General features: G+C 68.5%; 62 protein-coding genes (1 of these 62 cut by a window edge). 34 read left to right on the top strand and 28 right to left on the bottom strand.

Going from position 1 to position 54,391, the window contains the following annotated elements:
• Positions 1–235, top strand: the 3' portion of a protein-coding gene (dapA, locus tag K6T84_RS17630) for a 4-hydroxy-tetrahydrodipicolinate synthase (protein ID WP_225400262.1). 668 nt of this gene lie to the left of the window's left edge; the window shows 235 of its 903 coding nt (coding positions 669–903); its start codon lies off the left edge, out of view; its stop codon occupies positions 233–235.
• 6 nt (positions 236–241) lie between these two features.
• Positions 242–1,924 carry a ribonuclease J gene (locus K6T84_RS17625; protein ID WP_225402028.1) on the top strand — a complete coding sequence of 561 codons (1,683 nt, stop codon included), beginning with the start codon at positions 242–244 and terminating at the stop codon, positions 1,922–1,924.
• Here K6T84_RS17625 and K6T84_RS17620 read toward each other — a convergent pair.
• Together K6T84_RS17620 and K6T84_RS17615 are read right to left on the bottom strand one after the other, a co-directional pair.
• A complete protein-coding gene (locus K6T84_RS17620; RefSeq protein ID WP_225400261.1) occupies positions 1,921–2,730 on the bottom strand; it encodes a mycofactocin-coupled SDR family oxidoreductase in 810 nt (269 codons plus the stop codon). The genes K6T84_RS17625 and K6T84_RS17620 overlap by 4 nt on opposite strands.
• A gap of 3 nt (positions 2,731–2,733) precedes the next feature.
• On the bottom strand, positions 2,734–3,048 hold the full coding sequence (locus tag K6T84_RS17615) for a putative quinol monooxygenase (protein WP_225400260.1): 315 nt from the start codon (positions 3,046–3,048) through the stop codon (positions 2,734–2,736).
• 65 nt (positions 3,049–3,113) lie between these two features.
• On the opposite strand from K6T84_RS17615, the gene K6T84_RS17610 reads away from it, so the two are divergent.
• Both K6T84_RS17610 and K6T84_RS17605 read left to right on the top strand, forming a co-directional pair.
• The gene (locus K6T84_RS17610; protein WP_225400259.1) at positions 3,114–5,696 is read left to right on the top strand and encodes a DNA translocase FtsK; all 2,583 of its coding nucleotides are present in this window, start codon (positions 3,114–3,116) and stop codon (positions 5,694–5,696) included.
• Between the two features lie 54 nt (positions 5,697–5,750).
• Positions 5,751–6,257, top strand: coding sequence for a DUF421 domain-containing protein (locus K6T84_RS17605; RefSeq protein WP_224861033.1), 507 nt, complete (start codon positions 5,751–5,753; stop codon positions 6,255–6,257).
• A gap of 3 nt (positions 6,258–6,260) precedes the next feature.
• Here K6T84_RS17605 and K6T84_RS17600 read toward each other — a convergent pair whose 3' ends face one another.
• Positions 6,261–6,785: an amino-acid N-acetyltransferase gene (locus tag K6T84_RS17600; protein WP_224861031.1), complete on the bottom strand. Its 525-nt coding sequence runs from the start codon at positions 6,783–6,785 to the stop codon at positions 6,261–6,263.
• Positions 6,786–6,870: 85 nt separating this feature from the next.
• On the opposite strand from K6T84_RS17600, the gene pgsA reads away from it, so the two are divergent.
• From pgsA to pspM, 4 genes are all read left to right on the top strand, one after another.
• Positions 6,871–7,434, top strand: coding sequence for a CDP-diacylglycerol--glycerol-3-phosphate 3-phosphatidyltransferase (gene pgsA / locus K6T84_RS17595; RefSeq protein ID WP_224861030.1), 564 nt, complete (start codon positions 6,871–6,873; stop codon positions 7,432–7,434).
• A gap of 105 nt (positions 7,435–7,539) precedes the next feature.
• Positions 7,540–7,881 (top strand): transcriptional regulator ClgR, encoded by a 342-nt coding sequence (gene clgR / locus K6T84_RS17590; RefSeq protein WP_224861028.1) that lies wholly within the window; start codon positions 7,540–7,542, stop codon positions 7,879–7,881.
• Positions 7,882–7,994: 113 nt separating this feature from the next.
• Positions 7,995–8,819 carry a phage shock protein PspA gene (gene pspA / locus K6T84_RS17585; RefSeq protein ID WP_224861026.1) on the top strand — a complete coding sequence of 275 codons (825 nt, stop codon included), beginning with the start codon at positions 7,995–7,997 and terminating at the stop codon, positions 8,817–8,819.
• A 3-nt stretch (positions 8,820–8,822) separates the two neighbouring features.
• The gene (gene pspM, locus K6T84_RS17580; RefSeq protein WP_224861024.1) at positions 8,823–9,650 is read left to right on the top strand and encodes a phage shock envelope stress response protein PspM; all 828 of its coding nucleotides are present in this window, start codon (positions 8,823–8,825) and stop codon (positions 9,648–9,650) included.
• Here pspM and K6T84_RS17575 read toward each other — a convergent pair.
• Together K6T84_RS17575 and K6T84_RS17570 are read right to left on the bottom strand one after the other, a co-directional pair.
• Entirely contained in the window at positions 9,647–10,069 is a 423-nt protein-coding gene (locus tag K6T84_RS17575) for a DUF5313 domain-containing protein (protein ID WP_224861022.1), read from the bottom strand. The two genes, pspM and K6T84_RS17575, sit on opposite strands and share 4 nt — an antisense overlap.
• Complete coding sequence (locus K6T84_RS17570) at positions 10,066–10,506, bottom strand: limonene-1,2-epoxide hydrolase family protein (protein WP_224861020.1); 441 nt, start codon at positions 10,504–10,506, stop codon at positions 10,066–10,068. Before K6T84_RS17570 ends, K6T84_RS17575 begins: the two co-directional genes overlap by 4 nt.
• 42 nt (positions 10,507–10,548) lie before the next feature.
• Between K6T84_RS17570 and K6T84_RS17565 the strand changes: the two genes are divergently transcribed.
• Positions 10,549–11,721 carry a glycosyltransferase gene (locus K6T84_RS17565; protein ID WP_225400258.1) on the top strand — a complete coding sequence of 391 codons (1,173 nt, stop codon included), beginning with the start codon at positions 10,549–10,551 and terminating at the stop codon, positions 11,719–11,721.
• 10 nt (positions 11,722–11,731) lie between these two features.
• The gene (locus K6T84_RS17560; protein WP_224861016.1) at positions 11,732–11,926 is read left to right on the top strand and encodes a DUF3046 domain-containing protein; all 195 of its coding nucleotides are present in this window, start codon (positions 11,732–11,734) and stop codon (positions 11,924–11,926) included.
• Here the strand turns inward: K6T84_RS17560 and K6T84_RS17555 are convergent.
• Positions 11,917–12,570: a TetR/AcrR family transcriptional regulator gene (locus K6T84_RS17555; protein WP_224861014.1), complete on the bottom strand. Its 654-nt coding sequence runs from the start codon at positions 12,568–12,570 to the stop codon at positions 11,917–11,919. The two genes, K6T84_RS17560 and K6T84_RS17555, sit on opposite strands and share 10 nt — an antisense overlap.
• A 68-nt stretch (positions 12,571–12,638) precedes the next feature.
• Here K6T84_RS17555 and K6T84_RS17550 point away from each other — a divergent pair, with 68 nt between their 5' ends.
• The 3 genes from K6T84_RS17550 to recX all read left to right on the top strand — a co-directional run bounded on the left by K6T84_RS17550 (position 12,639) and on the right by recX (position 16,894).
• Positions 12,639–13,859 carry an oxygenase MpaB family protein gene (locus tag K6T84_RS17550; protein WP_224861012.1) on the top strand — a complete coding sequence of 407 codons (1,221 nt, stop codon included), beginning with the start codon at positions 12,639–12,641 and terminating at the stop codon, positions 13,857–13,859.
• A 178-nt stretch (positions 13,860–14,037) separates the two neighbouring features.
• A complete protein-coding gene (gene recA / locus K6T84_RS17545) occupies positions 14,038–16,398 on the top strand; it encodes an intein-containing recombinase RecA (RefSeq protein WP_225400257.1) in 2,361 nt (786 codons plus the stop codon).
• Complete coding sequence (gene recX / locus K6T84_RS17540) at positions 16,367–16,894, top strand: recombination regulator RecX (protein WP_224861008.1); 528 nt, start codon at positions 16,367–16,369, stop codon at positions 16,892–16,894. The genes recA and recX overlap by 32 nt, the downstream gene beginning before the upstream one ends.
• A gap of 3 nt (positions 16,895–16,897) precedes the next feature.
• On the opposite strand, the gene K6T84_RS17535 is transcribed toward recX, so the two are convergent.
• The 5 genes from K6T84_RS17535 to K6T84_RS17515 all read right to left on the bottom strand — a co-directional run bounded on the left by K6T84_RS17535 (position 16,898) and on the right by K6T84_RS17515 (position 20,303).
• Positions 16,898–17,128 (bottom strand): Rv1893 family protein, encoded by a 231-nt coding sequence (locus K6T84_RS17535; RefSeq protein ID WP_224861006.1) that lies wholly within the window; start codon positions 17,126–17,128, stop codon positions 16,898–16,900.
• 64 nt (positions 17,129–17,192) lie between these two features.
• Positions 17,193–18,071, bottom strand: a complete 879-nt coding sequence (locus K6T84_RS17530) for an amino acid ABC transporter permease (RefSeq protein WP_225400256.1) — start codon at positions 18,069–18,071, stop codon at positions 17,193–17,195.
• Positions 18,068–18,745, bottom strand: a complete 678-nt coding sequence (locus K6T84_RS17525) for an amino acid ABC transporter permease (protein ID WP_225400255.1) — start codon at positions 18,743–18,745, stop codon at positions 18,068–18,070. The genes K6T84_RS17530 and K6T84_RS17525 overlap by 4 nt, the downstream gene beginning before the upstream one ends.
• Positions 18,742–19,545, bottom strand: a complete 804-nt coding sequence (locus K6T84_RS17520) for a glutamate ABC transporter substrate-binding protein (RefSeq protein ID WP_224860999.1) — start codon at positions 19,543–19,545, stop codon at positions 18,742–18,744. Before K6T84_RS17520 ends, K6T84_RS17525 begins: the two co-directional genes overlap by 4 nt.
• Positions 19,545–20,303, bottom strand: coding sequence for an amino acid ABC transporter ATP-binding protein (locus K6T84_RS17515; RefSeq protein ID WP_304621265.1), 759 nt, complete (start codon positions 20,301–20,303; stop codon positions 19,545–19,547). The genes K6T84_RS17520 and K6T84_RS17515 overlap by 1 nt, the downstream gene beginning before the upstream one ends.
• Before the next feature lie 39 nt (positions 20,304–20,342).
• Here K6T84_RS17515 and miaB point away from each other — a divergent pair, with 39 nt between their 5' ends.
• Together miaB and K6T84_RS17505 are read left to right on the top strand one after the other, a co-directional pair.
• Complete coding sequence (miaB, locus tag K6T84_RS17510) at positions 20,343–21,803, top strand: tRNA (N6-isopentenyl adenosine(37)-C2)-methylthiotransferase MiaB (RefSeq protein WP_224860997.1); 1,461 nt, start codon at positions 20,343–20,345, stop codon at positions 21,801–21,803.
• Positions 21,800–22,390, top strand: a complete 591-nt coding sequence (locus tag K6T84_RS17505; protein ID WP_224860996.1) for an Rv2732c family membrane protein — start codon at positions 21,800–21,802, stop codon at positions 22,388–22,390. The genes miaB and K6T84_RS17505 overlap by 4 nt, the downstream gene beginning before the upstream one ends.
• A 2-nt stretch (positions 22,391–22,392) precedes the next feature.
• Here K6T84_RS17505 and K6T84_RS17500 read toward each other — a convergent pair whose 3' ends face one another.
• Positions 22,393–23,742, bottom strand: a complete 1,350-nt coding sequence (locus K6T84_RS17500) for a DUF349 domain-containing protein (RefSeq protein ID WP_225400254.1) — start codon at positions 23,740–23,742, stop codon at positions 22,393–22,395.
• 146 nt (positions 23,743–23,888) lie between these two features.
• On the opposite strand from K6T84_RS17500, the gene K6T84_RS17495 reads away from it, so the two are divergent.
• From K6T84_RS17495 to K6T84_RS17455, 9 genes are all read left to right on the top strand, one after another.
• Complete coding sequence (locus K6T84_RS17495) at positions 23,889–24,767, top strand: DMT family transporter (protein WP_224860992.1); 879 nt, start codon at positions 23,889–23,891, stop codon at positions 24,765–24,767.
• A gap of 58 nt (positions 24,768–24,825) precedes the next feature.
• Positions 24,826–25,743, top strand: coding sequence for a DMT family transporter (locus tag K6T84_RS17490; protein ID WP_224860990.1), 918 nt, complete (start codon positions 24,826–24,828; stop codon positions 25,741–25,743).
• A gap of 10 nt (positions 25,744–25,753) precedes the next feature.
• Positions 25,754–26,422: a class III extradiol ring-cleavage dioxygenase family protein gene (locus tag K6T84_RS17485; RefSeq protein WP_224860988.1), complete on the top strand. Its 669-nt coding sequence runs from the start codon at positions 25,754–25,756 to the stop codon at positions 26,420–26,422.
• Positions 26,419–27,330: a tRNA (adenosine(37)-N6)-dimethylallyltransferase MiaA gene (gene miaA / locus K6T84_RS17480; protein ID WP_224860986.1), complete on the top strand. Its 912-nt coding sequence runs from the start codon at positions 26,419–26,421 to the stop codon at positions 27,328–27,330. Before K6T84_RS17485 ends, miaA begins: the two co-directional genes overlap by 4 nt.
• A gap of 4 nt (positions 27,331–27,334) precedes the next feature.
• Positions 27,335–28,213, top strand: a complete 879-nt coding sequence (gene dapF, locus K6T84_RS17475) for a diaminopimelate epimerase (RefSeq protein WP_225400253.1) — start codon at positions 27,335–27,337, stop codon at positions 28,211–28,213.
• Complete coding sequence (gene hflX, locus K6T84_RS17470) at positions 28,210–29,610, top strand: GTPase HflX (protein WP_224860981.1); 1,401 nt, start codon at positions 28,210–28,212, stop codon at positions 29,608–29,610. Before dapF ends, hflX begins: the two co-directional genes overlap by 4 nt.
• Positions 29,611–29,814: 204 nt before the next feature.
• A complete protein-coding gene (locus tag K6T84_RS17465) occupies positions 29,815–31,152 on the top strand; it encodes a DEAD/DEAH box helicase (RefSeq protein ID WP_225400252.1) in 1,338 nt (445 codons plus the stop codon).
• A 74-nt stretch (positions 31,153–31,226) separates the two neighbouring features.
• Positions 31,227–32,387: an acyl-CoA dehydrogenase family protein gene (locus K6T84_RS17460; RefSeq protein ID WP_225400251.1), complete on the top strand. Its 1,161-nt coding sequence runs from the start codon at positions 31,227–31,229 to the stop codon at positions 32,385–32,387.
• Positions 32,388–32,621: 234 nt separating this feature from the next.
• Positions 32,622–34,610 carry an LGFP repeat-containing protein gene (locus tag K6T84_RS17455; protein ID WP_225400250.1) on the top strand — a complete coding sequence of 663 codons (1,989 nt, stop codon included), beginning with the start codon at positions 32,622–32,624 and terminating at the stop codon, positions 34,608–34,610.
• Here the strand turns inward: K6T84_RS17455 and K6T84_RS17450 are convergent, their stop codons facing one another.
• Positions 34,611–35,639 (bottom strand): NAD(P)H-dependent flavin oxidoreductase, encoded by a 1,029-nt coding sequence (locus K6T84_RS17450; RefSeq protein ID WP_224860974.1) that lies wholly within the window; start codon positions 35,637–35,639, stop codon positions 34,611–34,613.
• Positions 35,591–36,271, bottom strand: coding sequence for a helix-turn-helix transcriptional regulator (locus tag K6T84_RS17445; protein WP_224860972.1), 681 nt, complete (start codon positions 36,269–36,271; stop codon positions 35,591–35,593). The genes K6T84_RS17450 and K6T84_RS17445 overlap by 49 nt, the downstream gene beginning before the upstream one ends.
• 89 nt (positions 36,272–36,360) lie before the next feature.
• Between K6T84_RS17445 and folE the strand changes: the two genes are divergently transcribed.
• On the top strand, positions 36,361–36,957 hold the full coding sequence (folE, locus tag K6T84_RS17440) for a GTP cyclohydrolase I FolE (RefSeq protein WP_224860970.1): 597 nt from the start codon (positions 36,361–36,363) through the stop codon (positions 36,955–36,957).
• Positions 36,958–36,982: 25 nt separating this feature from the next.
• Here the strand turns inward: folE and lexA are convergent, their stop codons facing one another.
• Positions 36,983–37,666: a transcriptional repressor LexA gene (gene lexA, locus K6T84_RS17435; protein ID WP_224860968.1), complete on the bottom strand. Its 684-nt coding sequence runs from the start codon at positions 37,664–37,666 to the stop codon at positions 36,983–36,985.
• A 223-nt stretch (positions 37,667–37,889) separates the two neighbouring features.
• Here lexA and K6T84_RS17430 point away from each other — a divergent pair, with 223 nt between their 5' ends.
• The 3 genes from K6T84_RS17430 (at position 37,890) to K6T84_RS17420 (ending at position 39,479) form a co-directional block, all read left to right on the top strand.
• Positions 37,890–38,387, top strand: coding sequence for a LysM peptidoglycan-binding domain-containing protein (locus K6T84_RS17430; protein ID WP_224860966.1), 498 nt, complete (start codon positions 37,890–37,892; stop codon positions 38,385–38,387).
• A 108-nt stretch (positions 38,388–38,495) separates the two neighbouring features.
• The gene (nrdR, locus tag K6T84_RS17425) at positions 38,496–38,960 is read left to right on the top strand and encodes a transcriptional regulator NrdR (protein ID WP_224860964.1); all 465 of its coding nucleotides are present in this window, start codon (positions 38,496–38,498) and stop codon (positions 38,958–38,960) included.
• A gap of 36 nt (positions 38,961–38,996) precedes the next feature.
• Entirely contained in the window at positions 38,997–39,479 is a 483-nt protein-coding gene (locus K6T84_RS17420; protein WP_225396400.1) for a peroxynitrite isomerase, read from the top strand.
• On the opposite strand, the gene K6T84_RS17415 is transcribed toward K6T84_RS17420, so the two are convergent.
• On the bottom strand, positions 39,476–40,432 hold the full coding sequence (locus tag K6T84_RS17415; RefSeq protein WP_224860960.1) for a proteasome assembly chaperone family protein: 957 nt from the start codon (positions 40,430–40,432) through the stop codon (positions 39,476–39,478). The genes K6T84_RS17420 and K6T84_RS17415 overlap by 4 nt on opposite strands.
• 180 nt (positions 40,433–40,612) lie before the next feature.
• Complete coding sequence (gene sthA, locus K6T84_RS17410; protein WP_225400249.1) at positions 40,613–42,028, bottom strand: Si-specific NAD(P)(+) transhydrogenase; 1,416 nt, start codon at positions 42,026–42,028, stop codon at positions 40,613–40,615.
• A 140-nt stretch (positions 42,029–42,168) separates the two neighbouring features.
• Between sthA and K6T84_RS17405 the strand changes: the two genes are divergently transcribed.
• Complete coding sequence (locus K6T84_RS17405; RefSeq protein WP_225400248.1) at positions 42,169–43,227, top strand: DUF4192 domain-containing protein; 1,059 nt, start codon at positions 42,169–42,171, stop codon at positions 43,225–43,227.
• A gap of 6 nt (positions 43,228–43,233) precedes the next feature.
• Here the strand turns inward: K6T84_RS17405 and K6T84_RS17400 are convergent, their stop codons facing one another.
• The 3 genes from K6T84_RS17400 to K6T84_RS17390 all read right to left on the bottom strand — a co-directional run bounded on the left by K6T84_RS17400 (position 43,234) and on the right by K6T84_RS17390 (position 45,500).
• Positions 43,234–43,926: an iron-dependent transcriptional repressor DtxR gene (locus K6T84_RS17400; protein ID WP_224860954.1), complete on the bottom strand. Its 693-nt coding sequence runs from the start codon at positions 43,924–43,926 to the stop codon at positions 43,234–43,236.
• Positions 43,927–43,980: 54 nt separating this feature from the next.
• A complete protein-coding gene (locus K6T84_RS17395) occupies positions 43,981–44,946 on the bottom strand; it encodes a sigma-70 family RNA polymerase sigma factor (RefSeq protein WP_224860952.1) in 966 nt (321 codons plus the stop codon).
• Between the two features lie 128 nt (positions 44,947–45,074).
• Complete coding sequence (locus K6T84_RS17390) at positions 45,075–45,500, bottom strand: DUF3099 domain-containing protein (protein ID WP_225402027.1); 426 nt, start codon at positions 45,498–45,500, stop codon at positions 45,075–45,077.
• A 39-nt stretch (positions 45,501–45,539) separates the two neighbouring features.
• Between K6T84_RS17390 and K6T84_RS17385 the strand changes: the two genes are divergently transcribed.
• Complete coding sequence (locus K6T84_RS17385) at positions 45,540–45,779, top strand: DUF3039 domain-containing protein (protein ID WP_224865833.1); 240 nt, start codon at positions 45,540–45,542, stop codon at positions 45,777–45,779.
• Here the strand turns inward: K6T84_RS17385 and K6T84_RS17380 are convergent.
• On the bottom strand, positions 45,766–46,713 hold the full coding sequence (locus tag K6T84_RS17380) for a YihY/virulence factor BrkB family protein (protein ID WP_224860950.1): 948 nt from the start codon (positions 46,711–46,713) through the stop codon (positions 45,766–45,768). The genes K6T84_RS17385 and K6T84_RS17380 overlap by 14 nt on opposite strands.
• Positions 46,714–46,776: 63 nt before the next feature.
• Positions 46,777–46,971 carry a DUF7455 domain-containing protein gene (locus tag K6T84_RS17375; RefSeq protein WP_224860948.1) on the bottom strand — a complete coding sequence of 65 codons (195 nt, stop codon included), beginning with the start codon at positions 46,969–46,971 and terminating at the stop codon, positions 46,777–46,779.
• A 119-nt stretch (positions 46,972–47,090) separates the two neighbouring features.
• Between K6T84_RS17375 and K6T84_RS17370 the strand changes: the two genes are divergently transcribed.
• Positions 47,091–47,444, top strand: coding sequence for a DUF952 domain-containing protein (locus tag K6T84_RS17370; protein ID WP_224860946.1), 354 nt, complete (start codon positions 47,091–47,093; stop codon positions 47,442–47,444).
• Here the strand turns inward: K6T84_RS17370 and K6T84_RS17365 are convergent.
• From K6T84_RS17365 to cei, 5 genes are all read right to left on the bottom strand, one after another.
• Positions 47,395–47,676: a hypothetical protein gene (locus tag K6T84_RS17365; RefSeq protein WP_224860944.1), complete on the bottom strand. Its 282-nt coding sequence runs from the start codon at positions 47,674–47,676 to the stop codon at positions 47,395–47,397. The two genes, K6T84_RS17370 and K6T84_RS17365, sit on opposite strands and share 50 nt — an antisense overlap.
• A gap of 14 nt (positions 47,677–47,690) precedes the next feature.
• Positions 47,691–48,767, bottom strand: coding sequence for a methyltransferase (locus tag K6T84_RS17360; protein ID WP_224860942.1), 1,077 nt, complete (start codon positions 48,765–48,767; stop codon positions 47,691–47,693).
• Between the two features lie 10 nt (positions 48,768–48,777).
• Positions 48,778–50,259, bottom strand: coding sequence for an RNA polymerase sigma factor (locus tag K6T84_RS17355; protein ID WP_408066135.1), 1,482 nt, complete (start codon positions 50,257–50,259; stop codon positions 48,778–48,780).
• Between the two features lie 185 nt (positions 50,260–50,444).
• Positions 50,445–51,263: a polyphosphate--glucose phosphotransferase gene (gene ppgK / locus K6T84_RS17350; RefSeq protein WP_224860938.1), complete on the bottom strand. Its 819-nt coding sequence runs from the start codon at positions 51,261–51,263 to the stop codon at positions 50,445–50,447.
• A gap of 29 nt (positions 51,264–51,292) precedes the next feature.
• On the bottom strand, positions 51,293–51,943 hold the full coding sequence (gene cei / locus K6T84_RS17345) for an envelope integrity protein Cei (RefSeq protein WP_224860936.1): 651 nt from the start codon (positions 51,941–51,943) through the stop codon (positions 51,293–51,295).
• A 170-nt stretch (positions 51,944–52,113) separates the two neighbouring features.
• Here cei and K6T84_RS17340 point away from each other — a divergent pair, with 170 nt between their 5' ends.
• A complete protein-coding gene (locus tag K6T84_RS17340) occupies positions 52,114–52,416 on the top strand; it encodes a DUF4193 domain-containing protein (protein WP_224860934.1) in 303 nt (100 codons plus the stop codon).
• A gap of 22 nt (positions 52,417–52,438) precedes the next feature.
• Here the strand turns inward: K6T84_RS17340 and K6T84_RS17335 are convergent, their stop codons facing one another.
• Positions 52,439–52,918, bottom strand: coding sequence for a DUF3093 domain-containing protein (locus K6T84_RS17335; RefSeq protein ID WP_224860932.1), 480 nt, complete (start codon positions 52,916–52,918; stop codon positions 52,439–52,441).
• A gap of 25 nt (positions 52,919–52,943) precedes the next feature.
• Here K6T84_RS17335 and dut point away from each other — a divergent pair, with 25 nt between their 5' ends.
• Together dut and K6T84_RS17325 are read left to right on the top strand one after the other, a co-directional pair.
• Positions 52,944–53,408: a dUTP diphosphatase gene (dut, locus tag K6T84_RS17330; RefSeq protein WP_224860930.1), complete on the top strand. Its 465-nt coding sequence runs from the start codon at positions 52,944–52,946 to the stop codon at positions 53,406–53,408.
• Between the two features lie 29 nt (positions 53,409–53,437).
• Positions 53,438–54,232 (top strand): DUF3710 domain-containing protein, encoded by a 795-nt coding sequence (locus K6T84_RS17325; protein ID WP_225400247.1) that lies wholly within the window; start codon positions 53,438–53,440, stop codon positions 54,230–54,232.
• Positions 54,233–54,391 lie beyond the last annotated feature (159 nt).

Here is a 54,391-nt window from a genome sequence, read left to right as displayed (position 1 = left end):
CGACATGCTCACCGCCTACCAGTCCGGCGACGTCGACATCGCGCGCAAGATCAACGTCGAGATCGCGTCGCTGTCCAACGCGATGGCCCGCACCGGCGGGGTGACCTTCGTCAAGGCCGGCCTGCGACTGCAGGGCGTCGACGTCGGTGACCCGCGACTGCCGATGGTGCCGGCGACCGCGGTCGAGGTCGACGAACTCGCCGTCGACATGCGTGCCGCCTCGGTGCTGCAGTAGGTGCCGGTGAATGAGGACCTCAAGCCACCGGAGCCGCTGACTCCGGGTGGCCTGCGCATCACGGCGCTGGGCGGTATCAGCGAAATCGGCCGCAACATGACCGTATTCGAGCATCTCGGCCGGTTGCTCATCATCGACTGCGGGGTGCTGTTCCCCGGGCACGACGAACCGGGCGTCGACCTGATCCTGCCGGACATCCGGCACATCGCCGACCGGCTCGACGACATCGAGGCGCTGGTGCTCACCCACGCCCACGAGGACCACATCGGCGCGATCCCGTTCCTGCTCAAGCTGCGGCCCGACATCCCGGTGGTCGGCTCGAAATTCACCCTGGCCCTGGTCGCCGCCAAATGCCGCGAACACCGCATCAAGCCGGTGTTCCAGATAGTGGCCGAAGGCGAGCGCAGCACCCACGGGGTGTTCGAGTGCGAGTACTTCGCCGTCAACCACTCGATCCCGGATGCGCTGGCGATCGCGGTGCACACCGGCGCCGGCACCGTGCTGCACACCGGCGACATCAAGCTCGATCAGCTGCCGCCGGACGGACGTCCCACCGACCTGCCCGGCATGTCGCGCCTCGGCGACAAGGGCGTGGACCTGTTCCTGTGCGACTCGACCAATGCCGAGATTCCCGGCGTCGGGCCCAGCGAGAGCGAAGTCGGGCCCACCCTGCACCGGCTGATCCGGGGCGCCGAGGGACGGGTGATCGTGGCGTGCTTCGCCTCGAATGTGGACCGGGTCCAGCAGATCGTCGACGCCGCGGTGTCCCAGGGCCGCCGGGTGTCGTTCGTCGGACGGTCGATGGTCCGCAACATGGGCATCGCCAAAGACCTGGGCTTTCTGCGGGTGCAGGACTCGGATCTGATCGACATCGGGGCCGCCGAGATGATGCCGCCGGAGAAGGTCGTGCTGGTCACCACCGGAACCCAGGGCGAGCCGCTGTCGGCGTTGTCGCGGATGTCGCGCGGCGAGCACCGGTCGATCACCCTGACCGCCGGCGACCTGGTGGTGCTGTCGTCATCGCTGATCCCCGGCAACGAAGAGGCCGTCTACGGGGTGATGGACGCCCTGGCCAAGGTCGGCGCCCGGGTGGTCACCAATGCCCAGGCGCGGGTGCATGTCTCCGGGCACGCCTACGCCGGCGAACTGCTGTTCCTCTACAACGGTATTCGGCCCCGCAACGTGATGCCGGTGCACGGCACCTGGCGGATGATGCGCGCCAATGCCGCGCTGGCCGCCCGCACCGGGGTGCCGCAGGAGTCGATCCTGTTGGCCGAGAACGGCGTCAGTGTCGACCTGGTGGCAGGTGAGGCCGGCATCGCCGGGGCGGTTCCGACCGGCAAGATGTTCGTCGACGGGCTGGTCGACGGCGACGTCGGTGACGCGACGCTGGGGGAGCGGCTGATCCTGTCGTCGGGTTTCGTCGCGGTGACCGTGGTGGTGCGCCGGGGGACCGGCAAGCCGGTGGCGCCCCCACATCTGTATTCGCGGGGTTTCTCCGAAGACCCCAAGGCGCTGGAGCCTGTGGCCCGCAAAGTCGAGGCGGAACTGGAATCTCTTGCTGCAGAACAGATCACCGATCCGACCCGGATCGCCCAGGCCGTCCGTCGCACGGTGGGCAAGTGGGTCGGCGAAGTTTACCGGCGTCAGCCGATGATCGTGCCGACGGTGCTCGAGGTCAACGGCTAGCGCTTGTTGATGTAGCCGGCGTCCACCGGCAGCGTCACACCGGTGATGTAGCGGGCCGCATCGGACACCAGCCAGTACGCCGCGTTGGCGACGTCTTCGGGTTGCAGCACCTGCACCGGCAACGCGTTGCCCATATCCGGTCCGCCCTGGGGGTCGATGCCCTCCAGCCATTTCCGGGTGAACTCGTTGTCGATCATGGGTGTGAGCACACCGGCCGGATGTACCGAATTAACCCGAATGCTGTGCGGCGCAAGCAGGTTGGCGTAGACCCGCATCAGTCCCACGATGCCGTGCTTGGCGGCGGCGTAACCCAGAGATCCTGCGGCGGGAGCGGCCAGGCCGACCAGCCCGGCCACCGAGCTGACCAGCACGATCGACCCGCCGTCCCCTTGGGCGATCATCGGCTTCATCGCCACGTCGACGGTGTGGTAGATGCCGGTGAGGTTGACGTCGATCACGTCCTGCCAGGCGTCCTCGCCTGCCATCGGAGCGATTCCGGCGTTCGCGATCACGATGTCGAGCCGGCCGAGTTCGTCCATGCCGGCCTGCAGCGCGGTGGCCAACCCGGCGCGATCGCGGACATCGGCGGTGGTGGCCACAATTCGGGAGCCGGTGTCCTGCACCAGCTTGACGGTGGCCGCCAGATCCTCCGCGGTGGCCAGCGGGTAGGGCACGCTGGCTATCTGGTCGCACAGATCGACGGCGATGATGTCGGCGCCCTCGGCGGCCAGCCGCAGCGCGTGGGCGCGGCCCTGGCCACGGGCGGCACCGGTGATGAATGCGACCTTGCCGTCCAGCGTCCCCATGCTCTAGGCCCGCAGCCGGCCCTTGGCCGGGTCGCCGGCCGGAACCGGTTGCAGCATCTTGATGTCGGGCGGGCCGGCCAGGTGCTCGCTGAGGCTGCCGAACAGCCCGGCGACCGCGGGTGCTGCGGAGTGGGCCTTGAGCGCGTCGGCGTCGGCCCACTGCTCGACGAAGACGAAGGCGCCGTCGGTCTCGTGCAAGGAGTACAGCTGGCAACCGGGTTCATCGTGGACTTGCGGCACCGCCTTGGTGCAGATTTCGCGGACGGCTTCGACCGATTCCGGCTTGACGGCAAATGTGGCGATGATGACCACGGGCATGTGCGGCTCCTCGACAGGCGGGGGGTTTCTCCGGCCACCTTACTCAGCGCGAATCGGCCTGTGAGATGAACCAATGCGCCGGGGCCAGTGTGCCTTATGGTGCAGATGAGGCTATTGCGACTACGCTTGCCGATATGGCTAGTAAGACCACTAGTAGGGCTCCCGCACGTTCCGGCACCCGAACGACCAGGTCAAAGGCCGGCGCCAAAGGTGGATCGCGGCCGACACGTGCCCGGCAGCCGGCCAAAACCCGCCGCCCAGCACAGCAACACTCCTGGCCGGTGGCCGCCGGGCTGGCCGGCGGACGGATGGCGCGCGCAACCTGGCTGATGATGGCCAAGGGCGCCGGCGGGGCAGCCCGATCGGTGGGCCGCGCACACGACATCGACCCGGGACACCGCCGTGACGGCATCGCGCTGGCCCTGCTGGGTCTGGCCGTGGTGACCGCAGCAAGCTGCTGGCTGGACGCCGCGCGCCCGGTCGGGGCATGGGTCGACACCGGCCTGCGCACATTGATCGGTGGCGCGGTGATGCTGCTCCCGCTGGCCGCGGCCGCCGCCGGTGTCCTGTTGATGCGCACCGAGCCCGACCCGGAGACCCGGCCCCGGCTGATCCTGGGCTCGGTGATGGTCGCGCTGCCGATCCTGGGCCTGTGGCACCTGTGGTCGGGCTCGCCGCAGAGCCCCGACGGTCGTCTGCACGGCGCCGGCTTTGTCGGATTCGCCATCGGTGGGCCACTGGCGGACGGGCTGACCCCGTGGATCGCCGCGCCGCTGCTGTGCATCGGGGTGCTGTTCGGAGTGCTGCTGCTGACCGGCACCACCCTGCGCGAGGCGCCCGAGGCGCTGCGCACGATGTTCCGCGGCGCCTACGACGATGACGACTACTACGACGACTACGGCTACGGCCAAGGCGACGACTATGCCGAGGATTACGACGACGGCTACGACGATCAAGCCTTCGTCGACGAGGGTGCCGCTGCCGCAGCCGACGAGCCGGCCCCGGACTGGCAGGCGCGCACCCCGCTGGACAACTACCCACTCGACGAGGCGCCCGCCGAGGCGCCGGCCAAGCCGGCCCGCCGCAAGGCGCCCAAGGCCAAGCCCGCCAAGTCCAACGACACCGTCGTCCTGGACCGCGTGGTGGAAGGCCCCTACACGCTGCCGTCGCTGACCCTGCTCGTCGCGGGCGATCCGCCCAAGACGCGCACCGTCGCCAACGAACAGATGGCCGACGCGATCACCTCGGTGCTCGAGCAGTTCAAGGTCGACGCCGCGGTCACCGGCTGCACCCGCGGTCCTACCGTCACCCGCTACGAGGTGGAGCTGGGGCCCGGTGTCAAGGTCGAGAAGATCACCGCGCTGCAGCGCAACATCGCCTACGCGGTGGCCACCGAAAGCGTGCGGATGCTGGCGCCCATCCCGGGCAAGTCCGCCGTCGGCATCGAGGTGCCCAACTCCGACCGTGAGCTGGTGCGGCTGGCCGACGTGCTGACCGCGCCGACCACCCGCGCCGACCACCATCCGCTGGTGATCGGGCTGGGCAAGGACATCGAGGGCGACTTCATCTGCGCCAACCTGGCCAAGATGCCGCACCTGCTGGTGGCCGGCTCCACCGGCTCGGGCAAGTCGAGCTTCGTCAACTCGATGCTGGTGTCGCTGCTGGCGCGGGCCACCCCGGAAGAGGTCAGGATGATCCTGATCGACCCGAAGATGGTCGAACTCACGCCGTACGAAGGCATTCCACACCTGATCACGCCCATCATCACCGAGCCCAAGAAAGCCGCCGCCGCGCTGGCCTGGCTGGTCGAGGAGATGGAGCAGCGCTACCAGGACATGAAGTCGTCGCGGGTGCGCCACATCAACGACTTCAACGACAAGGTGCGCTCCGGGGAGATCACCGCGCCGCTGGGCAGCGAACGGGTGTACCGGCCCTACCCCTACATCCTCGCGGTCGTCGACGAGCTCGCCGACCTGATGATGACCGCCCCGCGCGACGTCGAGGACGCCATCGTGCGGATCACGCAAAAGGCGCGGGCAGCCGGTATTCACCTGGTCTTGGCCACGCAGCGGCCGTCGGTGGACGTCGTCACCGGTCTGATCAAGACCAACGTTCCGTCCCGGCTGGCATTCGCCACCTCGTCGCTGACCGACTCCCGGGTGATCCTCGACCAGCCGGGCGCCGAGAAGCTGATCGGCATGGGCGACGGACTGTTCCTGCCGATGGGGGCCAACAAGCCGATCCGGCTACAGGGGGCGTTCATCTCCGACGAGGAGATCCAGGGCGTCGTCAACGCCTGCAAGGACCAGGCCGAACCCGAATACACCGAGGGCGTCACCGCGGTGAAGCCCAGCGGCGATCGCGCCGACGTGGACCCCGATATCGGCGACGACATGGACGTGTTCCTGCAGGCCGTCGAACTCGTGGTGTCCAGCCAGTTCGGTTCCACCTCGATGCTGCAGCGCAAGCTGCGGGTCGGGTTCGCCAAGGCGGGCCGGCTGATGGATCTGATGGAGACCCGCGACATCGTGGGCCCGTCCGAGGGTTCCAAGGCCCGTCAGGTGCTGGTCAAGCCGGACGAGCTGGCCGCGACGCTGATGCTGATCCGCGGCGGCGGCGAGCCGGAACCCGCCGACGATGATTTCTAGCCACGCCTGAAACGGAAGGTGACAACCAGCTGGACGAACGGGGATAATCGTCGGGTGGATTGGGCACGACTCTTCGCTTTCGATACCCCGCCGTTGGAGATCTTCATCCGCGGAACGGTCATCTACGTAACCATCTACGCCTTGCTGCGGGTGGTGCTCAAACGCGAGGCCGGCACCAACGGCATCACGGATCTGATCGTGGTGGTGCTGATCGCCGACGCGGCGCAGAACGGTATGGCGGGCGGGTACAAGTCGATCAGCGACGGCGTGTTGCTGGTCAGCGTGATCATCGGCTGGTCGTTCGTGCTGAACTGGGCGGCGCACCGCTGGACGTGGGCGGCGCGGGTCATCCGGCCCGGTTCGCTGCTGCTCATACGCGACGGTGAGCTGCTGTATCAGAACATGCGCAAAGAGATGATCACCGAGAATCAACTCCGCGAACAGGGGCGCAAGCAGGGCATCGCGGATCTGAGCGTGGTCCGCGAAGGCCGGATGGAGTCCGACGGGCAGTTCAGCTTCCTCATCGGAGCGGCCCCCGGCTTCCTCGCCTCTACGGCGTAGCCGTCACAGCACGAGCAGCATCCGGGTGTTGCCCAGGGTGTTCGGCTTGACGTAGCTCAGGTCCAGGAACTCGGCCACCCCGACGTCGTAGGAACGCTGCATCTCCTCGTACACCTCGGCGGTCACCGGCGTGCCCTCGATCTCGGTGAAACCGTGCCGGGCGAAAAAAGCCGTCTCGAAAGTCAGCACGAACAGGCGCTGCAACTCCAGATCGCGGGCGACCCGCAGCAGCCGGGCGACGATCGCATGCCCGATCCCTTGGCCGGTCAGCGCCGGATCCACCGCGATGGTGCGCACCTCACCAAGATCCGACCACAACACGTGCAGGGCGCCGCAGCCCACGATCCGGTTGTCGGCGTCGGTGGCCACCCAGAATTCCTGAACCGATTCGTAAAGGGTGACGAGGTTCTTCTCCAGCAGGATCTTGCCTGCGTACACGTCGATGAGGCTCTTGATCGCCGGGACGTCAGAGGTCCGGGCGCGCCGGATCCGGGTCTGGTGGACCGGTTCCTCAGCCGCTGGATGCACAGCTGAACATTAACGGTTTCTGGTTTCGGGCTGGGTACCCGATATTCTGTCTGCCGTGTCAGGGCACCCTCAAATCGATCCGGCGGTGACGCGTGTCCCCGTGATCAATCTGCCCAACGCGCTGACCACGATGCGCCTGCTGCTTGTCCCGGTTTTTCTGGTCGCCCTGTTCGCTCAGCACGGCCATGACACCAATACGCGCATCGTGGCTTTCGTCGTCTTCGCCGTCGCGATCGTCACCGACCGGCTCGACGGCGCCCTGGCCCGCCGTTACGGGCTGGTGACCGAGTTCGGCGCCCTAGCCGACCCGATCGCCGACAAGGCCCTGATCGGTGCGGCATTGATCGGGTTGTCGATGCTCGGCGACCTGTGGTGGTGGGTGACGGTGCTGATCCTGGCCCGCGAGATCGGCATCACCCTGTTGCGGTTCGCGGTGCTGCACCGGGGGGTGATCCCGGCCAGTCGCGGCGGCAAGCTCAAGACGTTGGTTCAGGCCGTCGGCATCGGGCTGCTCGTCCTGCCGCTCGACGGCCCCTGGCTGGTGACGGCCTGGGCGGTGATGGCTGCCGCCGTGGTGCTGACCGTCGTGACCGGGGTGGACTACGTGATCTCGGCCGTCACCGATCTCCTAGGCTCCTCGCGGGGTTGAGTCGGGTGATTCGGGAACCCGAACGGGCTCGTGCGCGTTGTCTCTCCTGACTGGGGAGTTTTTCCAAGTCGACAAAGAGGCGTCGACCCAAGAGGGAGAGCACAGATGACAGCGTTGCTGCGGGAGTCCGTCGGCGAGATGCTGCGCGAGGCCCGGATGACGCAGGGCCGCACGCTGCGTGAGGTGTCCGACTCGGCGCGGGTCAGCCTGGGGTACCTGTCGGAGGTCGAGCGCGGCCGCAAGGAGGCCTCCAGCGAGCTGCTGAACGCCATCTGCGCGGCGCTGCAGGTCCCGCTGTCGGAGGTGCTGTTCGACGCCGGAGTCCGGCTGGCGCGGGCCGAGCGGGCCGAGCAGGACCGGCAGGCTCAGCGGGTCGGCTCCGTCACCCGCATCGACGCCGGCACCAAGGTCGTGATCCCGCCGATTCGGGCGATGGCCTCGGCGTGACGCGCCGCAACCGAGCCTGATCACCCACCCGGTGCGCACTGACCCGATAAATTGGTCACCGGGTGCGCCGCGGACCCGCTGACACTCGACCACAACTCATACGGAGCTGACTGATGGCCAACCCGTTCGTCAAGGCCTGGAAGTACGTGATGGCGCTGTTCAACGCCAAGATCGACGAGCACGCCGACCCGAAGGTGCAGATCCAGCAGGCCATCGAGGAGGCGCAGCGCCAGCACCAGGCGCTCACCCAGCAGGCCGCGCAGGTGATCGGCAATCAGCGTCAACTCGAGATGCGGCTGAACCGGCAGCTGGCCGACATCGAGAAGCTTCAGGTCAATGTGCGCCAGGCGCTGACGCTGGCCGACCAGGCCACCGCCGCCGGTGACGCCGCCAAGGCCACCGAGTACAACAACGCCGCCGAGGCGTTCGCGGCCCAACTGGTCACCGCCGAGCAGAGCGTGGAAGACCTCAAGACACTGCACGACCAGGCGCTGTCGGCAGCGATGCAGGCCAAGAAGGCCGTGGAGCAGAACGCGATGATCCTGCAGCAGAAGATCGCTGAGCGCACCAAGCTGCTCAGCCAACTCGAGCAGGCCAAGATGCAGGAGCAGGTCAGCGCGTCGCTGCGGTCGATGAGCGAGATCGCCGCGCCGGGGACCACCCCCAGCCTCGATGAGGTGCGCGACAAGATCGAGCGCCGCTACGCCAACGCGATCGGCGCGGCCGAACTGGCGCAGGGCTCGGTGCAGGGCCGGATGATCGAGGTCGAACAGGCCGGCGTGCAGATGGCCGGCCACTCCCGGCTGGAGCAGATCCGCGCCTCGATGCGCGGGGAAGCGCTGCCGGCCGGTGGGGCCGCCAACACCCCGGGCCAAGCCACCCCGGCCCCCGGCCAGGCCGCCACCGACCGCACCCCCGAGAACCCGCTGGGCCGGTAGTAGATGGCCCGGGCAGTCGGGGGGCGCACCAGGGGGACCCTGCTACAACGTGCTGTCGATCGCGCCAGCGAGGCCGCCGACATGCTCGCCGACAAGTTGGGCGCGCTTGCCAACCCTCGGGCCCGGCTGCTGCGAAAGCGGCGATGGGCGCTGCGGCTGGGGTTGTTCTTCACTGCCGCATGCGGGTTTTGGATGCTGGTGACGGCGGTGCTGGCGTCGTGGGCCACCCCGGTGTGGGTGCTGCTGATCACCGGGCTGATCGCTGCCGGGGCGGCCGCACCGGCCACGCTGTTGCTGCTGCGGTACCGCTGGCTGCGTTCTGTGCCGTTGCCGACCACGCCGGCCACCGCAGCGCGCCGCCTGCCGCCGCCGGGTTCAGCGGCACGGCCGGCCATGTATGCCCTCGGCGCCTCCGAGCGCGGGATGGTGTCGCTGCTCAGCGTGCTCGAGCGTGGCGGGCTGCTGCCTTCCGATGAGATCGTCGAGCTGACGTCCGCGGTCAACGGCGCCGCATCGGCGATGGCAGCCACTGCGACACAAGTGGTTTCGATGGAACGGGCCGTGCAGCACAGTCCGCAGTCCCGTGACTACCTGGTGCCGACCATCAACGCGTTCACCGCCCAGCTCAGCGCAGGGGTGCGCCAGTACAACGAAATGGTCACCGCCGCAGCGCAACTGGTTGCCTCAGCCAACGACGGCCCGTCGTCGGGGGTGCCGGCGAATTCGCCGATGTCGCAGCATCGTTACCGCGACGAGCTGGCAGGTGCCACCGACCGGATGCTGGGCTGGGCGCAGGCGTTCGAGGAGCTCGCCGAACTGCCCCAGGTCTAGATGTCGTCGCTGCGCTGATCGGCCGATTCGGGCCGGGCTCCGTAGCGTTCGACGTAGGACCGGTGAATGTGGGCGTCGCGCTGGCGGACGCGCTCGTCGGCCAGGTTCGGGTCGAGGCCGTGCATCCGCAGCATGTGCTTGCGCCACACCTTGTTGAGCGCATGCGAGAACAGGATCACCATGAACCAGATCGGGAACGTCATGCTCAGGTGCGTCATGAAGTCTGTCGGCAACAGCCAGAACGGGGCCAGGATCAACGTCGTCGGCACCAGGCCGCGCATGATCATCCGAATGGTGGCACCCGGGCCGGCCAGATCGTTGCGGACCCAGTCCCGCATCGAGGCCGGCAACGGACGCCCGATGCAGTAGCGCAGATATTGGATCGCGTTGGGCCGCCTGCGCGCGCCGGTGTCGCTCATGTCAGTGTCGGGCGCAGTGCTGGGAATACCGTGGCCGCCACCGCCCGCAGCGTCGCCTTGAACATGTCCAGGAAGTCGAAGTAGTCGCGCCACAACGTGATTCGCCCCTCGCACACCTCGAACACCCCGCACACCCAGAACTGCAGCCGCAGCGGGCCCAGTGTCAGCACGTCGGTGCGTTCGGTGAGCACCGCGCAGCCCTCGGCGGCGATCCGGTGCATCTTGACGTCGAAGCCCATCCGGCCGCTCATCCGCTTGAACACCCCGATGGTGGCCCGGCGCCCGTGGATGGTCGGCAACCCGACGTTCTGGTAGACCACGTCCTCGGCGAGAGCGGCTGCCGCGGCGTCGAGATCGTCGGCGGCGAGCGCGGCCAGGAAGGTCTCCACGGTGCGGATGTTGTCGACGCCGGTCTGCGTGGCACTCGGTTCGGTCATGCCCACCAGCCTAGGCGGGGGGCACTGTGGCACGGTAGGCCGATGCGAGTGGTGGTGGTAGCCGGGCCGGATCCCGGACACGCGTTCCCGGCGATCGCGTTGTGCCGGCGGTTCGCCGAGGCCGGCGACACGCCGACCTTGCTGACCGGCGTGGGATGGCTGGACACCGCGCGGGCCGCCGGGGTGGACGCCGCAGAACTGCTCGGACTCGATCCCACGCCCGACGACGACGATCTCGACGACGGCGCCAAGATCCACAACCGGGCCGCGCGGATGGCCGCCCAGAACCTTGACCAGCTGCGGGATCTGGCGCCGGACCTGGTGGTCTCCGATGTCATCACCGTCTGCGGCGGACTGGCGGCCGAGCTGCTCGGTATCGCGTGGGTGGAGCTGAGCCCGCATCCGCTGTACCTGCCGTCCAAGGGGTTGCCGCCGATCGGCAGCGGGCTCGCGCCGGGCACCGGGGTGCGGGGCCGGCTGCGCGATTCAGTGATGCGGTACCTGACGGCGCGGTCGGTGCGGACCGGACTGCGGCAGCGGGCCCGGGCTCGCGCCGGGATCGGCCTGCCGGGCGTCGACCCGGGGCCGCTGCGCCGGCTGATCGCCACGCTGCCCGCGCTCGAGGTGCCCCGGCCGGACTGGCCCGCCGAGGCCGTCGTCGTCGGGCCGCTGCACTTCGAACCGACCGAGCACGTGCTGGCCGTGCCGCCGGGTCCCGGGCCGGTGGTGGTGGTGGCACCGTCCACCGCGACGACCGGAGCCGCCGGGCTGGCCGAGCTGGCGTTGGAGCACTTGGTGCCCGGAGTCGGGCTGCCCGCCGGTGCTCGGGTAGCGGTGTCACGGATCGACGGCCCGGAGTTGGACCTGCCGCCCTGGGCGGTCGCCGGGCTGGGGCGCCAGGACGAATTGTTGGCGCGCGCCGATCTGGTGATCTGCGGCGGCGGGCACGGCATGGTGGCCAAATCGCTGTTGGCCGGGCTGCCGCTGGTGGTGGTGCCCGGTGGGGGTGACCAGTGGGAGATCGCCAATCGTGTTGTGCGCCAGGGCAGTGGGCGGCTGATTCGGCCGCTGAACGGACCGGCGCTGGCCGAGGCGGCCGGTGAGGTGCTGTCGTCGCCGGGTTACCGCGACGCCGCCCGTCGGGCCGCGGCAGGTGCCGACGGCGTGGCCGATCCGGTCCGGGTCTGCCGTGAGGCACTGGCGAGCGCGAAGTAGGTTGTGACGCGTGCGCCTGACCGAATTCCACGAACGGGTCACGCTGCGTTTCGGTGCGGCCTACGGCGCGTCGGTACTGACCGACCACGTGCTGTCCGCGGTGGGCGGGCGGACCGCCGCCCAGGCGATCGAGGCCGGTGTGGAGCCCCGCGACGTGTGGTGGGCGCTGTGCTCGGACTTCGACGTGCCGCGCGATCAGTGGTGAGTGGGATCCGGCGGCCGCACGATGATGTTGCGGACCACCGACACGCACAGGTCGGCGCAGACCGTGGCCAGTTCGGCGGTGGACTCGACGGGATCGGCCAACCAGGACTCGATGATCTGGTTGACCCCGCCGACCAGGAACAGCGCGCCCCGGCGTAACTCCGCCGGTTCGGGGGTCTCGGAGCCGAGCACGCCCGGTGTCAGTTGCACGATCAGGTCGGCGATCATCTCCAGGATGTGCGCGCGGTGTTCGGTCAGGCCGGGCACCCCGGACAGGTCGTCGGTGGCGATCCGATGGATGTGCGGGTCGGCGGCGATGCGGTCCAGGAACGCCGTCAGTGCGGAGCGGAGTTTGTCGGTCAGGGTGCCCGGGTCGGCGACGCCGGCGGTGACCAGGGTTTCGAGCAGTTGGTCGCGGACGTCGTCGGACACCGCGAAGATCAGCGCGTCGCGGTTTCCGAACTGCTCGTAGAAGTAGCGGGGGATCAGGCCGGCCTCGGCGCACACCCCGCGCACGGTGACGTCGCGCAGCCCCGACTCGCCCCACAGCTGCCGGCCGGCGGCCAGCAGCTTGGCGCGCCGTTCGGCGCGACGGTCGACGGCGCTGATGCCGCCGTAGTCGCGTACCACTTCCCGGCGTGTCATTGACAGCACTCTACCCGCGCCCTAGATTTGGAATACGGATGTTATCCAAAACTGCATTGGGGGCCGTCTTGACGAACTCGCCGATTCCCACCCGGCACCCGGAAACCCCCGGCGCGGTTCCGGTCGGAATCCGGCTGATCGCCGGAGCACTGGGGATCGACAAACCCTCGCCGCAGCGCTGGCATCAGATCGGTGTGGACCTGACCGTCGGCGACGAGCCGATGCGACGGCTGGTGGACTGGATGTCGGCCACCGGCACCGCAGCGACCCGGCCGATCTTCGATGAGATCCTGACGCACGGCCTGGCCGCCGTGCCGGACGCGCCGGAGCCGTTGCGGGAGTTCTTCGGTGAGTTCGAACCCATCCCGGAGTGGGTCGATATGGATCTGCTGCGCCGGGGGCAGCGGGCACTGCGGCGCGGCGGCGCCGACGGCGTCTACATCTCCCGCGACGTCTCACTGCTGGGCGGGTACCGGTTCTCCTCGTTCAACAAGACCCTGCTGCGCACCGGGGTGTTGGAGAAGGGCTCGAACAAGCGATTCGCCGAGACCATGCAGTGGGCGCTGGACCTCACCGCCGAAGGCGGCCTGGAGCCGCTCGGCGTCGGGTATCGGGCCACCGTCCGGGTCAGGCTCATTCACGAGTACGTGCGCCGGCACGTGGCGGCGCTGCCGGACTGGCGCGGTGACGAGTGGGGCCTGCCGGTCAACCAGACCGACATGGCCGCAACCCTGGTGGGTGCCCTGATCGCCCCGCCGATCGGCGGACTGGGGATAGGTATCGTGCTGCCCCCCGGCGAGCTCGACGCCATCGCCCATCTGACCCGCTACGTCGGCTGGCTGATGGGGGTGCGCGACGAGTGGCTGCCGCGCAGCTACCGCGACGCGGTCCGCATCCTGTACCACACGCTCGGTGCGCTGTCGGCGCCCGACGAATCCACCAAGCAGCTGGCGGTTCCGATGGCCGACGATCCGCTCCAGTGGCACTACTCCACCATGACGGGCCTGCGGCGACGGGTCGCCCGGGCCCAGCATCTGTCGCTGACCAGCGGTTTCCTGGGTCCGCGGGCGATGCGCGAGCTGGGGCTGCCGGCCTACGTCCCGCCGTGGTACCAGGTGTTGCGGACGCCGATCAACCTGGTGCGCAGCACCGCGGCACTGGTCTTGCCGGGCGGCCTGGACCGCGCGGCTCTGCGCGGCAGACGGGAACAAGAGGCGTTCATGCGCACCATGATGGGCGCCGGCGACACCACCATCGGCGCCTCGGCCCATGTGATGCGGGTGGCCTGACCCGGTCTCGCCGCTCTGGAAAGTCAGACACACCGACACGCCGCGTGCCTGACTTGATTCGAACACGCGTTCGCCTACTGTGGATGGAGTTCGGCGGATTGTCGGACCCCGCTACTAGCGTCACGGCCAATCGACCGATACCCGGTCAACCGGACTACCGAACCACAGGAGAGGCATCATGGCGCAAGCCCCCGATCGCGAAAAAGCACTCGAACTGGCGATGGCCCAGATCGACAAGAACTTCGGCAAAGGCTCGGTAATGCGCCTCGGCGACGAGGTGCGCCAGCCGATCACAGTCATCCCGACCGGGTCGATCGCACTCGATGTCGCGCTGGGCATCGGCGGGTTGCCCCGGGGCCGGGTCGTCGAGATCTACGGCCCGGAGTCCTCCGGCAAGACCACGGTGGCGCTGCACGCGGTGGCCAACGCCCAGGCCGCCGGCGGGATCGCGGCGTTCATCGACGCCGAGCACGCGTTGGACCCCGAGTACGCCAAGAAGCTCGGGGTGGACACCGACTCGCTGCTGGTGTCCCAGCCCGACACCGGTGAGCAGGCACTGGAGATCGCCGACACGCTGATCCGCTCCGGAGCGCTGGACATCCTGGTGATCGACTCGGTGGCCGCCCTGGTGCCGCGCGCCGAGATCGAGGGCGAGATGGGGGACAGTCACGTCGGCCTGCAGGCCCGGCTGATGAGCCAGGCGCTGCGGAAAATGACTGGCGCACTGAACAATTCGGGCACCACCGCTATCTTCATCAACCAGCTGCGGGAAAAAATCGGAGTGATGTTCGGCTCGCCCGAAACGACCACGGGCGGAAAGGCTTTGAAGTTCTACGCTTCAGTTCGATTGGACGTCAGGAGAATCGAGACGCTCAAGGACGGCACCGACGCGGTCGGTAACCGCACCCGGGTCAAGGTGGTCAAGAACAAGTGTCTTGCCGAAGGAACCCGAATCTTCGACCCTGTCACCGGCGCAACGCATCGAATCGAGGACGTCGTCGACGAGCGCAGGCAGATCCACGTCGCGGCTGCGGCAAAGGACGGAACATTGCATGTCCGGCCGGTGGTGTCCTGGTTCGACCAGGGAACCCAGGATGTGGTCGGCTTGCAGATCGCCGGCGGCGCCACGCTCTGGGCAACGCCCGATCACAAGGTCCTGACGGAACACGGCTGGCGTCAGGCGGGGGAGCTTCGCGCGGGAGACCGGGTGGCGCAGCCGCGTCGCTTCGACGGATTCGGCGACAACGAGCCGATTCCGGCGGATCACGCCCGGCTGTTGGGGTATCTGATCGGCGACGGTTATGTGGGCGGCAAGACTCCCGTCAACTTCATCAACATCCAGCAGTCGCTGATCGACGACGCGACCCGAATCGCGGCGACGCTCGGTTGTGCCGCCCATCCGCAGGGGCGGATCTCATTGGCGATCAGCCATCGGCCCGGTGAACCCAACGGTGTTCTGGACCTGTGCCGGCGGGCCGGTATTCACGGAAAGCTAGCGTGGGAGAAGACGATTCCCGCCTGGTTCTTCGAGCCGGACGTCAGTGCCGATGTCGTCGGGAACTTGCTGTTCGGCCTGCTGGAGAGCGACGGCTGGGTGAGCCGGGAGCAGACCGGTGCACTGCGGGTCGGCTACACGACGACATCCGAACAGCTCGCGCACCAGATCCATTGGCTGCTCCTGCGATTCGGCATCGTGAGCACCGTCCGAGACTACGATCCGACCCAGAAGCGGCCCAGTATCATCGACGGGCGACGGGTGCAGTCCAAGCGTCAGGTATTCGAAGTCCGGGTCGCAGGTATGGAGAACATCGCGGCCTTCGCCGACGCCGTTCCGATGTGGGGCCCGCGAGGTACGGCTCTCACGAACGCCATTCCGGAAGCCATGCGTGGGCGGCGCCGCGGGTCTCAGGCGGTCTATCTGTCGGCGGAAGTTGCCACTGCCGTGCTGAACTACCTCGATGAGCGCGGTGTGACGGCACAAGAGGCCGCGGCAATGATCGGAGACGGCGCCGGCGACCCCCGCGGCGGCATGAAGCAGGTACTGGGTTCCAGCCGGCTGCGCCGGGACCGCGTGCAGGCGCTGGCGGAAGCCTTGGAAGACAAGTTCCTCGGTGAGGTGCTGGCCGACGAACTGCGGTACTCGGTGATCCGTGAAGTGCTGCCGATGAAGCGAGCGCGAACCTTCGACATCGAGGTCGAGGAATTGCACAACCTCGTCGCGGAAGGGGTTGTGGTGCACAACTGCTCGCCCCCCTTCAAACAGGCCGAGTTCGACATCCTGTACGGCCGCGGCATCAGCCGCGAGGGCTCGCTGATCGACATGGGTGTGGATCAGGGATTCATCCGCAAGTCCGGCTCGTGGTTCACCTACGACGGCGAACAGCTCGGGCAGGGCAAGGAGAACGCCCGAAACTACCTGCTGGAGAACGTCGACGTGGCCAACGAGATCGAGAAGAAGATCAAAGAGAAGCTCGGTATCGGCGCCGTGCTGACCGCTGAGCTGACCGATGACGTCCTGCCCGCTCCCGTCGACTTCTGAGTCTGACGAACCCAAGCGTGAGGAGCAGGCGAAGTCACTGTGCCTTCGCCTGCTCACCGTGCGGGCCCGCACCCGTGCCGAGCTCGCCGGACAGCTGGCCAAACGGGGCTACCCCGATGACGTCAGTACCCGGGTGCTCGACCGGCTGACGAAGGCCGGCCTGATCGACGACGCGGACTTCGCCCAGCAGTGGGTGCGCTCCCGGCGCGAACACGCGGGCAAGGGCCGCAAGGTGCTGGCCGCCGAGCTGCGTACCAAGGGCGTGGATGAGGACGTGATCGCCGGGGCGCTGGCCGGTATCGACGCCGGCGCCGAGCGCGCCCGGGCCGAACAGCTGGTGCAGGCCAAGCTTCGCCGGGAGATCCTTGGCGAGGACGACGTTCGTGTCACCCGGCGGCTGGTGGCGATGCTGGCTCGCCGCGGCTACAACCCGTCGATGGCCTACGACGTGGTCCGCGACGAGCTTGCTGCCGAACAGGAGCGCCGCCGGGTTTGAGGCTCAGGCGTCCTCGGCCTCGTCGGCGTCGTCTTGTCCGGTGAACACTTCCTTGGTCCGCTCGACGGCGTGCGTGGCGATCTCCATGGAATCTTGAACGATCGCGTTGACGCCACCGGAGATGTCCCCGCGAATGATGTCGCCGGCGTCCTCGACGATGTCGGAGGCCTTCTCAACGGCGTGCGCGGCGATGTCACGGGCGGCGTTGAACGCGTCCTTGGGGGTGATAGCCATGGAAGTCTCCTCATCGGTAGCTGTCGGCACCGACTCTAGACGCCGAGCCGACCGCGCGCACCGCCTAACGAACCCGGGCCCCGGGGGTGCCCTCGGGCTCGATGGCGGCCGCCTCCAGCGCCCGGTGACGTGCCCGGCGCAGCCGTCGCTCCAGCCCGGTCGCGGCCGCCGAGAGAACCAGGTTTCCGGCGATCATCAGCGCCGCGATCACCAACAGTGCGGGCAGGTAGTTGCGGTACTGGGAGCCGACCACGGTGCCCTGGCGCACCATCTCCACGTAGGTGATCTGGTAACCGATCGCGGTGTCCTTGAGCACCACCACCAATTGCGACACCAGCACCGGCAGCATCGCGGTGACGGCCTGCGGCAGCAGCACCAGCCGCATCGAGGTTCCCCAGCCCAGCCCCAGCGCGGCGGCCGCCTCGGACTGTCCGCCTGGCAGACCGAACACCCCGGCCCGGACGATCTCGGCGATGACCGCGCCGTTGTACAGCGTCAGGCCGGTGACCACCCCGGCCAACGCGAGCTGCTGCGGCGGAAACAGCCCGAGCGCCCCGTAGACGAAAAAGGCGAAGATCATCATGATCAGCACCGGGATGGCCCGGAAGAACTCGACCAGCACCGCGCAGGTCCATTGCACCGGACCGATGTGCGACAGCCGGCCGACCCCCAACCCGACACCCAGGATCAGCGCCAGCCCTATCGACCACGCCGCGGCCGTCAGGGTGCCGGCCACTCCGGGCAGTACGTAGGTGCGCCACAGGTCGGCGGTCAGAAACGGCGTCCACTTCTCCGCGGTCAACTGGCCCTTGGCCGCCAGCCGCGCATACAGCACCCAGATCAACAAGGCCGCGGCTAGCAGCGCGATCACCGTCAGCGCGTGATGGCGAGCCCGGGCCCGCGGCCCGGGGGCGTCGTAGAGCACCGTCGCGGCGGGCGTCATCGCGTCACCGCCCAGCGCCGGCCCAGATAGCCGAACAGCAAGCCCAGCGGCAAGGTGAGCACCACGAAGCCGGCCGCGAACACCGCACCCACCGCGAGCAGGGCCGCGGTGTTCTCGGTCATCGACTTCATCAGCAGGGCCGCTTCGGCGACACCGATCGCCGAGGCCAGCGTGGTGTTCTTGCTCAGCGCGATCAGCACCGAGCCCAGCGGGATGATCACGGCGCGAAAAGCCTGGGGCAGCAAGATGATCCGCAGGTTCTGGGTGAAGCTCAGCCCTAGCGAGCGGGCCGCCTCGGCCTGCCCGATCCCCACCGTGTTGACCCCGGAACGCACCGCCTCGCACACGAAAGACGCGGTGTAGACGCTCAGTCCCAGCACGGCCAGCCGAAAGTTGCTGTCATCGATCGACGTCGGCGACTGCGAATCGACCAGCGTCACCCCCAGGGTCTGGGCCAGGCCGAACGAGCACAACAGCAACAGCAGCGTCAGCGGCGTATTGCGGACCAGGTGGACATAGCAGCCTGAAAGCCACCGCAGGGCCGGCACCGGAGCCAGCCGCATGGCGGCCAGACCGGTGCCGAGTATCAGCGCGAAAAAGCCGGACAGCACCGCCAACTCCACGGTGACGGTGAACGCCTCGAGGAACTGGCCGCGATTCTGGGCGAACATCATCGATCGATCGGCGGAGGGGTGGGAACCGCGAACCCGGCGGCGCCGAAGTTGGCCGCGAACGACGCCCGCCACGAACCGTCGCTCTCCATCTCGACGAGCGCATTGTTGATCTGGGTGCGCAGCGCGTCGTCGCCCTTGCGCACCCCGATCCCGTAGCTCTCCGCCGAGAACGGCTCGCCCACCAGCTTGAACGCTCCGGGACTTTGGGCGGCATAGCCGGCGAGGATCACGTCGTCGGTGGTCACCGCATCGATTGCGTTGTTGCGCAATGCCTCCACGCAGGCCGAGTAGGTGTCGTAGCGCTGCAGCTGCACGCCCGGGTAGCGGTCCTTGATGCGCTGCGCCGGCGTGGAGCCCGACACCGAACACAGCTTCTTGTGGTGCTGCAGCGACGATGTCCCGGTGATGTCGGTGTTGTCGGTGCGCACCAGCAGTGACTGCCCGGTGAGCAGGTAGGGGCCGGCGAAGTCGACTTTGCGGCGCCGGTTGTCGGTGATCGAGTAGGTGGCCACCACATAGTCGACCTGGCCGTTGCGCAGCAGCGTCTCGCGTTGGCCGGACGGCGCTTCGATCCAGGTGATGCGATCGGGCGGATAACCCAGCCGCCCGGCGACGTAGCGGGCCACGTCGACGTCGAACCCGCGCAGCGTCCCGTCGGGTTCCTTGACGCCCAGGCCGGGCTGGTCGAATTTAACTCCGACGGTGATCCTTCCGCTGTCGTGGGCGGTGCAGGCCGTGATCGGAGCGGCCAGCGCCGCGAGCGCGGCGCAGACCCGGGCCAGAAGGTGCAGAGCCCGCATCAGTGGCCGATCACCTTGGTGAGAAACTCTTGGGCGCGAACGGATTTCGGGCTGTCGAAGAACTCCGCGGGGGAGCCGTCCTCGACGATGGCGCCGTCGGCCATGAACACCACCCGGTCGGCGGCGCGGCGCGCGAATCCCATCTCGTGGGTGACCACCACCATCGTCATCCCGTCGCGCGCCAGCGTGGTCATCACGTCCAGGACTTCGCTGATCATCTCCGGGTCCAGCGCGCTGGTGGGCTCGTCGAACAGCATCACCTTGGGGTCCATCGCCAGCGAGCGGGCGATCGCCACCCGCTGCTGCTGCCCGCCGGAGAGCTGGGCGGGGTGCTTGTGGGCCTGATCGGCCACGCCGACCCGCTCCAGCAGTGCCATCGCCCGCAGCCGAGCCTGGTCGCGGGGGGTCTTGTGCACCTTCATCGGAGCCAGTGTGACGTTGTCCAGGACACTCTTGTGCGGAAACAGATTGAAGGACTGGAAGACCATCCCGACCTGGGCGCGCAGTCGGGCCAGCGCCGCGCCCTCGGCGGGCAGCGGTTCGCCGTCGATGGTGATGAGGCCGGAGTCGACGGTCTCGAGCCGATTGATGGTGCGGCAGAGGGTGGATTTTCCCGAGCCGGACGGGCCGAGGATCGCCACCACCTCGCCGCAGGCCACCTCGAGGGTGATGTCTTTGAGGACATGCAGGCCACCGAAGTGCTTGTTCACGTCTCGGATGGCGATCATCGGCACCGGATTGGCTCCGCCGCTGGTCATGGGTTATGAGCCTACCCAGCAGCGCCGTACCATGGCCGGGTGAGTGCGACGACGCTACCGACTCGCACCTATGAGGTGCGCACCTACGGCTGTCAGATGAACGTTCACGACTCCGAACGCATCGCCGGCATGCTGGAGTCCGCCGGTTACCGCCGGGCTGCCGAGGGCGCTGATGCCGATCTGGTGGTGTTCAACACCTGCGCGGTGCGTGAGAACGCCGACAACAAGCTGTACGGCAACCTCAGCCACCTGGCGCCGAACAAGCGCAGCAACCCCGATATGCAGATCGCTGTCGGCGGCTGCCTGGCCCAGAAGGACAAGGACGGAGTGCTGAGCCGGGCCCCCTGGGTCGACGTGGTGTTCGGCACGCACAACCTCGGCTCGCTGCCGGCACTGCTGGAGCGGGCACGGCACAATCGGACGGCTCAGGTGGAGATCGTCGAGGCGCTGCGCGAGTTCCCGTCGTCGCTGCCCGCCGCCCGGGACTCGGCCTATTCGGCCTGGGTGTCGATCTCGGTGGGCTGCAACAACACCTGCACGTTCTGCATCGTCCCGTCCCTGCGGGGCCGTGAGGTCGACCGCAGTCCCGACGACATCCTCGCCGAGATCCGCGCGCTGGTCGCCGACGGCGTGGTCGAGGTGACGCTGCTGGGCCAGAACGTCAACGCCTACGGGGTGTCGTTCGCCGATCCGGAACTGCCACGCGACCGTGGCGCGTTCGCCGCGCTACTGCGGGCCTGCGGCACCGTCGACGGCCTGGAACGGGTCCGCTTCACCTCCCCGCATCCGGCCGAGTTCACCGACGACGTCATCGAGGCGATGGCGCAGACACCGAATGTCTGTCCGGCCCTGCACATGCCGCTGCAGTCCGGCTCTGATGCGATCCTGAAGGCAATGCGCCGCTCCTACCGCGCCGAGCGCTACCTGGGCATCCTGGAGCGGGTTCGGGCCGCCATCCCGGACGCGGCGATCACCACCGACCTGATCGTCGGATTCCCCGGTGAGACCGAGCGGGACTTCCAAGACACCCTCGATGTGGTGGCCACCGCCCGCTTCTCGGCCGCGTTCACCTTCCAGTACTCCAAGCGGCCCGGTACACCGGCGGCCGAACTGCCCGACCAGCTGCCCAAAGCGGTTGTGCAGGAACGCTATGACCGCCTGATCGAGCTGCAGGAACAGATCTCGTGGGACGAGAACAAGGCACAGGTCGGCCGCACCGTCGAGCTTCTGGTGGCAGTCGGGGAGGGCCGCAAGGACGCCCAGACGGCGCGGATGAGCGGTCGCGCCCGCGATGGCAGACTGGTGCACTTCGCCCCGGGTGCGTCGCAGGTGCGCCCGGGCGACGTGGTCACCACGACGGTGACCGGAGCGGCGCCGCATCACCTGCTGGCCGACGGGCCTTTGCTGCACCATCGGCGCACCAGGGCCGGCGACAGCCTGGCCGGCCCGCCGCCCGGTGTCGGGCTGGGCATGCCGAAGATGCCGGGGGCCGCGTCGTGAGCGACTTCGACGCCTACCGGGCCGACATCGAGGCCGCCGAGCGCCGGGTGGCAGGCGAGATCGACCCCGGCGGCAGGGGACTGGTCGTCTTGATCTGCGTGTTCGTGCTGGTGGCGTCGTTTCTGTTGCCGCACACCGGAAGTGTTCGCGGTTGGGACGTGCTGATGGCCGGCAACGGCGCCGACGAGGCCATGGTGACGCTGCCGTCACGGGTGTTCATGTGGCTGGCGCTGGTGTTCGGAGTGGGGTTCTCCCTGCTGGCGATGGTGACCCGGCGCTGGGCGGTGGCCTGGGTGGCGCTGGCCGGTTCGGCGGTGGCCAGCGCGGCCGGGCTGCTGGCGGTGTGGTCTCGCCAAACCGTCGCGCAGGGCCATCCGGGGCCGGGCATCGGACTGATCCTGGCCTGGATCACGCTGATCGTGCTGACCTTCCACTGGGCCCGCGTGGTGTGGTCGCGCACCGCGCTGCAACTGGCCGCCGAGGCTGAGCGGCGGCGCAACACCGTCGAGCTGCACTCGAAAAACCTGCTGGACGGCTTACACGGCCCAGATGACCCAGACGACCCGGACGGCCGCAAGAACTCCTGAAGTCAGCGCTTGCCCAGCGCCTGCTCGGCGGCCTGCGCCCACTCCCGCCACTGCGCTGCGCTGGCAGCGGCCTCCGCGGCCTCCTTGTCCCGGCCGGCGGCTTGGGCCTTGGTGGCCTGAGCCTCGAATTGTTCGGCGCGAGAACGGAACTGGGCAGCCCGGGCCTCGGCCTCGGGGTCCACCACGGCGGCGTCGGCCGCCGCACCGGCGTCGCGCACCTTCTTCTCCACCGCGCGCAGTCGCCGCTCCAGGTCCGCGGAACGCTCGCGGGGTGTCTTGCCGATCGCATCCCATTTGGTGACGATCGACCGCAACGCCGCACGGGCGGCATTCTGATTGGCCGGGTCGATCCGCTCCGCCTCGGCGAGCAGGGCCTCCTTGGCGGTGGCATTGTCTTCGAACTCGGCATCGCGTTCGGCGTTCGCGGCGTTACGGGCGGAGAAGAACGTGTCCTGGGCGGCCTTGAACCGCTGCCACAGCGCCTCGTCGACGTCCTTGGACGCCCGCCCGGCCGCCTTCCAGGTGGTGAGCATCTCCCGGAACACCGCGCTGGTGGCCGACCAGTCGGTGGAACTGGACAGTTCCTCGGCTCGCTTGCACAGCCGTTCCTTGTCTTCGCGGGCCCCGGCGCGGCCGCGGTCGAGGTCGGCGAAGTGCGAACCGCGCCTCCGGTTGAAGCCGTCGCGGGCCGCGGCGTAACGCTTCCACAGCGCATCGTCGGTTTTGCGGTCCAGCCCGGTGATGGTGCGCCATTCCTCCAGGATGGTTCGCAACCGGTCGCCGGCGGACTTCCACTGGGTCGAATTCGCCGCCAGTTCCTCGGCTTCGGCCGCCAGCGCCTCCTTGCGCGCGGTGGCTTCGGCGCGCTGCTCATCGCGGTGCGCCCGGCTTTCCGCGGCGGCCGCGACGGCATGCTCGCTGACCGCTGCGATTCGCGCGGCGAGTGCATCGACGTCACCGAGGACGCTGGCGGTCGGCAGTGACTCGGCCAGCGCCGCCGCGGACGCCTTGATCTTGCGGGCGTCGCCGCTTCCGGAGGCCAGCCGCTCTTCGAGCAGGGTGACTTCGGTGCTCAGATCGTCGAACCGCCGGCCGAAGTGCACGAACGCGGCGTCGGGGTCACCGGCCTGCCAGGAGCCGATCTGCCGCTCGCCGGAGGAGGTGATCAGCCACACCGTACCGTCGTCGTCGACACGGCCGAACCGGTGCGGATCAGCGGTCGGTGGGCTGACGACCTGCGGCCGAGCCCCCGGTTTGGGGCCGACACGAGGGCCGGGACGAGGGCCGGGACGAGGCCCCGGGCGTGGCGTGGGAGTGGGCGAACCGCTGTCGGTGGTCCCGTCCGTGGTCATGCGTCGTCACCTAACCCTTCGCGCAGACATCGCGCATCTGCCGCGCACCGCGGCGCCTTCAAACTGCCTAAGGGTATTGAAGCAGTTCCCGGCCGCGGCGGTAGCGTGTCCCATCGCATCTGTGAAGCACCTTCAGGAGGCCGGCCATGGCCAAAGAGACCATCGCCGTGCTGCTCGCTCTGGGAGCGGCGCTGTTCATCGCGATCAGCGACGTGATCCACCAGCGCAGCGCCCAGTCGGTCGGCGACGAGTCGATCGGCCATATCGCGCTGTTCGCCCGACTGCTGGCCGACCGGCGGTGGTGGGCGGGCAGCCTGGTCGCGGTAGTCGGTTTCGGCCTGCAGGCCACCGCGCTCGGACTGGGGTCGGTGTTGCTGGTGGAATCGCTGTTGGTGACCTCCCTGTTGTTCGCCCTGCCGATCAGCGCGCGGCAGTCCGGTCGGCGGCTGGGCCGGTCGGTCTGGCTGTGGGCGGCGCTGCTGGTCGCGGCGGAGACCGTCATCATCACCGTCGGCCACCCCACGGCCGGCCAGGCCCACGCTTCGCTGCTCACCTGGTTCTGGGTCTTCGCAGTGCTGGGGCCGGTGGTGGTGCTGTGTCTGCTGGGTGCCCGAATGTACGGCGGGCGGGTTGCGGCGGTGCTGCTCGCGGTGCTGTCGGCCACCTCGTGGGGCATCGTCGCGGTGCTGACTAAGGGGGTGGTCGAGCTGATCGGTCACGGTCTGCGGCCGCTGCTGGCCTCACCGGAGCTCTACGCGTGCGCGGCGGTCGCGGTGGCCGGGATGGTCTTCCAGCAGTCGTCGTTCCGCGCCGGGGCGCTGACGGTGTCCTTGCCGACGATGACGGTGCTGGAACCGATGGTGGCCGCCGCGCTGGGCATGGTGCTGCTCGGTGAGGTGCTGCGACCCAGCCACGGGGCCGAGCTGATCCTGGCGCTGGCAGTGGCCGTCCTGGTCTGTTCCGTCGCGGTGCTCTCGCGTGATGAGGCCGCCAGTGGAGCCGATCCGGTGCCCACCGGCGTTTAGCGGCTGCACGGTTATCGCGAGCCCGGCGGGTATTGTGGCGCCGGTTGGAAGGGCGGGAATGTCGACAGGGAATCTCATAGCGGCGCTGCTCGCGTTGTGCGCCGCACTGGCGTCCGCGATCGGCGACGTGATCCGTCAGCGGTCCGCTCAGGAGATCACCGACCAGCAGGTCGGCCACCTGAGACTGTTCTGGCTGTCGCTGCGTGACCCCCGGTGGTGGGGTGGTGGTGCGGCGGCGGTGGCCAACTACGCCCTGCAGGCGGCGGCATTGGCGGTGGGTTCGGTAATGCTGGTGACCGGGCTGCAGGTGACCGCACTGCTGTTCGCGCTGCCCATGTACGCCTGGCTGACCCACCGCCGGGTCAGCAACTGGGAATGGATGTGGGCGATCGTGTTGGCCGGCGCGCTGGCCGTGGTCGTGATCGTCGGCGACCCGACAGAGGGCAAGCAACACGCGCCGGCGACCACCTGGATCGTGGTGTCGGTGGTGCTGACTGCGGTCCTGCTGAGCTGCGTGCTGTTCGCCCGCAAGTTCAAGGGCCGGCCGGCGGCCGCGGTCCTGCTGGCCGTGGTGGCCGGCGCTTCGCTGGCGGTGTTCGCGCTGCTGACCAAGGTCCTCGTGGAGCTGGTCAAGGCCGAGGGCCTGGAAGACGCGCTGGAGTCGCCCGTGGTGGTGCCTTGGCTGGTGGCGACCCTGGCCGGAATGATCTTCCAGCAGTCGGCGTTCCGCGCAGGCGCATTGACAGCCTCTATGCCGACCATGACCGTGGCCAAGCCGCTGGTGGCCAGCGTGCTGGGCGTGCTGCTGCTCAACGAGCACATCAACGCCGGCGGGATCGAGGATGTCGCGGTGATCATCGGGGTGGTTCTGATCGTCATCGCGACGGCCGCGTTGGCCCGCGGTGAGGCCGCCACGATCGTCGCCGACGCCGGAGGCGCCGACCGGGGAACGCCGGTGCCGTCAGTGACGAGCTAGCTGTGATCTCATGCTGGGTCCGATAGCGATCGTGCCGTCGGCGCCGGTGCTGGTGCCCGAGCTGGCCGGCGTCGCGACCGAGGCGGCCGAGCTGCGGACCGCGGCGTTGGCCGCCGTCGCGGCCCTGCCACAGCGGTGGGTGGCCTTCGGCACCGGGGCTGATGCGGTCTACGGACCCGACAGCGTGGGTACGTTTGCCGGATTCGGCGCCGATGTGGCCGTGCAGCTCTCGCGCGATGCCGACCGACCGGTCGACCTGCCGTTGTGCGCGCTGGTCGCCGGCTGGATGCGCGGTCAGGCCCGGCTGGACGCTGAAGTGGTGGTGCACGCCCACGCCGATCCCGACGTCGCATTCGCTGCGGGCCGTCGAGTGCGCGCCGAGATCGACCTGGCGCCCGAGCCGATCGGGGTGCTGGTCGTGGCCGACGGCGCCAACACCCTGACCGCCGCCGCACCCGGCGGCCACCGTCCGGCCGACGTCGAGGCGCAGCGCGCCCTCGATGACGCACTGACCGGCGGCGACGTCGGCGCCCTGATCGGACTGCCGGCCTCGATCATCGGCCGAGCCGGGTTCGCCGCACTGGCCGGGCTGGCCGGGGGCTCGCCGCGTAGCGCCACCCAGCTCTACCGGGACGCGCCCTACGGTGTCGGCTACTTCGTCGGCGTCTGGCAGCCGTGAGACCGATCGCGGTGGTCGGGCCCACCGGCACCGGCAAATCGGCCCTGGCCCTGCAACTCGCCGAGAACCTGGGGAGATCAGCCGAGATTGTTAATGCCGACGCCATGCAGCTCTACCGCGGCATGGACATCGGCACCGCCAAGCTGACACGGGCAGAGCGCGGCGGCATCCCGCATCATCAGCTCGACGTCCTCGACGTCACCGCGACCGCGACCGTCGCCCGCTACCAGCAGGCCGCGGCCGCCGACGTGGAGGCGATCGCGCGCCGCGGTGCCGTACCGGTGATCGTCGGCGGTTCGATGCTCTACCTGCAGGCGCTGCTGGACGACTGGGCGTTCCCAGCCACCGACGCGGCGGTGCGGGGCCGCTACGAGCAGCGGCTCGCCGAGGTCGGGGTGGCGGCGCTGCACGCCGAGCTCGCCGATGCCGACCCGGCCGCCGCAGCGGCCATCCTGCCCACCGATGCCCGGCGGATCGTGCGGGCGTTGGAGGTGGTGGAGCTGACCGGCAAGCCGTTTGCCGCGTCCGCCCCCAGCATCGGCGCCCCCCGCTGGGACACCGTCATCATCGGATTGGACTGTGCCACAGCCATTCTGGACCAGCGACTGGCCGCCCGCACCGACACCATGTTCGATCGGGGCCTGGTCGCCGAGGTGCAGGCGCTGCTGGCCGTGGGCCTGCGCGAAGGGGTCACCGCCCGAAGGGCGCTGGGCTACGCCCAGGTGATCGCCGACCTCGACGCGGGTGGCGACGGAGCCGCAGCCCGCGAGCCGACGTTCATCGGCACCCGCCGCTATGTGCGCCGGCAGCGGTCCTGGTTCCGCCGGGATCACCGCATCGAGTGGCTCGACGCCGCCGGTGACGGCCTGCTCGACGCGGCGCTGGCCGCGTGGCGGCACGTATCCTGAGCAAGTGAATTTCGCCAAGGGCCACGGCACCCAGAACGACTTCGTCGTGCTGCCCGATCTGGGTGTCGACGTGGATCTGACGCCCGCCGCGGTGGCCGCGCTCTGCGACCGGCGCCGCGGCCTGGGCGCCGACGGCCTGCTGCGGGTGACCACCGCCGGAGCGCTGGTGGATGCCGGGGTGCTCGAGGCGCTACCCGAGGGAGTGGCGGTCGGCGACTGGTTCATGGACTACCGCAACGCCGACGGCTCGATCGCCGAGATGTGCGGCAACGGGGTCCGGGTGTTCGCGCACTACCTGCGGGCCACCGGTCTGGAGTCCAGGGACGAGTTCGTGGTCGGCTCGCGCGCTGGAGCACGGCCGGTGGTGGTGCACCACGCCGACGACGTCCGGGCCGAGGTCACCGTGGACATGGGCAAGGCCAACGAGTTCGGGAGCGGGGGACCGGCGTTCGAAGCGACCGTCGGCGGTCGGACCTTCGCCGGGCTGGCCGTCGACGTCGGCAACCCGCATCTGGCGTGTGTGGTCGAAGACTTCTCGGCCGCCGACCTGGCCGCCCTGGACGTGGCCGCACCGGTGTCATTCGACGCCGCCCAGTTCCCGGACGGCGTCAACGTGGAGATCCTGACCGCACCGCGCGACGGTGGGGTGTCGATGCGGGTGCACGAGCGCGGGGTCGGGGAGACCCGGTCCTGCGGCACCGGAACGGTGGCCGCGACGGTGGCCGCCCTTGCGCACGTCGGCGCGTCGACCGGCACCCTGCGGGTCGACATTCCCGGCGGGCAGGTCATCGTCACCGTCACCGAGGCCACCAGCTTTCTGCGCGGCCCCTCGGAGCTGGTCGCCCGGGGCGAGATCGCATCCGGGTGGTGGGCGGCGCAGTGAGCTATCCCGAAATCCCCAGCGCCGGCGAACTCGCACTCGATGACCGTGCTGCGCTGCGCCGGGTGGCCGGGTTGTCCACCGAACTCGCCGACGTTTCCGAGGTCGAATACCGTCAGCTGCGCCTGGAGCGGGTGGTGCTGGTCGGGGTGTGGACCGAGGGCACTTCGGCCGAAGCCGATGCCAGCATGGTCGAGCTGGCGGCGCTGGCCGAGACCGCCGGCTCGGAGGTGCTCGAGGGACTGATCCAGCGCCGGGACAAACCCGATCCGGCCACCTACATCGGCTCCGGCAAGGCCCAGGAGCTCCGCGAGATGGTGCTGGCCAGCGGTGCCGACACCGTCATCTGCGACGGCGAGCTGTCCCCGGCGCAGCTGACGGCGCTGGAGAAGGCCGTGAAGGTCAAGGTGATCGATCGCACCGCGCTGATCCTCGACATCTTCGCCCAGCACGCCACCAGCGCCGAGGGCAAAGCGCAGGTGGCGCTGGCCCAGATGCAGTACATGATTCCGCGGCTGCGCGGCTGGGGCGAGTCGATGTCACGCCAGGCCGGTGGCCGGGCCGGCGGCGCGGGCGGCGGGGTGGGTACCCGCGGACCCGGTGAGACCAAGATCGAGACCGACCGGCGCCGCATCCGGGAGCGAATGGCCAAGCTGCGCCGCGAGATCAAGGCGATGAAGCAGGTGCGCGATACCCAGCGCAGCCGCCGGCTGAGCAGTGACGTGCCCTCGGTGGCGATCGTCGGCTACACCAATGCCGGAAAGTCCAGCCTGCTCAACGCGTTGACCGGTGCCGGTGTGCTGGTGCAGGACGCGTTGTTCGCCACCCTGGAACCCACTACGCGCCGTGGCACTTTCGACGATGAGCGACCTTTCGTGTTGACCGACACGGTCGGTTTCGTACGGCATCTGCCCACCCAGTTGGTGGAGGCGTTTCGTTCCACCCTGGAAGAGGTGGCCGACGCCGATCTGCTGCTGCATGTGGTCGACGGCTCCGATTCGGCGCCGCTGAGTCAGATCAGCGCGGTACGTCAGGTGATCTCGGAAGTGATCGCCGAGCGGGACGCCAGCCCGGCGCCGGAACTGTTGGTGGTCAACAAGATCGACGCCGCCGGGGACCTGGCTCTGGCGCACTTGCGCCGTGCGCTGCCGGATGCGGTGTTCGTCTCGGCGCACACCGGCTACGGCATCGACGCCCTGCGTCGCCGGATGGGTCAACTGGTGGCCCCGGTCGACACCGCGGTGGATGTCGTCATCCCTTACCACCGTGGAGATCTGGTGGCCCGGGTACATGAGCACGGCCGGGTCGCCCACGCCGAACACACGCCGGACGGCACCCGAATCCGCGCGCGGGTGCCGGTGGCACTGGCTGCCAGCCTGCGGGAATTCGCCCGGGTGTGATCGGTCACAAGAGTTTCGGAGTCCGCGCCCCGGTGGGTTAAGCTCGCATCAACGCTGGTGTGAATTGACGCCAGTACGTCGTGGAACGCTTTCTCGCCGGGAGATCCTGGCGAACGGTGCGATCCAGCACAGGCTCTTCTCGCGGCGATCGATTTTGCCCACCGGCAATCTCGCCCAACCCGATGCCCGAAAGGCACCACATTCATGACCACTAGTTTTGCCGACCTCGGCGTGCCCACACCTCTTGTGGCAGCGCTGAACTCCCAACAGCTCACTGCGGCGTTCCCGATTCAGGTGCGTACCCTGCCCGACACTCTGGCCGGCCGTGACGTGCTGGGCCGCGGAAAGACCGGCAGCGGAAAGACACTGGCGTTCTCAATTCCATTGGTGGCCAGGCTGTCTGAGGTTCGGCGGCGTCCGAACCGGCCGTCGGGTCTGGTGCTCGCGCCCACCCGTGAACTGGCCAGCCAGATCACCGAGACGGTGAAACCCCTTGCCGCTGCTTACGGGTTGAAGGTCACCACCATCTTCGGCGGGGTGTCCCAGAGTCGCCAGGAGACCGCGCTGAACGGCGGCGTCGACATCGTGGTGGCCTGCCCCGGCCGCCTGGAAGATCTGATGAAGCAGCGGCTGATCAGCCTGGATGCGGTGGCGATCACCGTTCTCGACGAAGCCGACCACATGGCCGACCTCGGTTTCCTGCCCGGCGTCACCCGGATTCTGGCGGCCACCCCCGCCACCGGTCAGCGGCTGCTGTTCTCGGCGACCCTGGACAACGGGGTGGACAAGCTGGTGCAGCGCTTCCTGCACGACCCGGTCTCGCACGCCGTCGATGACGGCAAGGACGCGCCGCCGCCGGCCATGACCCATCACGTGTTTCACGTCGCGGGCGCCCAGGACAAGAAGGACCTGGTGCACCGGCTGGCCTCCGGTACCGGTCGCCGGATCCTGTTCATGCGCACCAAGCACCAGGCCCGCAAGCTCGCCAAGCAGCTGACCGAGGCCGGGATCCCGTCGGTCGACCTGCACGGCAACCTGTCCCAGCCCGCGCGTGACCGCAACCTGGCCGCGTTCAGCACCGGGGAGGCCCGGGTGCTGGTGGCCACCGACATCGCCGCGCGCGGTGTGCACGTCGACGAGGTGGAGCTGGTGGTGCACGTCGACCCGCCGGCCGAGCACAAGGCCTACCTGCATCGCTCCGGGCGCACCGCACGTGCCGGCAGCGCCGGCGATGTGGTGACCGTCGTGCTGCCCGAACAGCGCAAGGACACCCAGGTGCTGCTGCGCCGGGCCGGCATCACGGTGGCGCCGGTACAGGTCGGCGCTGACTCCGGGCCGGTTCAGGCGCTGGTCGGCGAGGTCGCCCCGCTGCGGATGCCCGCTCCCAAGCCGGTCGTTCCGGCGCGTCCCGCGTCGCCGAAGGGCCAGGGCCGCGGTTCCGCTGGCGGTGGCGCCCGGCGGCGTCGTGGCCCGGCTCCGGCTGGATCGCAGCGGCCCGCACGACGCGGCGGCCCTCGCCGAAGTGGGGCGGACGCGCGGTAGGACCGCCGGTCCGACCAACCACTCGGTTGGTCTATTCTCGTCGGAAAGTTTCCGTCGATCCCGGAGGTCAGGCGATGAGCGCCGCAGTGAAGTACCAGCGAACCCTTTTCGAGGCCGAGCACGACCTGTTCCGGGAGTCCTTCCGGGCGTTCCTGGACCGCCACGTCGCGCCGCACCACGAGGAGTGGGAGAAGGCCAAGATCGTCGACCGCTCGGTCTGGCTCGAAGCAGGCAAGCAGGGCTTTCTGGGCATGGCCGTCCCCGAGGAGTACGGCGGCGGCGGCAACCCGGACTTCCGCTACAACACGATCGTCACCGAGGAAGTCACCGCCGGTCGTTACAGCGGGCTGGGTTTCGGCCTGCACAACGACGTCTGCGCGCCGTACCTGCTGGAACTGTGCAACGAAGAGCAGAAGCAGCGCTGGCTGCCCGGATTCTGCACCGGTGAACTCATCACCGCGATCGCCATGACCGAGCCGGGCACCGGCAGCGACCTGCAGGGCATCAAGACTCGCGCGGTCCGCCAGGGCGACCACTACGTGCTCAACGGCTCCAAGACGTTCATCACCAACGGCATCAACTCCGACCTGGTGATCGTGGTGGCCCAGACCGACCCGGAGAAGGGCGCGCAGGGGTTCAGTCTGCTGATGGTGGAGCGCGGCATGGAGGGCTTCGAGCGTGGCCGCCACCTGGACAAGATCGGCCTGGACGCCCAGGACACCGCCGAGTTGTCCTTCACCGACGTGCACGTCCCGGTGGAGAACCTGCTGGGCCAGGAGGGCATGGGCTTCATCTACCTCATGCAGAACCTTCCGCAGGAGCGCATCTCGATCGCGATCATGGCCGCCGCGGCGATGGAGGCGTCGCTGGAGCAGACGCTGACCTACACCAAGGAGCGAAAGGCGTTCGGCAAGTCGATCGGCAACTTCCAGAACAGCCGATTCGTACTGGCTGAGCTGGCCACCGAGGCCACCGTGGTGCGGATCATGGTCGACGAGTTCGTCCGGCTGCACCTGGACAAGCAGCTGACCGTGGAGCAGGCCGCGATGGCCAAGTGGTACACCACCGAGAAGCAGGTCCACCTGATCGACCGCTGCCTGCAGTTGCACGGCGGCTACGGCTACATGCGGGAATACCCGATCGCGCGGGCTTACATGGATTCCCGGGTGCAGACCATCTACGGCGGAACTACCGAGATCATGAAGGAGATCATCGGGCGCAGCCTGGGCGTGTAAAAAGCGGCGCGATCCGGTGCGCCAAGGGGCCTGTTTTCGGTCGATCCAGCCGTTTGACCTGCGGATTTGACCGAAGATTGGGCCCCGTCGGCGTCAGTTGGTTTTGGCATCGTTTTGGCATCGGCTGGGTCACTGTTTTCGCAATATCCATGTCTTGGCTTCGCAATTCGGGCCGATTGCGGGAAAGTCGATGCCGGGAAGAATTGCGTCTTTATGCGATGCCTGGGAGGGCTGGTGACTAGTCGGAGAGATCGATTCGGCAAGACGGCGGTGCGTGTGACGCTCGGCCTGGCGGCCTCGGTCGCCTTGCTGTTTTCGGTGCACACTGCAGCGGCCACGCCGGACAGCGACGCCCATGACGCCATCACCGCGGCCTGGGAGGCCGCCGGTGGAGACGGGTCACCGCTGGGTGCCCCCAAAGGTGACGTGCACCCGGCCGGTGCCGGATTCGCTCAGGAGTTCGCCGGCGGCGCGATGTTCTACACGCCGGAGACCGGCGCCAAGGCGCTATACGGCGCGATCCTCGACAAGTACCAGTCGTTGGGCGGCGCGGCGGACAGTGACCTGGGATTCCCCACCGGCGACGAGGTCCCCGGGCTGGTTCCCGACAGCCGGGTGGTCCTGCTGTCCGGCGACGACAAGCCGCTGATCTACTGGACGGGCGAGCACGGCGCGCACGTCGTCCGCGGACCGATCAACGCCGCCTGGGACGAGCTGGGCAGCTCAACCGGTGCCCTCGGGGTGCCGATCGACGACGAGAACTACGTCGGTGCCGTGGTCACCCAGAAGTTCAGCAACGGTGTGCTGTCCTTCGACGGTGCCACTCGGACGTTCACCACGCAGCCGCCGGATCTGGCGGCCAAGCTGGCTGAGCTGAAGGTTCAACTGGACCCGACTGCGGCGATCGACCAGGCCTGGCGCGGTGCGGGCGGCCCGTCGGGGTCGCTCGGGGCCAAGCAGGGCGGCGAGTACGGGGTCCCCAATGACGGTGTGGGCCAGGATTTCGCCCGCGGCAAGGTCTACTTCAGCCCGGCGACCGGCGCGAATGCGATCGACGGTGACGTCCTGGCCAAGTACGAGTCGCTGGGCGGTCCGGCCGGAAGTGACCTGGGTTTCCCGATCACCAGCACCGCCGACGGACAGCTGAGCGGCAGCAAGTTCAGCGCGTTCGCCGCCGACGACGAGCCGGTGATCTTCTTCAGCCCCGACAACGGCGCGTTCGTCGTGCGGGGCGCGATGAAGGTCGCCTGGGACAAGCTGGACGGCGCCTCCGGGGCGTTGGGTGCCCCGGTGGGTGACCAGACCGTCGACGGCGATGTGGTGTCGCAGAAGTTCACCGGCGGGCTTGTCAGCTGGAACCAGGCCACAAACGCCTACAGCACCGAGCCGGCCAAGCTGGCCCAGCAGCTGTCGGGTCTGCAGATACCCGGGGCGAACCTGCCCGAGGGCAGCACCGCCACGTCGACCGGTGCCGGTGAAGAGGGGCACTGGAACTGGCTGTGGGTGCTGATCCCGGTCGGGGTGCTCGCGGTGCTGGGTGCCGTGGCGGGTGGGGTCATGTGGTGGCAGCGCCGCCAGTCGGCCGCAGCGCCGGCGCCGGCCCCGGCGCGGGTGCCGGTCCCGATGCCGCCTGTCAACGACGACTACGACCACGACGACGAAGACCAGCAGTGGGCGCACCACGAGCAGAACGATCACGAGGGCACGGTTCGGTTGCCCAGCCGCTACGGCACATCGTTCGGGGCGACAGCAGAGACCGACCTACCCTCCCAGTCGATTCCGAGCGCGCCCTGGTTGCACTACGGCGAATCGGAAGCCGCCGCCGCCGCCGATGACGACGACGATGACGACACCGACACCGCGCCGACCCGGGTGGTCGCCGACGAGTTCGGCACCGGCCGGCACGCGGTCGGTCACGAGTCCTCAGGCGCAGAGCCGCGCTCGTATGGCGCGCCGGAGCCGCGCTCCTACGGAGCGCCCGAACCGGGGCTGTTCGGTGTGGCGGAGCCACGCGGCTTCACCGCCGACGAGTCGTCTCACCCGGTGATGCACCTGCCGTTGGACGATCCCTACCAGCAGCCGGCCGGTTACCCGATCAAGGCGAACATCGGTTCGGGGCTCTACTACACGCCGCAGAACGCGCTCTACGACGACACGCTCGCTGAGATCTGGTTCGCCACCGAGGAGGCCGCCCGGCTCAACGGGTTCACCAAAGCCGGCTGATCAGGGCGTCAGGCGCGCCAGCGCCTCGGCGGCGGGAACGATGTCGTGGATGCGGTGGATGGTCTCACCGGCATACAGAGCTGACCGGTCGACGATGGCGGGGTGCATTCCCGCCAGCGGCAGCGCCGGGGTGTAGAGCGGTACCGAGATCCGCTGCGCCGCCAGGATCGTGCCCTGGGCGCTGATGGGCAGCAACCTACTCAGCGGTGCGCTGATCCGGTTGAATCCCCGCGCCACCGCAGGGCCCAGTTCGTCTCGTGCACACCAGCGTTCGGTTGCGGCGTTCGGAACGACCCGGTGCGCGAGCGGCCACCCCATCCCGAACAGCATCGTGCGGATGGTTCGCTGCGCGCCCAGCACCCTCTGCTTGTAGCCCGGGTGTGCGCGTGATTCCTCGGTGAGCAGGAAGCGGGTTCCGGCGACCGCTCCGACGGCCCCGGCCGCGAGGAGGGCGGAGACGTCGTCGCCGTCGGCGATGCCGCCGGCCGCCAGCACCGGAGCGCCGTTGGCGGCATCGAGTACTTCGGGCAGCACCACCGAGAGCGGTCGGTCGGCCACCAGATGGCCGCCCGCCTCGACGCCCTGCGCGACCAGCCCGTCGGCGCCGGCAGCCAATGCCCGGCGGGCCTGGCCGGCATCACCGGCCGAGCACAGCACGAGAATGCGGGCCGCCCGCAGGGCGGCGATCCAGCGACCGGGAGCGCCGTCATGGAAGACCACCAGCGCGGCGCCGGTCGCGATGCAGGCGTCGATGTGGGCCCGGTGGGTGAAGGGCACCAGTAGGTTGGCCGCCACCGGTCGGCCGCCGGCCATCGCCACGGCACGATGCAGCTCGGTGGCGAAGCTGCGCGGGTCACTCAGCCCGATGGTGCCAAGTCCGCCTGCGGCCGAGACCGCGGCGGCCAGCTCGGCACTGGTCACGCCGCCGCCCATACCTGCCTGCATGACCGGGACGCTGAGTCCCAGTGTCTCCAGCACGTTCACCGATGTCGGCCGATGCGCCCGGGTGCGCGGACGGTGACGCAGCACCTCCGCTCGCAGGGTGTCAGGTCTGCCTGCTGCGGCGACACGTCGATGCCCTCCAACATGCCCTGGATCAGTTGCAGATTGAGCCCGCATACCGTTTCGGTGTGCTCCCGGGCCAGTCGTTCGAACGGGCAGTTGCGCAGTTCGATGTCGCCGTCGTCGGTGACCGCCGGCTCGTAGCCGTGTTCCCGCAGCGCATCGAGGATGCCGTGTTGGGCCGCCGTGATCCGGCCTGCCCGGCGTGCCGCCGACCAGACCGAGGTGCGCACCGTGCCGTCGCCATCGGCGTCCATCGCGGTGATCAGCAGGTCGGCCAGCAACCCGTAATTGCGTGGTGGCACGCTCACCGAGAGCTCATTGCGGGTGCGCTCGTAGCGCTTGGCGGGGCGCCCGGCGCCCGGACCGGAGCGGCCGGCCGGCCTGGCGTAACTCACCGAGAGGATTCCCGCCTCTGCGAGCTTGTCGAGGTGGTAGGCCGCCAAGGTGCGACTGATGCCGGCGGCTACCGCGGCGTCGTCGCGGGCCACGGGGTCGTCGCACGAGGCGATGTAGTGGTAGAGCCGTTGCCGTACCGGGTCGTCCAGGCTGCTCAACCCGGCTAGCGGATCAAGGCCGCCGCTGGCTGGGGTGCTCATCACCCCAATGTAACACCAATTAGTTTTGACAAATAGGGTCGGGTGTGGTCAATCTAAACGCAATGCTGATTGTCATAGGGGAGGCTTAGATGTCAGTGGCCGTGTACGCCGACCTGCGGGTGGCTGACCGTCCGGTTCCGGACCTGGACGCCGCTGAACAGGCCGCCGCGGCATTCCTGCACGCGCTGGGTATCTCCACCGCCGACGAGCAGCTGCGTAACACGCCGCGCCGGATGGCCCGCGCCTACGCCGAGATGTTCGCCCCGAAGCCGTTCGAGGCCACCACGTTCCCCAACGACGGGCGGTACGACGAGCTGGTCCTGGTCCGAGACATCCCGTTCCGGTCGGTCTGCGAGCACCACCTGCTGCCATTCACCGGGACCGCGTGCGTCGGCTACCTGCCCGGCGAGCGCATCCTCGGCCTGTCCAAGCTGGCCCGGGTCGTCGACTACTTCGCCGCCCGCCCGCAGGTGCAGGAGCGGCTGACCAAGCAGGTCGCCGACTGGCTCACCGACCACCTGCAGCCGCGTGCTGTGGGAGTGGTTCTTCGTGCAGAGCACAGCTGCATGACGTTGCGCGGGGTGCATGCCAGCGGATCGACCACCGTCACCTCAACCCTGCTGGGCACGCTGCGCACCGACGGACGGTCCCGTCAGGAGTTCTTCGCACTGGCCGGTATCGGCTGAGGCTGGGACTGACGGCGGTGTGCCGTCAGATCTTGCGGATGACCGTCACGACCTTGCCCAGCACCACCGCGTCGTTGCCCGGGATCGGGTCGAAAACGGGGTTGTGCGGCATCAGCCAGACCTGGCCACCGGTGCGCTTGAAGGTCTTGACGGTGGCTTCGCCGTCGATCATCGCGGCGACGATATCGCCGTTGTCGGCGACGTTCTGCTGACGAACCACCACCCAGTCGCCATCGCAGATCGCGGCGTCCACCATCGATTCGCCCACCACCTTGAGCAGGAACAGCTCGCCTTCGCCCACGAGTTCGCGGGGGAGTGGGAACACGTCCTCGACCGCCTCCTCGGCCAGGATCGGTCCACCGGCGGCGATCCGGCCCAGAACCGGCACGAAGGTGGGTTCGGGCAGTGCGTCCGAGCCCGCGAGGTCGGTGCGCGCGGCGCCGACCGTGGAGTCGTCCGCGCCGCGCACGTCGACGGCGCGTGGGCGGTTGGGATCGCGGCGCAGATAGCCCTTGCGCTCCAGCGTGCGCAGCTGGTGTGCGACCGACGACGTCGAGGTCAGCCCGACCGCGTCGCCGATCTCACGGATGCTCGGCGGGTAGCCGCGTTCGTTCACCGATGCGCGGATGACATCGAGGATGGTGCGCTGCCGCGCGGTCAACGGTGAGTCCGGCGAGCTGGTCGGCGTATTACTGCTGCTGTCGCTCATGGGTGCGAATGTAGTCGCCTCGAAACGAATTATCAAACATGTGTTCGAGGTGTGTCGCGCGGACGTTCGAAGGGTGGCGCTCGACGGGCCGGGTTGTCGGAGGGGCCCGCTAACGTGTTCGACAACGAATCGATCACATGTTCGGATATCGAACGTATTATCGATTATGATTCGAACAGTCGAGCGAACAGGCTCGCCGACTACGAGTGAGGGAGAACCGCACATGATGCTCACCGACACGTTCGCCCCGACCTTCGACCGGGCTGCGTCTGCGCCTGCGTCGGCCTATGGCCGGGCCGGGGCCCCCGCGCCGGCCCGCAGGCGCCCGGTGTCGACTCGCCCGGTGCGGCTGGCCCGCTCCCGGCCCGGTGGCGAGCCCCTGCGGCACCGCGGGACCGGTGTGTCGATGTCGCGCGCCGCGCACCGTCCGCGCCCGATCACCCCGGGTACCACGGTGCTGCTCGCTCTGATCGCTGCGGCGTTCACGGTGTGGCTCGGGCTGGTTGCACAGTTCGGCGCGGCGACGGCTGGAAGCGCTCCCGCGGTACCGGATCACCTTGGCGTGGTGCGGGTCCAGAGCGGGGAGAGCCTGCAGCACCTGGCGGCCCGGGTCGCCCCCGACGCGCCCACTCATCAGGTGGTCGAGCGGATCCGCGAGCTCAACGCCCTCGAGTCGGGCACGCTGGACGCCGGTCAGCCGCTGATCGCGCCGATCGGCTGACCCGAGGTGTCCGCCCGGCCGCGATTCGCGGCGACGGCGGGCCGCCGTCCGATGGTCGCGCAGGTACGCTCACAGTTGTCCCAGTGGCCCGAGGGCGAAGGAGCGGCCGTGCACTGCCCGTTTTGTCGCCATCCAGACTCACGGGTGGTGGATTCCCGCGAAACCGATGAGGGCCAGTCAATCCGGCGCCGGCGCTCGTGCCCCGAGTGCGGCCGCCGGTTCTCCACGGTGGAGACCGCGGTACTGGCGGTGGTCAAGCGCAGCGGAGTCACCGAGCCGTTCAGCCGGGAGAAGGTCGTCAGCGGGGTGCGCCGGGCCTGTCAGGGCCGCCAGGTCGACGACGACGCGCTGAATCTGTTGGCCCAGCAGGTGGAGGACGCGGTACGCGCCGCGGGTTCACCCGAGATCCCCAGCCACGAAGTCGGTTTGGCGATCCTCGGCCCGCTACGCGAACTCGACGAAGTGGCCTACCTGCGATTCGCCTCGGTATACCGCTCGTTCTCGTCGGCGGCCGACTTCGAGCGGGAGATCGAAGCGCTGCGCGAACACCGTGAGGTTCCCAGCACCAGTTGAGGGCCGGCGAGCGTCTCGGCGCACTACGCTTGCGCCATGGCACCCGACCTGCATCCCAATCTCGTCGAACTGGCTCCGCTGTTGGGCACCTGGTCCGGCCGAGGCCGCGGTATCTATCCCACGATCACATCATTCGACTACCTCGAAGAGGTGGTGTTCTCCCACGTCGGCAAGCCGTTTTTCGTTTACGGCCAGAAGACCAGATCCGCCGCCGACGGCCTGCCGTTGCACGCCGAGACCGGCTACTTGCGGGTGCCGGAGCCGGGCCGCATCGAATGGGTGCTGGCGCACCCGAGCGGCATCACCGAGATCGAGGTGGGCGGATACACGGTCGACGGCAACCGGATCGACCTGCAGATGTCCGCGCCGACCATCGGCCTGACGCCTACGGCCAAGGAGGTGTCGGCGCTGAGCCGGCACTATCGCCTCGACGGCGACGAGTTGTCCTACACCATGGACATGGGCGCGGTCGGCCAGCCGTCGCAGAATCACCTCACCGCGTCACTCCGGCGAAGCTAGTCGTCGTCGCTGTTCTTCCGGGCCTCCTGGGCCAGGAACCGTTCGAACTCGGCGCCGAGCTCATCAGCGCTGGGCAGATCCTCGTCGCGAGCCAGCAGTGACCGATTCTCCTGGGCCGAGACGAACGCGTCGTACTGGCGTTCCAGTGCGGTGACCACCTGCGCCACCTCGTCGCTCGCCCCGACCTGCTCGTCGATCTTGGTGCGGATGGCGGCGGCCGCCGTGCTGAGTTCGGCCAGCGGCAGCTCCAGGGCCCCGGTCTTGGCGGCCTGCTTGAGCAGTGCCTCGGCCGCCTCGGGGTAGTCGGTCTGGGACACGTAGTGCGGCACATGCACGGTGAACCCGACCACCTCGTGGCCGTGCTGGGCCATCCGGTACTCCAACAAGTTGGAGGCGCTGCCGGGGACCTGGACCTCGGTGATCCACGGAGTGAAGTCGGTGATCAGCTCACGGTTGCTCGAGTGCGCGGTCAGAGTCACCGGCCGGGTGTGCGGAACGGCCATCGGGATGGTGCCCAGACCGATGGTCCGCCGCACGCCGAGTCGCTCGGCCAACAGTCGCACCGCGGTGATGAATCGCTCCCACTTCAGGTCGGGTTCCATGCCCGCCAGCAGGAGGAAGGGTGTGCCCGCACTGTCACGCAGGGCGTACAGGCTGAGCTCGGGTTCGGTGTAGTGGGTGAAGTGATCGGACTTGAACGTCATCAGCGGACGCCGGGACCGGTAGTCCAGCAGGTCGTCGATCGCGAACGACGCCACCAACTCGCTATCGAGGGCGGCCTTGAGATGGCCGGCCGCCAGCCGGATCGCGTGACCGGCGTCGGAGAAGCCCTCCAGCGCATGGATCAGGACCGGACCCTCGCCGTCCGGTGTCGTCAGCTGCGGCGCCGGAACCTCCAGCTCGTACATGCCACTCTGGTCGGGCTGGTAGTGCCGGTCCGGGTGATCGGCCATGGCCTTCGCCTCCTCGTTGCGCGGATCTCACATGTGGATCGCACGGTCTAGTTTCCCCCAAGTCGGGCCGCACCGGGAAACCGATGCTCCACATGTGGTGGGCAACGCGCGCGGGTGCCGGGCGAATTCCCCCGGGCATGAGGAGTTCGCTCAGCGGTGAATCGCTGCGGGCTGGCGCTTTCAGCCGCGGAACTGTTGCAGGGCCCGCATCTTGTTCATCACGTCCAGTCCGGCGTTCTTGTAGGCCTCGGAGAACGTCGGATAGTTGAAGACCGCGTCGACCAGGTATTCTACCGTGCCACCGCACCCCATGATCGCCTGCCCGATGTGCACCATCTCGGTGGCGTTGGTCCCGAATATGTGTACACCGAGCAGAGTGAGATCGGTGGTGGACACCAGCAGCTTGAGCATTCCGTAGGAGTCGCCGGCGATCTGGCCGCGGGCCAGCTCCCGATAACGCGCCACGCCCACCTCGTAGGGCACCGCGTTGCGGGTGAGTTCCAGTTCGGTCTTGCCCACGTAGGAGACTTCGGGAATGGAATAGATCCCGATCGGCTGCAGGTCGGTGATTCCATCGGTCGGTTCGCCGAATGCGTGGTAGGCGGCCAGCCGGCCCTGCTCCATCGAGGTGGCGGCCAACGCGGGGAAGCCGATCACGTCCCCGACGGCGTAGATGTGTTCCACCGGTGTGCGGTAGTCGTCGTCGACCACGATACGGCCCCTGGGGTCGGCCTCCAGGCCGGCAGCCGCCAGGTCGAGGTGAGCGGTATGCCCTTGGCGGCCGGCGGAATACATCACCGTCTCGGCGGGAATCTGCTTGCCGCTGGCCAAGGTGGTGACCGTCCCGGTCGGGCTGACCTCGACAGCGGTAACCTCCTCGCCGAACCGGAAGGTCACCGCCAGATCGCGCAGGTGAAAACGCAGCGCCTCAACCACTTCGGGGTCGCAGAACTCCAGCATCGAATCGCGCTTCTCTACCACCGTCACCCGGGTTCCCAACGCGGCGAACATCGATGCGTACTCGATCCCGATGACGCCGGCGCCGACCACCACCATCGAGGACGGGATGAACCGTAGGTCGAGGATTCCGTCGGAGTCCAGCACCCGTTCCTCGTCGAAGGCAACCCCGGGTGGCCGGACGGGTTGGGTGCCGGTGGCGATGACGATGTAATCGCCTGTGACGGTGGTTTTTTCGGCGCGCTGGGACTCTTCGACGACGATCGTGTGCGGGTCGATGAATCGGCCGTGGCCGACGAGCAGATCGATGCGGTTGCGCATCAACTGGTTTCGCACGACTTCGATTTCCTTGCCGATCACGTGCTGGGTGCGTGCGAGCAGATCGGCGGGGGTGATCTTGTCCTTGACCCGATAGCTGGCCCCGTACAGTTCGCGTTGGCTCATCCCGGTCAGGTAGAGCACCGCCTCACGCAGTGTCTTGGACGGAATGGTGCCGGTGTTGACACAGACGCCGCCGATCATCCGGCCGCGCTCGATGACCGCGACGGACTTGCCGAGTTTGGCCGAGGCGATCGCGGCCTTCTGTCCCCCGGGACCTGAACCGATGACGACGACGTCGTACTCACGTTTCGAATCCATGACACTGACACTTACCTTCATTCACCGCGTCGTGTACGTCGAACACCCCTTGTTCACAGTTGCCGGTTCATCCCCAGCGCGGCGGCCTTCGATGATCCGGCGTGCCCTTGGTGACGGTGGTGGTCGTCACCGTTGCTGTCATGACAACCAAGCAACCGGAATTCACCCTCAGTCGTCCCGGAGCGCTGATCGCAGCGCTGCCGGCCATCCTCGGCTTCGTGCCGGAGAGCTCCCTGGTCCTGGTGTCGGTCGACGATGGCGAGCTCGGCTCGGTGCTGCGGGTCGACCTGTCCGAGGAGCTCGCCGACTCGATCGGCCACCTTGCCGATGTTGCCGCAGCCGCGGCACCGGAAAAGGCCATCGCGGTGATCGTCGACGCGCACGGCGCCTGCTGTCCGGTCTGCAGCGACGAGCACCGCAGACTGATCGGCGCACTGGAGCAGGAGCTGTCGCGCAACGACATCGGGCTGCTCGCGGCGCACGTGGTCGATGAGGTGGCGCCCGGCGGGCGCTGGCACTGTGCTGACGGCTGCGGTGCGGGCGGCACAGTCGATGACCCCGCAGCCTCCCCGCTGGCCGCCGCAGCGGTGCTGGAGGGCCGAGCGCTCTATCGCCGGCGGTCGGACCTGCAGGCGGTGATCGCCCCCGACGACGCGGCGCGCAGCGCCGCTGTGGCCGCCGCGATCGACGACGCCGCGGCAGACCGGGCCGCCGCAGCAGCCGGCGATGCCCGCGGACTGGCCCGCCGGGACGTCGAACAGGCGGTGGCGGCCATCGTTGCAATGGCCGTCGGCCGGATGCCGGGTGGCACCGAACTGGCCCGGCTGGGTGCCTCGTTGAGCGACGTGCTGGTCCGGGACACCCTGTGTGCGTTGGCGATCAGTGAGCATTCCGGCGCCGCCGAGATGCTGTGGTCAACCCTGGCGCGAAGCCTTCCCGAACCGTGGCGGGCCGAGGCTCTGGTGCTGGTGGCGTTCAGCGCCTACGCGCGCGGGGACGGGCCGCTGGCCGGGGTGTCGCTGGATGCCGCACTGCGATGTGTGCCCCAGCACCGGATGGCGGGCCTACTCGACACGGCCCTGCAGTCGGGGCTGCGGCCGGATCGGATCCGAGGATTGGCCGATACCGGCTACCGGTTGGCGCGGCAGCTCGGGGTGCGGTTGCCCCAACGCCAGGAACTCGGTCAGCGGGCGGGCTGAACCGGGTCAGACCTTCTGGACCTTGACCGCGTGGGCCATCTCGTAGGGCAGGCTCACGTCGGTGTGTCCGGGAATCACGATGGTGACGCCGTCGTCCTCGTCGGCCTCGACGGTCACCCGGGCGTTGGGAACCACGCCCGCCTCCTTGAGTCGGGTGATCAGGTCGATGTCGCCCTGGACGTGTTCGGTGAGCTGACGCACAACCACCGCCACCGCCGCACCGGCCGGCAGCTCGGTCAGCCGGACCAGGTCGGAATCCCAGCCGCGGGAGTCCCCGCCGAAACCCAGATCCGGTAGCCCGGGAATCGGGTTGCCGAAGGGTGAGGTGGTTGGGTTGTCGAGCACCTGCACCAGGCGGCGCTCGACGTCCTCGCTCATCACGTGCTCCCACCGGCACGCCTCGGCGTGGACGTCCTCCAACGGCAGGCCGATGATGTCGACCAGCAGCCGTTCGGCGAGCCGGTGCTTGCGCATCACCGACACGGCCAGGTTGCGACCCTTCTCGGTGAGTTCGAGGTGTCGATCGCCGGCCACCCTCAGCAGCCCGTCGCGCTCCATCCGGGACACCGTCTGGCTGACGGTCGGCCCACTCTGCTCCAGGCGCTCGGCAATCCGCGCGCGCAGCGGGGTGACACCTTCTTCCTCAAGGTCGTAGATCGTCCTGAGGTACATCTCGGTGGTATCGACCAAGTCATTCATTCGGCGCCTTCCGTCGCCGCCGAGTCTACTTCGGCGGCCCGGCGCAACGGTGCGTCAGCTCGCGTAGGAACGCAGCCGGTCGGCCCGGTCGCCGTGACGTAGCTTCGACATCACCTCGCGCTCGATCTGGCGGACCCGCTCGCGGGACAGCCCGAAGAGCTTGCCGATCTGGTCGAGCGTGCGCGGCTGACCGTCGTCGAGTCCGAAGCGCAGGCGGATCACCTGGTGCTCACGCTCGTCGAGGGTCGCCAGCACACTGCGAATGTCGGTGTGCAGCAACTCGGCGATCACCGCGTTCTCCGCCGACATCGCCTCGGAGTCCTCGATGAAGTCACCCAGCGGGGCCTCCTCGTCGGAGCCGACCGGCATGTCCAGGCTCACCGGGTCGCGGCTGTGCTCCAGCAGGTCGTTGATCTTCTCCACCGGAATACCCGACTCGGCGGACAGTTCCTCGTCGGTGGCCTCGCGGCCGAGCTGCTGGTGCATCTCGCGCTTGATCCGGGCCAGCTTGTTGACCTGTTCGACCAGGTGGACAGGCAGTCGGATGGTGCGGCTCTGATCGGCCATGCCGCGGGTGATGGCCTGGCGAATCCACCAGGTGGCGTAGGTGGAGAACTTGAATCCCTTTGCGTAGTCGAACTTCTCCATCGCGCGGATCAGGCCCAGGTTGCCTTCCTGGATCAGGTCCAGCAGGGGCATGCCCCGCCCGGTGTAGCGCTTGGCCAGCGACACGACCAGGCGCAGATTGGCTTCGAGCAGGTGCTGGCGGGCCGCCTGGCCGTCGCGGGCCACGATGGCCAGTTCGCGCTTGCGCTTCTCGCCGAACCGTGGGCGGCTGTCGAGTAGATGCTGTGCGTAGAGCCCGGCCTCGATACGTTTGGCGAGCTCGACCTCGTCGGCGGCGTTGAGCAGTGCGGTCTTGCCGATGCCGTTGAGGTACACCCGAACCAGGTCGGCGGCTGGGCTCTGAGAGTCCAGATCCCTGTCGATCCGACTGATGGTTGCATCTGCCCTTGCCATTGCGGCCTCCCGTTGATCGGCTTCAGCTGTCACAGGTGACAACGCTCGACTCGGGTGCAGAGTTCCCGCGGGATCGCTTTTCCACACCTCTTGACGTGCGGAAACGGGCCTTAGATTTTGAGAATGTACTAAGAACCGGTACCTTGCGGCGATTCGCCGGGAGGCTCATCGGAGTTTGGGCCGGTTCCCGGGTGCTCAAGCTCGGGGCGTGAGCCGGTGGGGAACAGCGGGGTGTGGGTCGGCGCGGCCTCGTATCTGCGGGGCTCCTCGGCGCTGCGGGGCGGCCGGTCGTTGGCGATCAGCACCGCCATCCACGGCAGCGGGATCGACCCGAGCAGGATCAGCAGCGAGATCAGGCCGTTGTGCCACAAGTTGTAGGCCACCGCGGCCAGTATCAGTGCCGGAACACGGAACGCCATCAGCAACAGATATTTGCGCACCCGTTCGCGGTGCTGCTGCTCATAGGACGGTGCGGCGGCGGTGATGAGCACCGGCCGGCCTTCGTCGTCGAAACCCAACTCGGGGCCGTGCCTCATGTTTCCACTGTCCCACACCTGCGCTTGGGAGTGGCAGGGCACAATGGAGCGATGGGAATCCAGACCGACACCCTCGAACGCACCGATGCCGATGAACGCGTCGACGACGGGACTGATGGCGATACCCCGAAGTATTTCCATTACGTCAAGAAGGACAAGATCGCCGAGAGCGCGGTGATGGGCACGCACGTCGTCGCGTTGTGCGGCGAGGTTTTCCCGGTGACCAAGTCGGCCAAGCCCGGGTCGCCGGTCTGCCCGGACTGCAAGCGGATCTACGCCACCCTCAAGAAGGATTGACCGGATCGGTGTCATGACCGACCCGGCCGGTGTGTGACACCACCCAGTTGCGGAACTGGTGCAGGTGCGTGGTCTGTGCCGGCCACTCCTCCTGGATGGCGGCGTTCAACTCCGCGCCCATCATGATCGCGAAGCCCAGCAGAAACGCGAACAGCAGGAATGCTATCGGCGTGGCCAACGCGCCATAGGTGTAGCCGGTGCTGGTGATGTAGCGCAGGTAGATCCGCAAGCCCATGGTGGCGACCACGAATACCGTGGTGGCCAGCACGGCCCCGATCACCAGGCGATGCGAGGGCAGTGGCCTGGGCAGTGAAACGCGGTAGAGGACGGTCACAGACACCAGCAGGCCCAACACCAGCGTGGGGTAGTAGGCGAACCGCAGCAGATCTGTCCAGCTTTCCGGCAGGTGTTCGGCCACCGCGTGCGGCCCCAGGGCGGCGAACGGCGCGCAGGCCACCGCGATCACCAGCATCGCCACGTAGAGGCCCAGTGCGAAGAATCGCTGGCGCACCGGATGGCGCAGCGGTGTCTGCCCGTGCGCCTCGACCACCGAGTCGACAAAGGCCGAGACCGCCGACGAACCGGCCCACAGCGAGATGACGAAGCCCAGTGACACCACCTCGCCGCGTGCGTTGGCGACGATGTCGCGCACCGTGGGTTCGATGATCTCGACCACGACGTTCTTCGAGAAGAAGCTGCTGGCCATGCCGATCAGCCGGTCCTGGATGGTCCCCAGGGTGTCCGGGCCGAACAGCGGCGCCACATAGGACAGGCTGCCCAGCATCCCGAGCAGCAGCGGTGGCAGCGACAGCACCGACCAGAAGCCGGCCTGGGCCGACTCGGCGAAGATCGAGTCGTCCCAGCTCTTGACCAGGGTGCGGCGCGCAATGCGCAGGAGGTGGCTACGGGAAGGTCTGGGGATTTGGTCAGTCATGACCAGCCCAGCATTCCTGACGGAAGGTGCTACCGCACAATCGCTGCCGTCGGCGTGTTGGATCTAGACCTCGCCCGCGGAACTGGTGTGCAGCACGGCGGCCAGCTCGACCAGCTTGGCTTCGTGCTCGTTGGCGTGGTGCTGGCAGAAGAGCAGCTCGGCTCCGGAGGGCAGCGTGGCGCGCACCTGGGCGGCGGCGCCGCACCGGTCGCATCGATCAGCCCGAGTGAGCTCAGGACTGGTCAGAGTCGCGTTCATGGGCTCCTCCGTATCTCGCGGGTCAGTCAAGTGTGTCAGACGCTTGCGCGTTCGGCGTTGTTCCCGGCTTTGGCTGTGTCGTGTGTCACCACACGCGCCGGTGCGGCAGGATCGGATCGATGAACGACAACGGCATCCTCGTGCACCTGTGCAGCGACCGGGACTGGGCGAGCGCCCAGCGCAGCGGGGCACTGCGTCCGGAGTCCCTGGACGACGTCGGCTTCGTGCATCTGTCCACACCGGAGCAGGTGCATCTGCCCGCAAACCGGTTATACCAAGGGCGAACGGATCTCGTTCTGCTGCAAGTGGATTCAACAAAAGTGGGGGCGCCGGTGCGGTGGGAGCCCGGCGTGCCGGGCGATCCGGATGCGATGCTGTTCCCGCATCTGTACGGGCCGTTGCCGACCGACGCGGTGGTCGGCGTCAGGGCGTATCAGCCGGGCCCGGACGGGCGGTTCGACGCGGCGGATTGATGTTGATCGGGGTGGTGGGCTTGGCCGCGCTGACCCTGGTTCGTTCGCTGCGGGCGAACGTGTTCTGTGCCTTGTTGATCAGCGCGACGGGCACCCGGGGCCACGCGGCGGCCACCGCGTTGAGGGCGGCCAGCACCGCGGGGTCCAGATCGGCATCGGCCGGCGCCAGGTGACCGTGGTCCACCGCCCGCTTGAGTAGTGCGGAGAACGTCCGGGGTGCATCGGTCGGCATGATCGGCGTCCGTCTCAGACGGCTCGGGCTTCGACGATCGACATCGGGCCGGTGGTGGGCACCACCCGACGAAGCTCGAATCCCGCCTTGGCCAGCAGCTCGGCGTACTCGCGCTCGGTGCGTTCCTGGCCGCTGCCGGCCACCAGCATCTCCAAGTCGAGCAGAAACCCCGGGTGGGCGGGCGCGCCGTCGGGCAGCACCATCTCGATCAGCAGCACCTTGCCGTGTGGCGCGATGACACTGCGGATGTTGCGCAAGATCGCCAGGGACTTCTCGTCGTCCCAGTCGTGGATGACGGTCTTGAGCAGGTAGGTATCGCCGTCCGGGGGAATCGACTCGAAGAATGACCCGCCCTGGATATCGCAGCGCGACGCCACGTCGGCCACCGCCGTGCCGGCGCCGGCCACCACCTGCGGCAGGTCGAACAGCACCCCGCGTGCCTGTGGGGCTTGCCGCAACACCGCGGCCAGCAGTGCGCCATGCCCGCCACCGACATCCACGATCAGCTTGCTGGTGCTGAAATCGTAGGCGGGAACAGCGCTTTCGATCGCGACCGTGGAAGCCCCGGTCATGGCGTCGTTGAAGACCTGCGCCAGCTCCGGGTCGGTGTCCAGGTACTCGAAAAACGGCATCCCGCGCAACTTGGCGACGGCCGTCTCACCGGTCCGCACCGAGTGCTGGAGATGGGACCAATGCTCGCGGTGACGCGGGTGGCCGATGAACGCGATCATCGAGGCGACGCTGCCCGGACCATCGGAGACCAGGGCGCGGCCGGTGCGGGTCAGCGCGAATCGGCCGTCTTGACGCAGTCTGAACACCGACTGGCTGGCCAATGCACGCATCAGCCGGTAGGTGGCGGCCGGATCGCTACCCGCTGTTCGTGCGACATCCTCCGCGGTCAGCGGACCGGCTTTGAGTGCATCGGGGATCCCCAGCTGCACTGCGGTGACCATTGCCTGGGTCAGCCAGCCGCCGAACCCGAGCTCCATGACGGCGACGGAGGCGGGGACGGTGGCCTGGCGCAGACGCTGCAGACCACCACGAAACGCATTGACGGCATTGAGCACTGCCGCCGGCGGCGATTTGGGCATCCGCGTGACGTTAGTCGAGGTAGTCGCGTAGGACCTGGGATCGGCTCGGGTGCCGCAGCTTCGACATCGTCTTGGACTCGATCTGACGGATGCGTTCGCGGGTCACCCCGTAGACCTGCCCGATCTCGTCGAGCGTGCGGGGCTGGCCGTCGGTCAGGCCGAAGCGCAGTCGCACCACGCCGGCCTCGCGCTCCGAAAGCGTCTCCAGCACCGACTGCAGCTGGTCCTGCAGGAGGGTGAACGAGACAGCGTCGACAGCCACCACGGCCTCGGAGTCCTCGATGAAGTCACCGAGCTGCGAGTCGCCCTCGTCACCGATGGTCTGGTCCAGCGAGATCGGCTCCCGGGCGTATTGCTGGATCTCCAGCACCTTCTCCGGGGTGATGTCCATCTCGCGGGCGAGCTCTTCGGGCGTGGGCTCGCGGCCGAGGTCCTGCAGCAGTTCGCGCTGGATACGGCCGAGCTTGTTGATCACCTCGACCATGTGGACCGGGATACGGATCGTGCGCGCCTGGTCGGCCATCGCGCGGGTGATCGCCTGGCGGATCCACCAGGTGGCGTAGGTGGAGAACTTGTAGCCCTTGGTGTAGTCGAACTTCTCCACCGCGCGGATCAGGCCAAGGTTGCCCTCCTGGATCAGGTCCAGGAACGCCATCCCGCGACCGGTGTAACGCTTGGCCAGCGACACCACCAGTCGTAGGTTGGCCTCCAGCAGGTGGTTCTTGGCCCGGTCGCCGTCGCGGCAGATCCAGGCCATGTCACGCCGGTAGGCGACGGCCAGCTTCTCGCCCTTCTCGGAATGCTCGGTCATCTTCTGAGTGGCGAACAGGCCGGCCTCGATGCGCTTGGCCAGCTCGACTTCTTCTTCGGCGTTGAGCAGCGCCACCTTGCCGATCTGCTTGAGGTAGGCGCGCACGGAGTCGGCCGAGGCAGTGAGCTCGGCGTCCTTGCGGGCTTGGCGCAGCGCTTCGGATTCCTCTTCGTCCCAGACGAAATCGCCTGAGGCCTTGTCCTTCTCGCTCGGCTCGGCGATCTCTTCGTCTTCTTCGTCGGCCGCACTGCCGGCCGCGACGGCGGCCGGTCCGGGCGCGGCTTCGTCGGTGCCGCCGTCTTCGAGGTCGTCGTCGATGGCTACGTCCTCGCCGACGTCGATGTCGTCGTCACCGGGCTCGCCGTCGAGTTCGGTGTCGAGATCCTCGGGAGTGGCTTCGGCGTCGTTGGTCTCGGCGGCGGTCGCCTTCTTCGCCCGGCTGGTGCGGGCCTTGGGCTTGGCGTCGGCGTCGCCGGCGGCCTTCTTGGCGGGGGCGCTCTTGGTCGCCGTGCGCGCTGTGGTCTTGGTGGCCTTGCGGGCGGGAGCCGCGGCCTTGGTGGCCTTGGCTGCGGTGCGCTTGGCCGGTGCGGCTGCGGCCTTGACGGGCGTCTTGGCGGCGGCCTTGGTGGCGGTGCGCTTCTTCGGCTCCTCAGTCGCCGGCTGTGCCTTGCTCGCTGCCACGTCCACCCCTTCGGTCGGACTGACTTCCGGTGTGCAGGGCTGCGCACGACCGAAAGTGTCGGGTATGTCGGATATCGGCTCTATATCAGTTGGGAGATCAACCGGGATAGTTCGCCGCTATCGGTTAGTCGGCCGCCGCGGACCATTGTAACGACAGGCCGCGGCGATCGCTGAACCGGCGGAACTCAGTGTGTGGCGTCGGCAGCTGACGCCATTGCCGCCCCGACGATCCCCGCGCTGTTCTGCAGAGTGGCGGCGACCACCGGAGTCCGGTTACCCAGCAGCGGCACCCACCGGTCGGCCTTGCGGCTGATGCCGCCACCCACGATGATCAGGTCGGGGCACAGGGCGTCCTCGATCGCGATCAGCACCCGCGTCACCTGCTTGGACCACTTCTCCATGGACCAGTTGCGGCGTTCCTTGACCGAAGCGGCCGCACGGTGCTCGGCCTCCTTGCCGCCCACGTCGATGTGCCCGAGTTCGGTGTTGGGCAACAGTTTTCCGTCGTGTATCACCGCCGAGCCGATCCCGGTCCCGAACGTCAGCAACACGACGACCCCGTGGTGGTCGCGGCCCGCCCCGAAGCGCACTTCGGCCAGGCCCGCGGCGTCCGCGTCGTTGAGGACGGTGACCGGTTGGCCGTCGAGTTCGGCGGCGATCGTGTCCCGCGCGTTGAGACCGATCCAGGAACTGTCCACGTTGGCGGCGGTCTGCACGACCCCGTCGACCACCACGCCGGGATAGGTGACACCGAGCGGGCCGGTCCAGCCGAAGTCCCGGACCACCGCCGCGACGGTCTGGGCGACCAGGGTCGGCGTGGCGGGGCTGGGGGTGGGCAGCTTGAATCGTTCGCCGATCAGCGTCCCGGTGTCCAGATCGACCACGCCGCCCTTGATCCCGCTGCCGCCCACGTCCACGCCGAAACCGCGGCGCTGCGGCCACACCCCTCCGGTCGGGACGGCGGAAGCGCCGGCCGGGCCGGGCGTCGGTTGGGTGCCGGTCATCGGGTCTCCTCGTCGTCGGCGATCGGTGGTCAGCAGGTGCCGGAATGGATCTTGGTCAACAGGGCCCGGTCGGGCAGCCCGGTGGCATCCGGACGCAGTCCGGCCAGTGCTGCCTCGATGTCGTCACTGTGCGCCAGGCTGACGAAGTCGCTTCCGACCGCCAGGTCGACGGAGTCGTCGGTGCGGTCGTCGCGGAACAGTTCCGCGCACGGCGCGACCAGCCAAACGGCGGCCGCGGCGGCTTGGCCCGCCTGGCCGAAACGAATCTGGCCGTGGCAGTCCAGCGGGTCGCCTGCGTAGATCGGATCGTTGGCCGCGGTCGGCTGCGGAAAGCCCTCGTCGCGCAGCGCGTCGGCGGTGTCGGCGGCCTGCCCGGCCCGCCCGCTGGCGTTGAGGACACGGGCCTTGACCTCGGCCAACTTGGCCGGGGTCGCGGTGATCATCGCCGCGCTCGCCACCTTGGTGCCCAGTCGCGGCTGGTCAGGCTCGGTCGGAGCCGGCGGCGCGTTGCACACCGCCACCTCATGGACGTCGGCCGGCCGGGTCAGTGCGACCCCCCAGGCGACCGCGGTCAGCAGGGCCAGGCAGGCCAGGGCGTAGGCCGCCGGCCGGTTGTTGCGCCGCCGGAACGGCAGGCCATGCTTGTCGAACTCGGTGCCGGAGGTGATTTGCGTGACCACGTAACGCACTCTAAAGGGCGCGCGGACCGGCGATAACCGTGGTCAGGGGATGAATGTGATACAAATCACAGTTGATCTTGCCGTGAACCGGGCACGAATCATTTGGTGGATGCGTTCGACGCTGGTACAAAGCTCGCGCAGGGTTACGAGGGGAGTGAGGGGAGAAGACGATGGCTACCGACTACGACGCACCGCGGCGCACCGAGAGCGACGATGTTTCCGAGGATTCGCTGGAGGAGCTCAAAGCGCGGCGCAACGAAGCGCAATCTGCCGTCGTCGACGTCGACGAATCGGAATCCGCCGAATCCTTCGAGCTGCCCGGCGCGGACCTGTCCGGCGAAGAGCTGTCGGTGCGTGTCGTCCCCAAACAAGCCGACGAATTCACCTGTTCGAGCTGTTTCCTGGTGCAGCACCGCAGTCGTCTGGCCAGTGAGAAGAACGGCGTGATGATCTGCACCGACTGCGTGGCCTGACGGGCGGACCCCTCCTCGCCCGTCAATCGTTCTGCAGGGCCGCCAGCATCCGCTGTGGATTCCGGCAACTGAACAGCCAATACGGTGTCGGGTCGTCGGGGTCGTCGAGGACCACCAGCACCAACGGGCCCACCCAGCCACGATGCGCGACATAGGCCGCGGGATCGAGCTGGCGTCCCAGCGCCGCCGACTTGGCCGACTGCGGAACCTCGGCGCTGCGCGCGATCACCTCGGTGGGCAGATGCGCCTCGCCGACCCAGAGCTGCCTGCGCCCCCCGCTCTCGGTGACCCGCACCTGGATGCGACCCAGCCACAGCAGTGCGGCGACGGTCATTGCGAAGAACGCGGCGAACGGCAGCCACCCCGGCAGGTTGCGCAGGCCCAGCCGGACCTCGTAGGCCATCAGACCGGTACCCAGCAATCCCAGTGGCCACCACCACCACGGCACCCACAGCTGCTCCCGGTAGTGCACCGTTTGTGATGCGACATGCGATCCCGACACGGGGCTAAGGGTAGTCTTGCGCCTCGTGTCGCAACGTCTGGCGGTTGTCCGCCTGGATCCCGATCTGCCGCTCCCGAGCCGCGCTCATGCCGGTGACGCCGGTGTCGACCTCTACAGTGCGGTCGACGTCGAACTGGGCCCTGGTGAACGTGCCCTGGTGGCCACCGGCATCGCGGTGGCGATACCGTTGGGAATGGTGGGTTTGGTGCATCCACGGTCGGGTTTGGCCGCACGCGTTGGTCTTTCGATCGTGAACAGTCCGGGAACGATCGACGCCGGCTATCGCGGTGAGGTCAAGATCTCGTTGATCAACCTCGACCCGGCGACGCCGATCCAGATCCACCGCGGCGACCGGATCGCCCAACTGCTGGTCCAGCGGGTTGAGCTTCCCGAGCTGGTCGAGGTGGGCTCGTTCGACGAGGCCGGGCTGGCCGCCACCACCCGGGGCGCCGACGGACACGGTTCGTCGGGCGGCCATGCGAGTTTGTAATAGCGAAGTGACGAAGATGGGTGGGCGTGATGGCATTCGGTAGGGGCAAAGGCGGATCGGCCGGCGAGCCCACCGGTGATTCGGACCTGGGTGGTCTTGAGCCGCAGGACGACGAGGTCGACTTCGGCGAGGAGCTCGACGGCCCTTTCGACATCGAGGACTTCGACGACCCGGCGGCTGCGACCACGGCCCGCCTCGACTTGGGTTCGGTGCTGGTGCCGATGCCCGAGGGCGCCCAGGTTCAGGTCGAACTGAGCGATGCCGGTGTGCCCAGCGCGGTGTGGCTGGTGACGGCCAACGGGCGGTTCAACATCGCGGCCTATGCCGCGCCGAAGTCTGCCGGATTGTGGCGTGAGGTGGCCGGCGAGTTGGCCGATGCGCTGCGTAAGGACTCCGCCAGCGTCAGCATCGTCGACGGCCCGTGGGGCCGGGAGGTGCTCGGTTCGGCGACCGGCTCCGTCCGTTTCATCGGCGTGGACGGTTATCGCTGGATGGTGCGGTGCGTGGTCAACGGCCGGCCGGAGACCATGGACGCGCTGACCGCGCAGGCCCGGGAAGCCTTGGCGGACACCGTTGTCCGTCGCGGTGACACCCCGATGCCGGTGCGTACCCCGCTGCCGGTGCAGCTGCCCGAGCCGATGGCCGAGCAGTTGCGGGCCGCTGCGGCGCAACAGGCTCAACAGGCCCAACAGGCTCAACAGGCCCAACAGGCTCAACAGGCCCAACCGGCCCAGCCGGCCCCGCCGCCTCCGGCCGAGCCGGCCGCGCGCCGCAGTGTCGAGGGCTCGGCGATGCAGCAGCTACGGACTATCACCGGCGGTTAACGAGCCTCGACGGAGGAGAGGCGAAGTTGGGCCGCCGTTTAGGCACCGGCGGTTAACGAGCCTCGACGGAGGAGAGGCGAAGTTGGACCGCCATTTAGGCACCGGCGGCTGATATGTAGGGAAGTTTGTCAAGGGCAGGGTGAAGCGGCGGCCACGACC

This window comes from Mycobacterium zoologicum (genome assembly GCF_020181635.2).
GTDB classification, from domain to species: Bacteria; Actinomycetota; Actinomycetes; order Mycobacteriales; family Mycobacteriaceae; genus Mycobacterium; species Mycobacterium zoologicum.
This window is presented reverse-complemented; position numbering and strand designations above follow the sequence as displayed.

Bases quoted from the DNA above. Each gene is read 5' to 3' on its own strand.
- K6T84_RS17620 (WP_225400261.1), bottom strand. From the start codon at position 2,730: ATGGGGACGCTGGACGGCAAGGTCGCATTCATCACCGGTGCCGCCCGT.
- K6T84_RS17615 (WP_225400260.1), bottom strand. From the start codon at position 3,048: ATGCCCGTGGTCATCATCGCCACATTTGCCGTCAAGCCGGAATCGGTC.
- K6T84_RS17610 (WP_225400259.1), top strand. From the start codon at position 3,114: ATGAACCAATGCGCCGGGGCCAGTGTGCCTTATGGTGCAGATGAGGCT.
- clgR (WP_224861028.1), top strand. From the start codon at position 7,540: ATGACAGCGTTGCTGCGGGAGTCCGTCGGCGAGATGCTGCGCGAGGCC.
- pspA (WP_224861026.1), top strand. From the start codon at position 7,995: ATGGCCAACCCGTTCGTCAAGGCCTGGAAGTACGTGATGGCGCTGTTC.
- pspM (WP_224861024.1), top strand. From the start codon at position 8,823: ATGGCCCGGGCAGTCGGGGGGCGCACCAGGGGGACCCTGCTACAACGT.
- K6T84_RS17575 (WP_224861022.1), bottom strand. From the start codon at position 10,069: ATGAGCGACACCGGCGCGCGCAGGCGGCCCAACGCGATCCAATATCTG.
- K6T84_RS17570 (WP_224861020.1), bottom strand. From the start codon at position 10,506: ATGACCGAACCGAGTGCCACGCAGACCGGCGTCGACAACATCCGCACC.
- K6T84_RS17565 (WP_225400258.1), top strand. From the start codon at position 10,549: ATGCGAGTGGTGGTGGTAGCCGGGCCGGATCCCGGACACGCGTTCCCG.
- K6T84_RS17555 (WP_224861014.1), bottom strand. From the start codon at position 12,570: ATGACACGCCGGGAAGTGGTACGCGACTACGGCGGCATCAGCGCCGTC.
- recA (WP_225400257.1), top strand. From the start codon at position 14,038: ATGGCGCAAGCCCCCGATCGCGAAAAAGCACTCGAACTGGCGATGGCC.
- recX (WP_224861008.1), top strand. From the start codon at position 16,367: ATGACGTCCTGCCCGCTCCCGTCGACTTCTGAGTCTGACGAACCCAAG.
- K6T84_RS17535 (WP_224861006.1), bottom strand. From the start codon at position 17,128: ATGGCTATCACCCCCAAGGACGCGTTCAACGCCGCCCGTGACATCGCC.
- K6T84_RS17530 (WP_225400256.1), bottom strand. From the start codon at position 18,071: ATGACGCCCGCCGCGACGGTGCTCTACGACGCCCCCGGGCCGCGGGCC.
- K6T84_RS17525 (WP_225400255.1), bottom strand. From the start codon at position 18,745: ATGATGTTCGCCCAGAATCGCGGCCAGTTCCTCGAGGCGTTCACCGTC.
- K6T84_RS17520 (WP_224860999.1), bottom strand. From the start codon at position 19,545: ATGCGGGCTCTGCACCTTCTGGCCCGGGTCTGCGCCGCGCTCGCGGCG.
- K6T84_RS17515 (WP_304621265.1), bottom strand. From the start codon at position 20,303: ATGACCAGCGGCGGAGCCAATCCGGTGCCGATGATCGCCATCCGAGAC.
- K6T84_RS17500 (WP_225400254.1), bottom strand. From the start codon at position 23,742: ATGACCACGGACGGGACCACCGACAGCGGTTCGCCCACTCCCACGCCA.
- K6T84_RS17495 (WP_224860992.1), top strand. From the start codon at position 23,889: ATGGCCAAAGAGACCATCGCCGTGCTGCTCGCTCTGGGAGCGGCGCTG.
- K6T84_RS17490 (WP_224860990.1), top strand. From the start codon at position 24,826: ATGTCGACAGGGAATCTCATAGCGGCGCTGCTCGCGTTGTGCGCCGCA.
- K6T84_RS17485 (WP_224860988.1), top strand. From the start codon at position 25,754: ATGCTGGGTCCGATAGCGATCGTGCCGTCGGCGCCGGTGCTGGTGCCC.
- K6T84_RS17465 (WP_225400252.1), top strand. From the start codon at position 29,815: ATGACCACTAGTTTTGCCGACCTCGGCGTGCCCACACCTCTTGTGGCA.
- K6T84_RS17460 (WP_225400251.1), top strand. From the start codon at position 31,227: ATGAGCGCCGCAGTGAAGTACCAGCGAACCCTTTTCGAGGCCGAGCAC.
- K6T84_RS17445 (WP_224860972.1), bottom strand. From the start codon at position 36,271: ATGAGCACCCCAGCCAGCGGCGGCCTTGATCCGCTAGCCGGGTTGAGC.
- folE (WP_224860970.1), top strand. From the start codon at position 36,361: ATGTCAGTGGCCGTGTACGCCGACCTGCGGGTGGCTGACCGTCCGGTT.
- lexA (WP_224860968.1), bottom strand. From the start codon at position 37,666: ATGAGCGACAGCAGCAGTAATACGCCGACCAGCTCGCCGGACTCACCG.
- K6T84_RS17430 (WP_224860966.1), top strand. From the start codon at position 37,890: ATGATGCTCACCGACACGTTCGCCCCGACCTTCGACCGGGCTGCGTCT.
- K6T84_RS17420 (WP_225396400.1), top strand. From the start codon at position 38,997: ATGGCACCCGACCTGCATCCCAATCTCGTCGAACTGGCTCCGCTGTTG.
- K6T84_RS17415 (WP_224860960.1), bottom strand. From the start codon at position 40,432: ATGGCCGATCACCCGGACCGGCACTACCAGCCCGACCAGAGTGGCATG.
- sthA (WP_225400249.1), bottom strand. From the start codon at position 42,028: ATGGATTCGAAACGTGAGTACGACGTCGTCGTCATCGGTTCAGGTCCC.
- K6T84_RS17405 (WP_225400248.1), top strand. From the start codon at position 42,169: ATGACAACCAAGCAACCGGAATTCACCCTCAGTCGTCCCGGAGCGCTG.
- K6T84_RS17400 (WP_224860954.1), bottom strand. From the start codon at position 43,926: ATGAATGACTTGGTCGATACCACCGAGATGTACCTCAGGACGATCTAC.
- K6T84_RS17395 (WP_224860952.1), bottom strand. From the start codon at position 44,946: ATGGCAAGGGCAGATGCAACCATCAGTCGGATCGACAGGGATCTGGAC.
- K6T84_RS17380 (WP_224860950.1), bottom strand. From the start codon at position 46,713: ATGACTGACCAAATCCCCAGACCTTCCCGTAGCCACCTCCTGCGCATT.
- K6T84_RS17375 (WP_224860948.1), bottom strand. From the start codon at position 46,971: ATGAACGCGACTCTGACCAGTCCTGAGCTCACTCGGGCTGATCGATGC.
- K6T84_RS17370 (WP_224860946.1), top strand. From the start codon at position 47,091: ATGAACGACAACGGCATCCTCGTGCACCTGTGCAGCGACCGGGACTGG.
- K6T84_RS17365 (WP_224860944.1), bottom strand. From the start codon at position 47,676: ATGCCGACCGATGCACCCCGGACGTTCTCCGCACTACTCAAGCGGGCG.
- K6T84_RS17360 (WP_224860942.1), bottom strand. From the start codon at position 48,767: ATGCCCAAATCGCCGCCGGCGGCAGTGCTCAATGCCGTCAATGCGTTT.
- ppgK (WP_224860938.1), bottom strand. From the start codon at position 51,263: ATGACCGGCACCCAACCGACGCCCGGCCCGGCCGGCGCTTCCGCCGTC.
- K6T84_RS17340 (WP_224860934.1), top strand. From the start codon at position 52,114: ATGGCTACCGACTACGACGCACCGCGGCGCACCGAGAGCGACGATGTT.
- K6T84_RS17325 (WP_225400247.1), top strand. From the start codon at position 53,438: ATGGCATTCGGTAGGGGCAAAGGCGGATCGGCCGGCGAGCCCACCGGT.